We start from the raw sequence: 57,671 nt of genomic DNA, 5'->3' as shown, positions 1-57,671 counted from the left end.
CTGTCAACGATTGCCAAAGGCTGGGGTGTGGATGTGGTAGCCGATTATCTACAATCACAGGGCATTCACAACTACATGGTGGAAGTGGGCGGAGAAATCCGGCTCAAAGGTCGTAATCGTGATGGTGTGCCGTGGCGTATTGCGGTTGAGAAACCCACCGTTGATGAGCGCAGTGTACAGGAAATCATTGAGCCGGGTGACATGGCGATTGCCACCTCCGGTGATTACCGCAATTACTTTGAACGCGATGGTGTCCGTTACTCGCACATTATCGATCCACAGACTGGGCGTCCTATACATAACCGTGTAGTATCTGTTACCGTATTAGATAAGTCCTGTATGACGGCCGATGGTCTGGCGACCGGCCTGATGGTATTAGGCGATAAAAAAGGTATTGAGATTGCGGAGCAAAACCAGATTCCGGTCTTTATGATTGTAAAGACTGACGACGGTTTTAAAGAAGTCGCATCAAGTGCTTTCAAGCCTTATCTCAACCGTAATTAACTGAGTGAGCGTGGAATTATGAATACTTTTCTGATTACATTCGGAGTATTTCTGGCTGTTATCGCTGCGATGGCGGTCGGCTATATCTTCCAGAAAAAAGTAGTAAAAGGCAGCTGCGGTGGTCTGGGTGCGGTTGGCATCGAGAAAGTGTGTAACTGTCCCGAGCCGTGTGATGCGCGTAAGAAGCGTGAAGCCCGAGAAGCAGCCCGTGCGGAACGCATTGCCGCCTGGGAAAAAGATCGCATTGCGTAACCCGTTGCCATTGCTTAAAACGTAATAACAGAGAAAACCGGCTCAGGCCGGTTTTTTTATACCTGCTGCCTGACAGATGCTTTCGCCTGGCAACGCTATACTCAATGAGCGAGTTCGGATATTTATTGTGTCCTGACACATCAGATTGTTTTAAGCACTCATGGGATCAGAGCAATCCCCTTATTGGAGGAACTATGGAACTGCATCAACATGGTATGGCGGAGCTGTTTGAACAGCTCGGGTTAGGCAGCAGTCCGCAGGAAATGCGCGATTTTATTACTCAGCATAAGCACCAGCGCGACAGCGCGCCTTTACATGAGGCGGGATTCTGGAGCGCATCTCAGGCGCATTTTCTCAAACAGGCGATTGAGCAGGATGCAGATTGGGCCGAGCTGGTGGATCAGCTGGATGTCATGCTGCGTCCCTGAAATATTGCGTCAGCCATAGCGTTAGTCTTCAGGCAGAAAAGCCTCATTTGTTTATTCGCTGAACGGACAGATTAACGCAGATAGATGAATTGTTGCTCATGCTGATCGATTCGCAGCTTAACTGGTGTATACTGTTTTTTTAAACAGTAATTCATCATCACTGACTGAACAAAGATGGCCGAGCGGATTCGTAAAATTATCCATATTGATATGGACTGTTTCTATGCTGCTGTGGAGATGAGGGATAATCCTCACTACCGCGGCCAGCCGATGGCTGTCGGCGGTTCAGAGAAGCAGCGTGGCGTGTTGAGCACCTGTAACTATGAAGCCCGTAAGTTCGGTTTGCATTCCGCGATGCCGACTGCACAGGCAATAAAACTGTGCCCGGGCCTGCTGGTGGTTCCCGGGCGCATGTCGGTATATAAAGACGTTTCGCGTCAGATTCATGCCATTTTTCAACGCTATACCGATTTGATTGAGCCATTGTCGCTGGATGAAGCCTATCTGGATGTCACCGCATCACCGGCTTACCACGGTAGCGCGACTCTGATTGCTGAAGCCATCCGGCGTGATATCTGGAATGAGCTGCATCTGACCGCGTCGGCCGGGGTCGCTCCGGTTAAGTTTCTTGCCAAAGTCGCCTCCGATATCAACAAACCTAACGGTTGTTATGTGGTGACGCCGGACCAGGTTCAGGACGTGGTCGATAAGCTGCCTTTGGGTAAGATACCCGGAGTCGGTAAAGTCAGTCTGGAAAAGCTCAACCAGGCCGGCTTTTTTGTGTGCGAGGATATTAAAAACAGTGATTACCGTGAGCTGCTGCGCCGTTTTGGTCGCTTGGGAGCGTCGTTATGGAAGAAAAGCCACGGCATTGATGAGCGAGAAGTCGTGGTCGAACGCGAGCGCAAGTCGGTCGGGGTCGAGCGAACCTTCAGCCACAATATTTCGACTTACGAGGAGTGCTGGCAGGTGATTGAGCAGCGTCTTTACCCTGAACTGGATGCCCGTCTGACCCGCGCCTCGGCCGAGCGCGGTATCATCAAGCAGGGGATTAAAGTGAAGTTCGCCGATTTTCAGCAGACCACCATCGAGCACATTCACCCACAACTTGAACTGGACGATTTTAAGCTGTTGCTGAGCGAGGTGCTCAAACGGCAAAAAGGACGCGAAATTCGCTTGCTTGGATTAAGCGTAATGTTAAAGCCGGAAGATCAGATCCGGCAACTGAGCTTTTTTTGAATCCGCCACGATGGAATCTGTCACAGGCAGATGTATGCGCCACGCTTGCGCTTTATTTGGCGACAGCATATGCTGCGCAGCCTTGACGATGGTGACATCAGTCAGCGTAATAACTGACACGCGGTTAACCAAGTGCTGAATGGTTTTGGTTATGGTGAGCAAAAACAGACAAACTGAGGCTATGATGAAAAAGTTAGTATTAGTGATTTCTTTGTTATCCAGTGGCTCTTTGTGGGCGGCTCAGTGCCAGACGGTGGATGTGAAAAATGAACTGCGTCTTAGCCGTGGTTCTGATGTTGAAATCCATACCGCCAATGGCGCGACAGCCTTACTGGATCACGACAACAACCTGTATTTGTCAGGCCAGAAACAGGCGCTGAATTCCGAGCAGCAGGATGCGCTGGAGTCCTACCGTGAAAGTATCGCCGATGCGTTACCGAAAGCGCGCCAGGTCGCCCAGGATGGCGTTGCCATGGCCAATGATATTCTGGACGATGTGGCTGACAGTATCGATGCGCCACAGGCGTTTGACAAGGTCAAACAGTCACTGCAGCAGTTTGTGACGGATATTGAAGCCCGCTACCAAAAAGAGGGCGACTGGGTTCTGCCGGCGGATACGTTTGAATCCATGAGCCAGCAATGGCAGCAGGATTTCGATAAAGCCCGTGCTCTGTTTACCCAGGAATTTCTCAGCGGTGCCTTTGATGCGATTGCCGCCAAAATGAATCAGGATGGTGGCATCAACCTGACCGAACTGGGTAATACCATGGCACAGTTGCGCTCGCGACTGGAACAGAGATTCAGTGAGCATTCACAAACCATCGAGGAAGAGCGCCAAGAGTTATGTGATTCGCTGGACGAAATGGTGCAACAAGAGCAGCAACTGCATAAAAAGATACCTGAACTCAAGAATTATCAGGTTTTTACGATCTAAAATAAAAGGGCGCGACAGCGCCCTTTTTCGTATTCCCGGTTAGTTAGGTGCCATGTTACTTTCCAATATCAGTATTCGTTGGTTAACTGCGATTACCGCCACCTGTGTGGTGGTTTGTTTTGTGGTGTTTTATCTCACGTTTAAATATTTCTGGTCATTTGAACGTGAGACGCAACATGCTCTGCTTTTGCAGCATGAAGAGAGCAAGCGGGTCGAAACCGTGATCGCGCTGGAGAACTTTAAAGCGTCACGCGGTAAAATGCCGGACGAAAGCTTGTTCGTGTCACGCGAAATGAAGGATTTTGCCCGCGCAATTAATCGGATTTTTGCTGAGCTTGAAGAGAACCGCAATAAATTACGCTGGCAATCTGATCACGATCCTCTGACCCGGCTTTCTAACCGCCGTAAGCTGGAGCGGGAACTGAAACACTTTATTGCTGAACTCAAATATGACTGGTTAGCGGTCTATCTGATCGATGTTGATTACTTTAAGCTGTATAACGATTACTACGGCCACCTTGAGGGCGATGAGGTGCTCAAATCGGTTGCGCAGGCTTTGGAGCAGATCGACTTTGGTGGCGATAAAGTAGTGGCCCGTTTTGGCGGTGAGGAGTTTTGTGTCGTTCTGGCCGGAGACCGTGAGCCTGATACCGGCCATTATGCCGCGCAATTATGTGCACAGATCCGTCAGTTGGCGATCCCACACCAGCGTTCCCCTTTAGGAGGAACGGTAACTGTCAGTATTGGTGGCGTCAAAGCGTTTCAAGCGGGACTCGATGATTATCTGCACTTGTTCCATCATGCGGATGCCGCTCTGTATCAGGCTAAACATACCGGGCGGAATCGCTATCAAGTGCTCGACTGGCAACCTGGCAAACAGAAAAACCATATTGGCTCTCCTTTGCCACACAAATTAAGCTAAAAATACGATTTATCCAGTAAACCATTCTTTTACTCATTGAGTATTTTGTTGCTTTATATTAGTGTACTAGCCAACTAGTTTAATGGTATGTGTGAGTCGTAATGGCACAGAACAATTCTCGAGAAACCTTTGGATCCCGTCTGGGCTTTATTCTGGCTGCGGCCGGTGCTGCGGTCGGATTGGGCAATATCTGGGGGTTTCCTACTCAGGCCGCCAGTAATGGTGGCGGAGCCTTTCTGCTGGTCTATCTGATCCTTATCTTTGTGGTTGCCTATCCGATGTTGGTGGTCGAAATGGCAATTGGGCGCTATGGCCAGGCCAATCCGGTTGATAGTATGCACTCACTTAACGACAATCCTGTGGCCAAACGTATTGGTGGTTTGGTCGGTTGGATTGGCCTGAGTGTACCAAGTGCCGTACTGGCTTTTTACAGCATTGTCGGCGGCTGGATCCTGTGCTACATGTTTGGCGCCATGAGTGATGTACTCGGTCTGACTGACGCTGCTGCATGGTTTAAAGGTTTTTCGGTTGAGCGTAATTTATTTGGTACCTTGCTGTTTTATGTCCTGACGATTCTGATTGTGCAGGGCGGGGTGAAGCAGGGAATTGAAAAGTGGTCGACCCGTTTAATGCCGGCGCTGTTTGTCCTGTTTGCCGTCCTGTTTGTCTACATCATGTTCCAGCAGGGGGCGGTGGAAGGCTTACAGCATTATTTGCTCCCAGACTTTACCAAGATTTGGGATCGTGACCTGATTCTGGCCGCGATGGGGCAAGGCTTCTTTTCTCTCACCATTGGCGGTTGCTCAATGCTGATTTACGGTTCGTACTTGAGCAAAAAAGAGAATCTGCCGAAAATGGCGATGAGCGTCACCTTAGTCGATACAGCGGTCGCGTTTATTGCCGGCCTGGTCGTAATGCCGGCGATGTTTGTTGCGATGCACAAAGGGGTTGAAATCTATGCCCAGGATGGTTCTCTGCTCAGCTCGGACACGTTGGTGTTTACCGTTCTGCCACTGATGTTTGACAGCCTGGGGCTGCTTGGACAGTTGTTTGCGATTGTTTTCTTCCTGCTGCTGACGATAGCCGCTTTAACTTCATCGATTTCGATGCTGGAGTGTCCGGTTGCTCTGGTTAGTGAACGCCTGAATACCAAACGTACCCCCACCAGCTGGGTGCTGGGCGGTCTGATTGCGCTGTTTAGTGTGGTGATTGTGTATAATTTTGGCGCGCTGTTTGGTCTGGTGGCAAAGACAGCCACACAGTACCTGCAGCCGACTGCGGCGCTGATGTTCTGTCTGTTCGGTGGTTGGGTTTGGAAACGTAACGAGAAATTCAATGAGCTGCGCCAGGGATTTCCGGAGTTCAGTCACAGCCTGTTTGGCAGAATCTGGCCTTGGTACGTGCGTTTTGTCTGTCCGCTGTTGGTGATTACGGTTATTTGGGCATCATTTGGTTAACGCTGGCTGTGAGATAATGCACAACAAAAAGCCCCTGCACAAGTGCAGGGGCTTTGTCTATCTGGTTCAGCGCTATAACGGATAACAAGCCGTTACAGCGGGGATGGAGGCATGATCTGGCCCGTGGTCAGCGGTTCGAGATCGGTATCAGCCACTTCTTCAATAAAGTCGCCGACAACCTGTTCGACCACATCATCACGCTGGGTAAAATAGGCCAGATGGAACACGGCATCGCCTTCATTAACCAGTGGCAGAGTTTGCTGACCAATCACAATACCGCCTTTATTAGCCTTGATTTCGACCTCTACGTTCCCCAGCGGGGAGTTGATATACGCCAGAACCTGACCTTTATCTACCCGATCGCCCAGCGACACCACAGTGCGCAGGATACCGTCTGCTTCGGCGCGCAGCCAACTGGTGGATTTGGCAATCACGGAGGTCGGCAGTTTCTTGCGGCTGGCTCGTAACATACCCACCGCCTGCATCACCCGTTTAACGCCCACAATGCCGGCATTAATGGCAATAGGCTCAAAGCGCAGTGCTTCACCGGCTTCATAGGTCAGGACGGTAATACCGGCTTTTTCTGCCTCACTGCGCAGTGAGCCGTTACGCAACGGCGAATCAATCACTACCGGCGTTGCAAACGCCTGTGCGATACGTAATGTTTCTTCGTTGCTTAAATCGGCACGAATCTGCGGCAGGTTGGTGCGGTGAATGGCACCAGTATGCAGATCGATGATGTAATCGCAGTTGAGAGCAACCTGAGAAAAGAACGTATGCGCCATACGTGAGGCAAGCGAGCCTTTTTCGCTGCCCGGAAAGCAACGGTTGAGATCCCTGCGGTCCGGCAGGTAACGGGATTTATGAATAAAGCCAAACACATTGACGATCGGCACCGCTATCAGGGTGCCTTTGAGTTTTTTCGGGTCGATGGTGCTGTTGAGCTGGCGGACAATCTCAACGCCGTTGAGTTCATCGCCATGAATGGCGGCATTCACCATCAGAACCGGACCCGGTGCGTAACCATGGATGATTTCGACCGGAATTGACAGCGGTGAATGGGTGTAAAGCTTCGCCGCTTCCAGCTCGATGACTTTTCGGCTGGCTGGGGGAATGGTCTCCCCCAGAAATTGGTAGGGTATCTGTTTTCTGTTAGCCTTTACCACGTGTTTTAGTCCTTTTACTGGCCGCATTTTTTTCAATGAATTCGACAATCATTCCTGCGATGTCTTTTCCGGTTGCAGCTTCGATGCCTTCCAGGCCCGGCGATGAGTTGACTTCCATCACCAATGGTCCGCGCTCAGAGCGCAGCAGATCGACACCCGCGACATTGAGCCCCATCGCTTTCGCCGCGTCAATTGCGGTTTTACGTTCGGTCGGGGTTATCTTAATCAGTGAAGCCGTACCGCCACGATGCAGGTTAGAGCGGAATTCGCCTTCTGCGCCCTGACGTTTCATCGCTGCGATGACTTTGTCACCGATGACGAAGCAGCGGATATCAGCACCGCCGGCTTCTTTAATGTATTCCTGTACCATGATGTTGGCTTTCAGGCCCATAAAGGCCTCGATAACGCTTTCCGCTGCTTTACGGGTTTCGGCCAGAACCACACCAATACCTTGCGTGCCTTCCAGCAGTTTGATCACCACTGGCGCGCCGCCCACCATGTCGAGCAGGTCTTTGACATCATCCGGTTTGCTGGCAAAGCCGGTAATTGGCATACCGATGCCTTTACGGGACAGCAGCTGCATCGAGCGCAGTTTGTCGCGTGAACGGCTGATAGCCACCGATTCGTTAACCGGATAAACCCCCATCATCTCGAACTGGCGCAGGACAGCAGTACCATAAAAGGTGACCGAGGCACCGATACGTGGAATGATGGCGTCAAAGCCGGAGAGCTGTTCACCCTTAAAGTGAATTTCCGGCTCTTGTGAATTGATATTCATATAACAACGCAAGGCATCGATCACTTTGACCTCGTGGCCGCGTTGCTTACAAGCCTCGATCAAGCGCTTAGTTGAATACAAAGACGAATTACGAGACAGAATACCAATTTTCATTATTTACACTCCTCGAAAGGGATCAAAAACGATGCTGTAGGATCGACAATGATTCTGTGGTGCATTGCGGTGCGCCCCAGCAGCATACGGAAAGCCATGTTTTCACGGTTGGTAAGGGTAATTTCTGCCGGCCAGGTTTGTCCGCCCAGACAGATCTCAGACTGAACCACATAGCGGGTTTCTTCATGGCCTCCTGAGTCACGTACCGTGCGCTCATCGACCACTTTAGCTTCACACACGACGACGTCGGCATCATTATGTTGGATTGGGTGCATCCAGAAACGAACCCAAAGTTCATCTTGGTTACGAAAGCTCTCGATCTTAAATGCATGTAAGCAAGACGTTCGGGCTCCGGTATCGATCTTTGCGTTAATTTTATCAATGCCTAAAGCTGGAAGGCTGAGAGTTTCTCGCCATCCGACAATCATTTTTTCTTTCATTGCAGTTCATTATTTGGAGAATTTCAGACACGGATCTGGCCATCAGACGTAAGAGTCGAACGTAAAGCCGCATCCCCGATACCACATCATAATGGCGTTATCGCTTGAATAGAGTTTGGTGATTAACTCAGGGAACTTCAAGGAGGCGAACTCTATCAGTGATTAATCAATATTAGCTAACGAATAAAATTTTCCGTATCGACAAAAAATATTAATAACTTATTTGTGAGCTGCCACGCAAGAAAGTCGCTGTGTGCCGGCCAATGAGCCTGTGGGCAGGGAGAAGGAAAAGCAGCCGGGACGCGATGTCCCGGCTGAGGGGGATCAGTCTTTGGCCGGAATGTTTTCCAGCAGGGCGACCATTTGTTGCCAGAACAGACCCACGGTATCTATCTTGACCTTTTCGTCCGGGGAGTGAGGAAATTTAATCGTCGGACCGAAAGAGACCATGTCCATGTCTGGATACGGCTTTTTAAACAGACCGCATTCCAGGCCGGCATGAATGACCATGATGTTGGGCTTATGGCCGTAGATGCCTTGATACATATCACGGAAAATCTGCATGATTTCTGAGTCCGCATCCGGCTTCCAGCCCGGGTAAGCGCCTGAGAACGTGATCTCAGCACCGGCCAGTTCAGCGACGGAAGCCAGCATGCCTTCCGTCTGGCTGCGGCCGGAATCGATGAGGGAGCGAATCAGGCACAATACCTTGATCGTATCCTGTTCTGAGGTAATCACACCGAGATTGAGAGAGGTTTCCACGACACCTTCAATTTCATCACTCATGCGCATCACGCCGTTCGGGCAGGCATTGAGTGCGGCGATCAGGCGCTGTTGATCGGCCAGTATCAGCACTTCTGCCTGACTGTCGGATGCTTGGTTATAGCCAACCAGATTGGTTTCGATTCGGCCCAGCTCGCTTTGCAGCAGTGCGATATACGCCTGGAACAAACTATCAAGTTTATCCTGGTTGGTGGCCGGCACCGCCAGTGTCACAAACGCTTCACGCGGAATGGCGTTACGCAGGCTGCCGCCACGAAATTCAATCAAACGCAGGTCCAGCTCAGCGGCGTGAGCGGCAAGAAAACGCGCCAGCAGCTTGTTGGCATTGCCGCGTCCGGTATGGATATCGACACCGGAGTGACCGCCTTTCAGACCTTTCAGGATCAGTTGACGAGTGACGTAACCGGCCGGTTGTGCCTCACGGCGGATGTTAAACGTCAGCGCTGCATCTACGCCACCGGCACAACCCATGTAAACTTCGCCTTCCTGCTCGGAGTCGGTGTTGAGCAGGATATCGCCTTCCAGCCAGCCGGCTTCAAGGCCGAAAGCCCCGCTCATACCGGCTTCTTCATCGATGGTCAGCAGGACTTGCAGTGGTCCGTGTTTGATCTCATCGGATGCCAGCACCGCCAGACAGGTTGCCATGCCAATGCCGTTATCGGCACCTAATGTGGTGCCTTTCGCTGTCACCCACTCACCATCAATGTACGGCTGGATAGGATCGCGGAGGAAGTCATGATCGGTGTCTTCATTCTTTTGCGGCACCATATCGATATGAGCCTGCAGCACGACCGCTTTCTTATGCTCCATGCCCTGAGTGGCCGGTTTCTTGATAAACACGTTACCGGTCGGATCACGACGGACTGCCAAACCCTGATCTTCAGCCCAGCGGATGATAGCTTGGGCTAACGCTTCTTCATGTTTAGACGGATGAGGGATTGAACAGATCATATCGAAAAACTGCCAGACAGGCGCAGGTGATAATTTACTGATTTCAGAATGGAACTCAGACACAGTTAACTCCTTTTGCATAACATTTCCCGAACTTTTACTGGTTATTTTTTAATTTCCGGAGAAATTAACTGATATCGGGCTGTGACATAGTGAATCTACACAAGAGCATATCACTATGCGCAGAGAGGGTGTAGTGCTATTCATTACCGTATACATTCCGGTTAGCACAGTCGTGTTTGCTGCGCTGTAATCTGAATCACACTATAAGCAACTCATTGCTTTCATGAAGTGATTTTTTTAGCATTCAGACTGACTGTTTTGTAATTTAATTACCAAAAAATTCAAATTAAAGTCACTTTGTGTGATTTATGTGATTTTTGTCACCTTGTGTATTGTAATAAAATTTCTTGGTGGTATATTTATAACCACTTCGCAAGCGAAGCAAAAATGCTCAAAGGATGAGTCCGATTTATCGCCTCCAGGGAACCGAGAAATCAAAACACAATGTTTGGTTTATAAAGGTGATAGTAATGAGTAAAGGTTTATCGTCTGTAAAGTTCTGGCAAAAACGTGCTGTATTTACCGGGAACTTTGCATATCCGGCAAGTTTTGGTTATTGAGATCAAACTTGCTTCCTGAACAGTTTTGTTCACCCCTAAATTGGAATTTATTTTTAATCAATTTGATTAATAGAATTCTCCGCCACCTGAGTTCAGGTGGCGTTTTTTTTGCCTGTTGATCCGGTTTGTTATCGCGCCTGGGATGACTGAGGATCCAGCCGGACCAGGCGAAAAGGTGTGATGCGGGAGGTGGGGATCAGGAGGCGATGCGCGCTTCACCGATAAAATAGCCCTGTTCATCAAAGCGTTTGATCTCACCGTTTTCCTGCACAATAGTGATATAGCGGATATCGGAAAACTGCCAGTTACGCCACTGGTAGACAAATTTGTGATTCTCAACCCACCAGTAGCCTTCATCCATATCATTCGGCCGTTCTGAAATACCCAGCAGCTTACCGTCCGCCTGCAGAGTAATACGATAAGGAATATTGAAGCAGTCTTTCGTCAGCAGGGTCTGATTGGTCAGTGCGGCCCGGATTTGCGCGCTATCAAGTGGTGCGCTGGCACAATCCTCAATACGTGGGATCGGCAGAATCTGTTTGGCAATCGCGGCCAGCTGTTTGATGCCTTCGCGGATGTTCTCACAACGGATCGACTGAAAGCTGAGACGAAAGCTGTTGTTTTTATGATCGCAACTAAAGTATTTGGCCCCGTTATTGATCAGGATGCCTTGTTCTTGTGCCAGTTGCTCAAAACGTTCGGCATCGAAACCCTGCTTGTACTCTACCCAGAATGCGGTCCCGGCCAGTGACGGGATCGCGCCGGATTGCGGGAAGTAGTAATTCATCGCTTTTTCCATCGTCAGCCATTTGTCGCGATAGCGTTTGAGCAGTTTTTGCGCCAGCACGTCGTAATACCCCAGACTGAGAAACAACGCCAGTGTCTGGCAGTTACTTTTCGGAGGCAGACTGTGGGTACGTACCTGCAGCGATTTTATCTGTGCGATCAGCGGCGCTGCTGCGACAATAAAGCCAATCCGCAGCCCGGGGGCAATGCTGGACGTAAAACTGGAAATATAGATGATGCGTTCGCTCTGATACTCGCAGCGCAGCGGCGGACAACTGTGTTCCATGAAGTTAATGTCATGCTCGAAGTCATCTTCAATCACCAGAAAATCATGCTGCTCAGCGTAACTCATCAAAGCCTTGCGTCGCTCGGTGGACATGCGCACCGTAGTTGGAAACTGGTTGCTCGGCGTGGTGTACACCACATCGGCAGAGCTGAGGCGTTCATCGACCACCATGCCGTTGCGATCGACTTCGATCGGCATAACCCGGGCACGCCGTGCCTGAAACTGATGCAGGGCTTCCGGGTAGCCCGGATTTTCCATGGCGACACAACTGCGTTTAGACACCAGCAGTTTGGACAGGAAATAGAGGCTGTTCTGGCTGCCGAGTGTGATGGCGATGTTTTCCTTGCCGACAAAGATGCCACGCTTGGTGAGTACCCGGGTGCGGATCTGCTCGATCAGTTCATGGTAATCATGATCGTCCGAGGTCCAGCTGCGATGGTTGCTTTTATTGAGTGATTGAATACTGCATTTGCGCCATTCCGAAACCGGAAACAGATCCTCATCCACCATGCCGCTGACAAACAGGTAAGGATACTGGTTGAGGTTTTTCACTGCGATGTCTGAGACGGTATGCTCGGCATTGAGATAGTTGACCCAGTTGAGGCTTTGGCTGGCGGGGTGCTGTTGCTGCTCGCCGGATGGCACTTGCAGTTCTAGTTGCGGGTTGACGTAGTAGCCCTTGCGCTCAATCGGGACCAGAACGCCTTCTTCCGCTAACTGTTCATACACGCGCAATATGGTGTTACGAGAGACTTTGAGCTGTTCTGCCAGACGGCGTGATGACATGATACTGGTATTTTTGGGGACAAAGCCGGCAAAGATGGCTTTGGCTATGTCACCTTTGATTTGATCCTGCAGGGTTCGCGAATCTTGTGGGTCGATATGGATAAATTGGTACAGCATAGCTTTCCTGCTTATCAAAGAGTCGAATCCGTTCAGAATCAACGACAGCGGGAGAGAAAAAGATGTGCATTGCTGCACATCTTTTTTAAAGCATCGTTGAAGCTCAGATTAACGACTGAAGTTCCTTGGTGATGATCTCCAGGCCTTTGGTGATCAGCTCCGGCTCGATAGTCAGTGGTGGCAGGAAACGAATCACGTTACCTTTCACACCACATGAGAGCAGGATCACGCCCTGATGATGACACTTTAATACCAGTTGTTTGGTCAGATCTGCAAGTGGTTGTTTTGTTTCAGGATCGTTTAGCTCAATTGCGATCATCGCGCCGACCTGACGAATATCTCCGATTTGTGGGATCGTTTTCTGCATCTCGAGCAAACTTTCTTTAAATTGTAGGCCGACATGCTGGGCTTTTTCACACAAATTCTCATCTTTAATGATGCCAATCACTTCCAGTGCTGCGCGACAAGCCAGTGGTGAACCCGCGTAAGTACCGCCGATACCGCCCGGAGTGGCAGAATCCATGATGTCGGCTTTACCGACCACACCTGACAGCGGGAAGCCGCCAGCGATGCCTTTCGCCATGGTAATAAGGTCTGGTTTCGCATCATAGTATTCACACGCAAACACTTTACCGGTACGGGCAAAGCCAGTCTGGATCTCATCACAGATCATCACGATGCCATGTTTATCACACAGTTCGCGAATCGCGCTGACCCAAGAGTTCGGTGCCTGGTAGAAACCACCTTCACCCTGAATCGGTTCAAAGATGATGGCTGCCACGCGTGACGGCTCGATGTCACACGCGAACAGATCGTTAAGCGCGCTCAGGCTCTGCTCTTCACTGATACCGTGGTAAGCATTTGGGTAGGGTACGTGGAAGATGTCACCTGGGAACGGACCAAAGCCGATTTTGTAAGGTGCAACTTTACCGGTCAGACCCATACACATGTTGGTGCGGCCGTGGAAGCCACCTTTAAACGCGATAACACCGCTGCGGCCGGTGTGGGCGCGGGCAAATTTAACCGCGTTTTCTACCGCTTCGGCACCGGTAGTCACAAATGCGGCTTTCTTGTCGAAGTCACCCGGAGCGATCTCGACCACTTTTTCTGCCAGTTCAACGAAGCTGGTGTAAGGGGTCACCATAGAACAGGTGTGGCTGAAGTTATCCAGTTGGTCTTTCACTGCTGCGACGATGCGTGGGTGTGAATGACCGGTGTTGTTGACCGCGATACCCGCTGCAAAGTCAATGTACTGGTTACCTTCAATGTCAGTGATCAAGGCATTTTCCGCTTTCGCTGCATAAATTGGGGCCAGGTTCGCCATGCCTTTTGCAACGACTTTTTCCTTGCGATTTTGCCATTCCGAGTTTGTCATAATGAGGTGTCCTTTTCGTGATTCAGGAGAGGCTTAGAAGCCGCCCAAGCAAAGATATTTAACGTTCAGGTATTCATCGATGCCTTGTTTGGCGCCTTCGCGGCCAAAACCCGACTGTTTCACACCACCAAAGGGTGCGACTTCATTGGAGATGAGACCTTCATTGATACCGACCATGCCATATTCCAGTTTCTCGGCGATACGGAAAGCGCGGTGAATGTTATTGGTGTAGAAGTAGCTCGCCAGGCCGTAGATGGTGTCATTGGCTTTTTCAACTAATTCTTCATCATGGCTAAAGCGAACAACCGGAGCCACTGGCCCAAACAGTTCAGTCTGAATGATGTCCATATCCTGGGTCACTTCGGTCAGCACGGTGGGTTCGACAAACAGGCCGCCGGCCGATTTACCGCCCAGTGCCACTTTGGCACCCTGCGCAATCGCTGTGTCGATGTAGCCGAGGACGCTGTTTTTGGCTTTGATATCAATCAGCGGACCGATATTAACGCCGGCTTGCAGGCCATTACCCATTTTCAGTTCAGCCACGGCGGCGACAAACTTCTCAACGAAAGCATCGTAGACGCCATCCTGGACGTAGAAGCGGTTAGCACAGACACAGGTTTGGCCGGCATTACGGAATTTTGAGGCCATTGCGCCTTTGACCGCTTCGTCGATGTCGGCATCATCAAACACGATGAAAGGCGCGTTGCCGCCCAGCTCCATTGAGGTGCGCTTGATGGTGTCAGCACATTGGGTGATCAGATGGCGGCCAACCTGAGTTGAGCCGGTGAACGACAGCTTTTTGATGTCATCATGACTGCAGAAAATATCACCCACGGCGACGGAGGAGTGATTGTTGATCACAATCAGCAAATCTTGTGGCAGACCCGCCTGATACGCCAGTTCAGCGCTGGCGTATGCTGACAGCGGCGTCTGGTTGGCCGGTTTAACGATAAAACTGCAGCCAGCAGCCAGAGCCGGTGCGGCTTTGCGGGTAATCATCGCAATCGGGAAGTTCCACGGCGTGATTGCTGCCGCGACACCGACCGGTTGCTTGATGGTCATCAGACGTTTATTACCGGTCGGTGCTGGAATGGTGTCGCCGTAAGTGCGTTTGGCCTCTTCGGCAAACCACTGGATAAAAGAGGCACCGTACATCACTTCACCTTTGGCTTCTGCCAGCGGTTTACCCTGTTCCAGAGTCATGATACGCGCCAGATCGTCGGCGTTTTCGATCATCAGATCGTACCAACGTTTCAGAACAGCAGAGCGCTCAGCGGCACTTTTTTCCTGCCATTCGGTTTGCGCCTGTTTGGAGCGGTCGATCATGGTGTGAATCGTTTGTGTATCCATGGACGGAATGTACGCCAGGATCTCATCGGTAGCCGGGTTCAAAACCGCGATGGCATCATCGCTGGCCGGACAGGTCGCTTTCAATAGCGTCGTGTTAACAATTTGCTCCATGTTTGTGTCTCTTTTGTAGGCTGTTGATTGCATGTTAGACACAAACCTCTGTCGACCCTAAGTACCAGTTTGTCACAAACGTTGGTACCAGTTGGCACCAACCCGCTGGTACCATAACAACTGCCCGACTGGCACTATCGCATTCCTGCCGTGTTCTTCATATTGAGTCCGGGAAACAAATCAATAACAAAAGTGTAACCATGCAGGAAGAGGAATTTCTATGTTAAGCGTTAAAGGAACTAAACTGGCGAAAGCCTTTCTGACCGCGGCGCTCGGTGTCAGCACTCTGGTCTGTTCAACCGCGACCATGGCGGCTGATTACAACTGGCGTTTTGCCAACTTATATGGTCGTGGCACTGCCTTTGGTGAAGTATATGAAGACCTGGCCAAGAACATCGAAACCATGTCTGACGGCCGCATTGCTGTGCAGGTGCTTTACTCCGGTGAGGGGGTGGGGACCAGTGGCATTCTGACCGCGGTGAAATCGGGCCTGATTACGATGGGCGCACCGTTCCAGCCGATGCATGCGGGAGAATTTCCTGCTGGTGTGGTCGAAGTCGGTCTGCCGGGCGGTACGTCGGATGTTGCCGAACTGACCACCTTATTTCATGACAAAGGCTGGGGCAAGGTTCTAAAAGAAGCGTATGGTTCACAAGGCCTGGAATGGCTTGACCCTTACATTCAGCCACCGGTTTACATCATCACGAAAGAGCCCATTAATTCTATCGCCGATTTTAAAGGTCTGAAGATTCGTGCGCCAGGCGCGTACGGTAAATTCCTGCGTAATTTAGGCGCTTCCCCAGTTTCTCTGGCCTGGAGTGAAATCTATACCTCACTGGCTACCGGTGTTATCGATGGTTCTATCGGTTCTAACATGATTGACCACCGTGACGGTAACCACGTCGAAGTGGCAAAGTACATGTATCCGCTGCCTCTGGCCGGTGCGCAGGTGCTGCCGATCATCGTCAACAAGAAAGAGTGGAACAAACTGCCACAAGATCTGCAGGCGATTGTGAAAGCGGCGACCGCGGTTCACGCTCAGGAGCAGATGTCTAAATCAAAACTATGGGAATCTCAGGCCGTTGCAGACATGGAAGCCAAAGGCCTGCTATGGAGCCCGCAACCTTCAGAAGCTGACAAACAAGCCTGGAAAGAGGCGGGTCTGTCACTGGCGAAAGAGTACGCAAGTGAAGATAAGTACTCCAAACAGCTGGTTGATATTCTGGCGCAACAATAAGGCATAACGCAGGTGGACCCTCTGGGTTCACCTGTTTTTACAGGGAGTTTATTTATGCTTGAAGCCATTTTACTGAGGTATTGCCAATTCACGAAATACATCGTCAGTCTGATTGGACGCTCAGTGTCGTACTTGCTTCCCGTTCTGGCTGCGATTGTCTTCTATGAAGTGTTTGCCCGTTATGTGTTAAACCAACCGACCATCTGGGGATACGACACGTCACTGTTTTTATTCGGTTACATTGCAGCTCTTGGCGGCGCGTATGCACAGCAGCGCGAAGCACACATCAACGTGGATATTGTCCACGCCAAAGTGTCAGAAAAGACCCGCCGGATTTTTGATGTCCTGACCGGCATCCTGGCGATTGGTTTCTTGGCGGTGATGGCCAAAACCTGCGGCAGCATGTTTTTTGAAGCTCTGGAGTTTAACTATAAAACTCAGAGCGAGTGGGCGCCTGCTATGCACCACTTCTGGTTGATGATTACCGTTTCTGCCGTCATCTTTATCGCCGAATATTCCACTGAGCTGATCGCAAACCTGTTCTTTTTGATCAAAGGCCGCGAACTCAATGGCGATGTTCACAAACACGTCCATCTGAGCGAACAGCCGTTTAAGGTCGACAACGACCAGTTGAATTGCGTTTTTGACAAGGAGAACACAAATGGGCATTGAGATGTTAACCCTGGTGTTACTGGGTTGTATTCTGACCGCGTTTGTCCTCGGTGCTCAGGTGGGCCTGGCACTGGGCGGAATTGCCATGGGGGTCGGTTACCTGACCTGGGGCGAGTCGATGTTCAACATCATTCCGACTACAGTGGAAAGCACCTTCTTTAATTTCATCCTGCTCGCTATCCCGCTCTATATCTACATGGGGCAAATCCTGACCCGTTCCGGGATCGGCGATGCGATGTTTAATGCCAGCCAGCTGCTGATTGGCCGCCTGCGTGGTTCTCTGGCGATTAGCGTCATTGGAGTGTGTTCGATGATTGGTGCCATGGTGGGCATTATCGGTGCCGGTATCATGACCTCAAGCTCGATCGCGCTCAAACCTATGTTGGAACGTGGTTACGATAAGAAGCTGGCGCTGGGGGTGATCATGGCCGGAGGCTCGCTGGGGATCCTGATTCCGCCGAGTATTCCGATGATCATGTTTGCTTCGGCGACGCAGAACTCGGTCGGCAAGATGTTTCTTGGCGCTATGATTCCGGCGCTGATTACTATTGTTCTGTTGATCGCTTACGTGGTGATCAGCTGTAAGATGCGCCCAGAGCGTGCGCCGCTCGACAGTGACAACGACATCGAGATCCCGAAAGGGTATGAGATGTTTAAGACCATTCGCGATGGGGCCTCTTCTTTTGCGCTGATCGTCATTGTGCTGGGCAGTATTATTGCCGGGATCGCGACGCCAACCGAATCCGGTGCGCTGGGGGTAGTCGGGGCGATTCTGCTGTCGATTCTGTTTAAACGCTTTAAGCCTGAGTTGTTGATGCGCTCAGGTATGCAGACCGCTATGCTGGTTAGTGTGGCCATGTGGATCATTCTCGGCGCGTCGGTATTCAGTAATTTCCATTTGCTGATGGGGATTCAGGGTATGGTATCGGGCTTTACCCGCGACCTCGACCTGCCGCCGATTGTGATTATCATGATGTTCCAGGTGATCATGCTGTTGCTGGGTTTCATCATTGATGAGTTCATCATCGTACTGATGTGCGCGCCGATTTTCACGCCGGTTGCCGTATCGCTCGGTTATGACCCGATTTGGTTCGGGGTATTAATGATTCTCAACATCGTAATTGCGGTGCAGACACCACCTTATGGTTTTGCCTTGTTCTACCTGAAAGGTATCGCGCCGAAAGGGGTGACCATGATGGATCTGTACAAGTCGGTGACACCGTTCATTCTGGTGCAGTTTACCGTGCTGGTCATCTGTATGCTGTTCCCGGAACTGGTCACCTGGTTGCCTAACAAGGTGATGAATTAGCGGGGTTGAAATGTGATCAACTGAAGTATATTCTGCAACTCTCCTGACGCTGATTCAGTAAAGGGAGAGTTGGATCTCATTTTTCCAAGTCATTAAAAAAATTGGTATTTTTGCTCTAAAAACCCGCGTTTTTGTGTCATTCTGGCCTTATTCTGTTCCTGCCTGCTTCTCGTTCCCATAAATTCTGTCTGGAATTTGTGATTTGATAACTTTATAATCTGCGCCCAATCGATTACGCAACCGTTTACTCTTTTACCTTTATTAGGAATCGAACATGCTGGAAAGGCTATTCAAACTCAGTGAATATGGCACTAACGTGCGCACTGAAGTCATTGCCGGGATCACCACCTTCCTGACCATGGCTTACATTATTTTTGTTAACCCTGCGATTCTTTCCGACGCCGGAATGGATCACGGCGCCGTGTTTGTCGCGACCTGTCTGGCAGCGGCGGTCGGCTGTTTCATCATGGGCTTCGTGGCTAACTACCCCATCGCACAGGCGCCGGGTATGGGTCTGAACGCATTCTTCACTTACTCAGTTGTACTGGGTATGGGTTACACCTGGCAGGTTGCGCTGGCAGCAGTATTCTGCTCGGGCGTGCTGTTTATCATTCTGAGTCTGTTCAAGATTCGTGAGTGGATCATCAACTCGATTCCATTGTCGCTGCGCACCGGTATCTCGGCGGGTATCGGCCTGTTTCTGGCGTTCATCGCGCTGAAGAATGCGGGTATCGTGGTTGATAACCCGGCAACTCTGGTTTCACTGGGTGGCATCACTTCTCTGCCTGCAGTGCTGGGTTCTCTGGGCTTCTTCCTGACCATCGCGCTGGTCCACCGCAACGTGAAAGGTGCTGTTATGATCGCAATCCTGGCGATTACTGCACTGGGTCTGCTGTTTGGTGATGTACAGTGGGGCGGCATTGTGTCTGCGCCACCAAGTATTGCGCCGACATTCCTGCAACTGGATTTCTCTTCTGTATTTGAAGTCGGCATGATTTCGGTTGTGTTTGCTTTCTTGTTCGTCGATCTGTTTGACACTGCCGGTACGCTGGTGGGTGTGGCAAGCAAAGCGAACCTGATTGGCGAAGACGGCAAAATTCCACGTCTTAACCGCGCACTGCTGGCGGACTCTACCGCAACTTCAGTGGGCGCTCTGCTGGGTACCTCAAACACTACCTCTTACGTTGAGAGTGTATCAGGTGTCGCAGCAGGCGGTCGTACCGGTCTGACTGCGGTTGTGGTTGGCATTCTGTTTGTGCTTGCACTATTCTTCTCGCCATTAGCGGGTATGATTCCGGCTTACGCAACGTCAGGTGCGCTGTTTTATGTGGCGATTCTGATGTTGTCTGGTCTGGTCAGCATTGACTGGCGTGACCTGACCGAAGCGGCGCCAACCGTCGTGACCTGTCTGCTGATGCCACTGACTTTCTCGATTGCAGAAGGTATCTCAATGGGCTTTATCGCTTACGCAGTGATCAAGCTTCTGAGTGGCAAAGGTCGCAGCGTATCACTCAGTGTCTGGGTGATGGCAATTATCTTCGCGGCTAAATACATTGTGGCTGCGTAAGCGCAGTCCACTACATTTTTTAAAGTTAGGTTTATCACAATGAGCAAAAAATTCGTTATCACTTGGGACAATATGCAGAAGTACTGCCGTGAACTGGCACAACTTCAAATGCCTGCAGAACAATGGAAAGGTATCCTGGGTGTGAGCCGAGGTGGCCTGGTACCAGCAGCAATTCTGGCCCGCGAACTGGGTATTCGTTATGTAGATACCGTATGTATCTCCAGCTACGACCACGATCACCAGCGTGACATGAATGTTCTGAAAGCTCCTGAGCACGATGGCGAAGGTTTTATTGTTGTTGATGATCTGGTCGACAGCGGTGATACCGCACGTAAAATCCGTGAAATGTATCCAAAAGCGAAATTTGTTACTGTATGTGCTAAACCAGCGGGTAAAGACCTGGTTGACGAGTACATCGTCGATATTGAGCAGGATACCTGGATTGAACAGCCATGGGATATGGCGCTGTCTTTTGTTGAGCCGGTTAACCGCAAACAAAAATAAGCCGACGATCGCAACTTTATTTGATGATGGCCCTGTATAGGGCCATTTTTTTTATTACTATTAGGCCATTGCCCTCAACAGAGACGCGTTATGTCCGAAGAAGTCAGTAAAAACCTTTCTGAGACGTTATTCCAAAAGTACAAGCAAGCTCAAGAGACATCATCTCTCACTCAATACATGCCGAGCAGCCATAAGTTCCTGGCCGATAAAATGGCAGAGGAGGGGCATGCCTGGTATCGCAACCTGCGTCGCTTACAGTGGGCGTGGCAGGGCATTGATCCGATTGAGCAGGAAGAGGTGCTGGCCCGGATCGCTTCGTCTACACATTCGCGCACTGAAGAGCAGTGGCTGGATACGGTAATGGGCTATCACAGTGGTAACTGGGCATTTGAGTGGACTAAGCTCGGTATGCGTCACCAGTTACGTGCCCAGCAGCAGCAGGGCGAACAAGCCGCGGATGAAATGTTTTCCGCCTCGCTCTGTTTCAGTATTGCCGGCTACCCGCACCTGAAAAATGACAATCTGGCAACTCAGGCCCAGGTGCTGGCTAATACGGCTTATGCGCAAGCGGCGACTCACACCAAGTACGTGATTAAACGTCTCGAGTTTCCGTTTAAAAATAAAAAAATCATTGGTCATCTGCATTTATCGAAAACGGATAAACCACAGCCGGTGGTGATTGTCAGCGCCGGACTCGACAGTCTGCAAACCGATATGTGGCGCCTGTTCCGCGATTTTCTCGCTAAGCGCAATATCGCGATGCTGACTTTAGATATGCCGTCTGTCGGTCAGAGCTCACACTGGACCCTGACCGAAGATTCTTGCTGTTTACATCAGGAAGTCCTGAGTCAGCTGCATACCCTGCCGTGGGTGGATCACTTCCGGGTCGGGCTGATTGGTTTTCGGTTTGGCGGCAATGCCATGGTGCGTTTATCGTTTCTTGAGCCTGAGCGCATCAAAGCGTGTGTTACACTCGGCGCGCCAATTCATGACGTGCTGGTTTCACCGCCGAAAATGAAAAAGATGCCGAAAATGTATATCGATGTGCTGGCATCACGTCTGGGCAAAAATGCGGTCGATATTGACAGTCTGGCGGGGCAGATGATGGCCTGGTCTCTCAAAGTTCAGGGCTTTTTGTCCAGCCGGCGCACCAAGGTGCCCATTCTGGCCATGGGGCTGGAGGGCGATCCTGTGTCACCGTATAGTGATAATCAACTGGTTGCGCTCTTTAGCCAAGGTGGCAAGGCTAAGCAAATAAAAAGTAAGACAATCAGTCAGGGTTATGAGCAATCCCTCGATTTGGCGATAAATTGGCTAGAAGATGAACTCTGTAGGTGACTTTTTGCACAAATTGGTTAAGAGTGGTGAATGTGTATTATTAACTTCATGATTAATAATAATAATTGTCATTCTTAACATGGAAGCAAGGAGTCAATATGTCTGAGATGGCGCGAAATCCTACTCATTATCGTTTGTTGGCAGCCCTGAAGGCAATCGGTCCGTATTTGCGCGAAGGACAGTGCAAAGAAGGCTTTTATCTGTTTGATTGTCTCGCGGTGTGTGTCAACGACAAGAAGTCACCTGAAAAACGTGAATTCTGGGGCTGGTGGATGGAGTTAAATGCCAGCGGCGACGGTTTTGAGGCCAATTATCATATCGGGCGTTACAATCTGGCCGGTGAGTGGGACAGCGATGCTCCGCCTGCCAAAGCGCTGCCGGAAGTCAGCCGTATTCAGGAAGAGTTTCATCAAAAACTGGAAGATACTCTGCAGCAGCGTTTCGCTCTCACTTTAACCCTGGACGCAAAATCAGCCGAATTTGTCTGATTCACCCTTAGTCTTAGAAAACTGAATCAAAAAGGTGCTTTTAGCACCTTTTTCTGCTTGTGCATTGGTCAGTTGATTGCTAAAACATCCTCTCTCAAATGTTTCCACCAAGAAGAAATCATGAAATCGAATCAACAAAGCGGAAAAGCTTCACAAACAGTGATTGTGAAACTAGGAACCAGTGTTCTTACCGGTGGTACATTGGCGCTAGACCGTGCGCATATGGTCGAACTGGCGCGTCAGTGTGCTGAACTGAAAAAACAGGGTCACTCAGTGGTGATCGTGTCGTCTGGTGCCATTGCAGCAGGCCGTGAACATCTTGGTTACCCCGCATTGCCCAACGCGATCGCCAGCAAACAGCTTCTGGCCGCTGTCGGACAAAGTCAGTTGATTGAAGCGTGGGAACGTCTGTTCTCTATTTATGGGATTAAAATTGGTCAGATGTTGCTGACCCGGGCCGATCTGGAAGACCGTGAACGTTTCCTGAATGCGCGCGATACCATTAATGCCCTGGTTGACCACGGTATTATTCCGATCGTCAATGAAAATGACGCAGTGGCGACCAATGAAATCAAAGTCGGTGATAATGACAACTTGTCGGCGCTGGTCGGTATTTTATGTGGTGCCGATAAATTGTTGCTGCTGACTGACCAGAAAGGCTTGTTTACCGCTGACCCGCGTAAAGATCCCAACGCGGAGTTGATTAAAGAAGTGAAAACCATCGATGACACACTGCGCAAAATTGCCGGTGGCAGTGGGACCACCTTGGGGACTGGTGGTATGGCCACTAAGTTGCAGGCGGCGGATATCGCACGCCGGGCCGGAATAGAGGTTATCATAGCCGCAGGTCGTGCACCGAACGTGATTTTTGACTCACTGAGCAATAACCCGCAGGGCACTCGTTTTCTGCCGCTGGAAGAGTCGCTGGAAAACCGCAAACGCTGGATTCTGGCCGGTCCGGCTGCATCCGGTGATATTTTCATTGATGACGGCGCCGTGCGCGCCGTGACCACCAAAGGCAGCAGCCTGCTGGCTAAAGGCGTGGTGCGCGTTCAGGGCGAATTCTCCCGTGGTGAAGTGGTACGGGTGACCAATGGTCATGGCCATCTGATTGCGCGTGGTATTGCCGCGTACTCAAGCCACGACATGGCAAAAATTGCCGGTAAGCACAGTAAACTTATTATCGAAACACTTGGCTATGATTATGGCTCAGAAGTGATTCACCGCGACGACATGGTCGTGATTCAGGAATAGAAGTAGGGAGAAGAGAAAGTGGATTTAACCTTGATGGGAAAAGCCGCCAAACAAGCCGCTTTTCAGTTAGCCACCGCCTCGACGGCACAGAAAAACCGGGCGCTGGCGAGTATTGCTGACGAACTGGAAGCAAAGGCTGATGCAATTTTGGCTGCCAATGCCAAAGATATTGAACTTGGCCGCGCGGCCGGTCTGACCGATGCGCTGCTGGATCGTCTGTTGCTGAACGAAGCACGCTTGAGCGCGATTGCCGGTGATGTGCGTAATGTGATCAGCCTGAGCGATCCGGTGGGCAGTGAAATTGACAGCAAGGTACTGGAAAATGGCATGTCGCTTTCTCGCCGCCGTGTCCCTCTGGGTGTGGTTGGCGTCATTTATGAAGCACGTCCGAACGTGACCATCGATATTGCCGCACTGTGTCTGAAAACCGGTAATGCTTCTATTCTGCGTGGTGGTAAAGAGACCTTTTTCTCCAATATGGAACTGGTCAAAGTGATTCAGTCGGCGCTGCAGAAAGCGGATCTGCCAGCGGCATCAGTGCAGTACATTGAGAAACCGGATCGTGAACTGGTGACCCAACTGCTTAAACTGGATGACTATGTTGATATGATCATTCCGCGTGGTGGTGCTGGCTTGCATAAAATGTGTAAAGAAAACAGCACCATTCCCGTCATTATCGGCGGTTTTGGTATCAGCCACATTTTTGTCGATGCCAGTGCCGATCTGGATAAGTCCGTTGACGTGATTGAAAACGCCAAAGTGCAGCGTCCGTCGGCCTGTAACGCACTCGATACCTTGCTGGTGCATGAAGCGGTGGCGCAGCCGCTACTGGAAAAGCTGATTGCCAGACTCGGCAACAAGGTCACTTTTGTCGCGGAAGAAAAAGCGCAGCCACTGATGACCTCAGCGGCCGAAGTCCGCGCAGCCCAGGCCGGTGATTTCGATATGGAATGGCTGAGCTACACCCTGGGCGTTAAAGTGGTTAAAGATGTGCAGGAAGCGATTGAGCATATGCGTGAGCACAATGCCAGCCACTCTGATGCCATCATGACCAACGACCTGTTCAATGCTGAACTGTTCATTAATTCTGCCGGTTCGGCCGCCGTGTATGTCAATGCCTCGACCCGCTTCACCGACGGTGCTCAGTTTGGTTTGGGGGCTGAAGTCGCGGTGTCTACTCAGAAGCTGCATGCCCGTGGACCTATGGGCCTTGAAGAGCTGACCAGCTACAAATGGGTCGGGAAAGCGAACTACTTGTCACGCAGTTAACAAAATCGCGTGAAGTTGAACTGAAAAGGGGCGTATATGCCCCTTTTTCTTTTCTTCATTCAAGCAATTCCGGTACACTGACAGGATTGCTATGGAGGTGATATGCATTGTCCTTTTTGTTCTGAGAACGATACAAAAGTGATCGACTCACGTCTGGTTGCTGATGGCCACCAGGTGCGCCGCCGTCGCCAATGTCTGGCTTGTAATGAACGTTTCACCACATTTGAAACGGCCGAACTGGTGATGCCGCGTGTAATCAAGTCAAACGGCAATCGTGAACCGTTTGATGAAGACAAAATGGTAGGTGGTTTACAACGTGCACTGGAAAAACGTCCGGTCAGCGCCGATTCGATTGATCTGGCTATCACTACCATCAAATCCAAATTACGTGCTACCGGCGAACGAGAAGTACCGAGTAAGCTTATTGGCAATCTGGTCATGGAGCAGCTCAAAGAGCTCGATAAAGTGGCCTACATCCGTTTTGCCTCGGTATATCGCAGTTTTGAAGATGTACGTGAATTTGGTGAAGAGATTGCCAAACTAGAAGATTGATCATTTCCGACTATGCCTACATTTACCCCTTTTGATTTTCAGATGATGTCCCGCGCGATCAAGTTAGCCCAGCGCGGGCAATTTACTACTGCACCTAATCCGAATGTCGGCTGTGTCATCACTCAGGGTGAGACGATTGTCGGTGAAGGTTACCATTTTCGTGCCGGTCAGCCACACGCTGAGGTCCATGCCCTGCGCATGGCGGGTGAGCGATCGCAAGGTGCGACCGCCTATGTCACCCTCGAGCCCTGTTCTCATTACGGCCGCACACCGCCGTGTGCTGAAGGCCTGATTAATGCCGGTGTGGCGAAAGTGATCTGCGCGATGCAGGACCCGAATCCTCAGGTTTCCGGACGCGGTATACAGATGCTGCGTGATGCCGGCATTGAGGTGCAAGTGGGTTTACTCGAGCAGGATGCGTACGCGCTGAATCCGGCTTTCATTAAACGTATGCAAACTGGCATGCCGTTCGTACAGATCAAAATGGCGGCCAGCCTGGACGGCCAGACCGCGCTCGCCAACGGACGCAGCCAGTGGATTACCTCCGCCCAGGCACGTCATGATGTGCAGGTTTATCGTGCTAAAGCCGGTGCCGTGCTGTCAACCAGCCAGACTGTGCTGGCCGATAATGCTTCGCTGACGGTACGCTGGGCTGAGTTACCGCAAGGAGTACAGGACACCTATGCTGAGCAGGATCTGCGTCAGCCGGTTCGTGTGGTGCTGGATCGTCAGCAACAACTGCATCAGGAACTGAAACTGTACGCTGCAGACGGCGCGGTACTGCGCGTGGCTGAACAGGATGCTGAAGTCTGTGTGGCGGTGAATAAGGAGGGTCAGCTCGACCTGGCTCAGGCTCTGAGCGCACTGGCTAAGCAGCACAACATCAACCATATTTGGGTAGAAGCAGGGGCAACTGTGGCCAAATCACTATTGCAGCAGCAACTGGTTGATGAACTGATTTTATATTTGGCACCGAAGGTGATGGGCAGCGACGGACGCGGCCTGTTTGGTGCTTTGGGACTGACCGATATGCAGCAGGTACTGGATGTTAAGATTCAGGATTGCCGTATGGTCGGCCCGGATATTCGCATCGTGGCAACGCCACAATTAAAAGATGATTAGATTATGTTTACTGGAATTGTCGAAGCGGTCGGTACGCTGACTGCGATTACGCCAAAAGGCGAGGACATCAGCATCTCTGTCGATGCCGGCGCTCTGGATATGAGTGATGTCAAACTCGGGGACAGTATTGCTACCAATGGTGTCTGTCTGACCGTGGTGGCCTTTGATGACCACAGCTACAGCGCTGATTTGTCGCTCGAGACCCTGAAAAAGTCGGGTTTTGCTCACTACAAAGTGGGTGACAAAGTAAACTTAGAAAAAGCCATGTTACCGACGACCCGTTTTGGTGGGCATATCGTGTCGGGTCATGTCGATGGCGTGGGTGACATCGTTGAACGTAATGCGGTCGGTCGGGCGATCGAATTCTGGGTCGCGATTCCAGCTGAGCTGAGCAAGTACATCGCCGAGAAAGGTTCGGTAACGGTTGATGGCATTAGCTTAACCGTCAATGACTTGCGTAAAAATGCGTTTAAACTGACCATAGTGCCGCACACTTCACAAGAGACGACGATCGACCAGTTCCAGGTCGGACGTAAAGTGAACCTGGAAGTGGATGTGCTGGCCCGTTATCTCGAGCGACTGCTGCAGGGCGGTCGTGAAGCTGAGCAGCCAGAGTCACGCATTACAATGCAATTCTTACAACAAAATGGTTTCGCGTAACACGTAACGTGCGCGCACCGGATAATAGGACGAGAATCATGCCAATTAGTACGCCGCAAGAAATTATCGAAGATATTCGCCTCGGTAAGATGGTCATCCTGATGGATGATGAAGACCGGGAAAATGAAGGTGATTTGATCATGGCTGCCGAGCATATTACGCCGGAAGCGATCAACTTTATGGCGACCCACGGCCGCGGTCTGATTTGTCTGACCATGACCAAAGAGCGTTGTCACAATCTTGGCCTGCCACCTATGGTGCAGGATAACAACGCTCAGTATACCACCAACTTTACCGTGTCTATTGAAGCGGCCCGTGGCGTGACCACTGGTATCTCCGCCGCTGATCGTGCCCGTACTGTGCAGGCGGCGGTAGCGAAAGGCGCAGTGGCGTCTGATCTGGTCCAGCCTGGTCATATTTTCCCGCTGGCCGCACAGGACGGCGGCGTGCTGATCCGTGCCGGCCATACTGAAGCCGGTTGTGACCTGGCGCGTCTGGCGGGCCTGGAGCCGGCGTCTGTGATTGTTGAGATCCTCAATGATGACGGCACTATGGCGCGTCGCCCGGATCTGGAACTGTTTGCTGACAAGCACGACATTAAACTGGGCACCATCGCTGACCTGATCGAATACCGCAATAACACCGAAACCACGATTGAGCGTGTTTCTGAGTGTAAGCTGCCGACCGAGTTTGGTGAGTTCGACCTGGTGACCTACCGCGATATCATCGACAACCAACTGCATTATGCGCTGAAGAAAGGCGATCTGGTGACGGAAGTACCGCTGGTTCGGGTTCATCTGCAAGATACGTTTACCGATCTGCTGCGCAGTGATCGCAATGCCGAGCGCAGCTGGACACTGGACAAAGCGATGAAACGCATCGGTCAGGATGGCGGCGTGCTGGTTATTCTGGGTAATGAAGAGTCGACTGAACTGCTGCTGCATCGTCTGAAAATGTTTGAACAGCAGGACAAAGGTGAAGCGCCAACACTGGCGAAGAAACAGGGCACCTCGCGTCGTGTCGGTGTTGGCTCGCAGATCCTGGCCGACTTGGGTGTGAGTGATATGCGTCTGCTGTCGTCGCCGAACAAAAAATACCACGCTTTAGGTGGCTTTGGCCTCAACGTGGTTGAGTACATCTGCGAGTAAGCAAACGTCGCTCAGGCCCGCTGACGGGGCTGAGCAATAAACCCGATACCTGTCGCCAAGGTGGCGGCAAGTGTTTAAGCCTCAATAATAAATTCAAATTCAATCAAGTTCTCAGGGAGAGGGCTGGGTCGGTGCGGGCTGAGGGTGTCAATTTCCATTAGATATCGCTCACAAAATTGTGCTAGAATCCGGCGATTCTCACTTGATGAACATAGTTAAAGGAAAGCTTATGAAAGTGATCGAAGGTGGTTTCCCAGCACCAAATGCAAAAGTTGCGATTGTGATTTCTCGTTTCAACAGTTTTATTAACGAAAGTCTGCTGTCTGGTGCCATCGACACTTTGAAGCGTCACGGCCAAGTGAGCGACGACAACATCACTGTAGTTCGTTGCCCGGGTGCGGTAGAGCTACCACTGGTTGCCCAACGTGTGGCGAAAACCGGTAAATTTGATGCGATCGTATCGCTGGGTTCAGTAATTCGTGGTGGTACACCACACTTTGACTATGTTTGTAGTGAAATGAATAAAGGTCTGGCACAAGTGTCGATGGAATTCAGTATTCCTGTCGCATTCGGTGTTCTGACCGTTGATACAATCGATCAAGCTATTGAACGCGCAGGAACCAAGGCTGGTAATAAAGGTGCAGAAGCTGCACTAAGCGCACTTGAGATGATTAACGTTCTTTCTGAAATTGATTCCTAATGGGGGCCAGTGTGAAACCAGCCGCACGTCGTAATGCACGCCAGTTTGCGCTACAAGCTATTTATTCGTGGCAGATTACTAAAGATAATGTTGCGACTATCGAAGAGCAATTTTTATCCAGTGGTAAGTATGATGAAGAAGAGCATCATGCAGCAGAACCTGCACTTTCAGCGCCAGAAACTGATGTGGCATACTTCCGTGACCTGCTCGCAGGGGTTGTCCTGAACCACACTGAATTAGACAGCAAACTGCGTCCGTTTGTGTCTCGTCCTATGCAGGATCTGGATATGATGGAACTGGCGTTGCTGCGTCTGGCGATGTACGAAATGACTCGCCGCGATGATGTTCCTTACAAAGTGGTCATCAATGAAGCGATTGAACTGGCTAAAGTTTTCGCTGCAGAAGACAGCCATAAATTTGTCAATGGTGTGCTGGATAAAGCCGCACCCCATGTACGCAAAAAATCGTAATTCGCTTTACACTGAAAAGGTCAGCAATCGCTGACCTTTTTTATATCGTTAATTTCGTGTTTTCTATATAGTAAATTTCGTCTATCTAGATAGTTCGTTTAGTCTTTCTATATAGTTCGTTTGGTCTTTCTATATAGTTCGCTTAGTCTTCTTATATCGTCAATTCAGTCTTGTCGACAAGACTTGGTACTCCTGATGTTTGGTGAATTTAACCTAATCGATAAGTATTTTTCTGCCCGTCAGGCACAGCGCAAAGATGTCCATCTGACTCTCGGTGACGACTGTGCCATCGTCAAAGCGCCTGACAACGTGCGCATTGCCATCAGCACCGATACCCTGGTCGCGGGCACCCATTTTTTGCCTGAAGCTAACCCAGCCTGGGTGGCCCATAAGGCTCTGGCTTCCAACCTGAGCGATTTAGCTGCGATGGGGGCGACACCGGCCTGGGTTTCCATGGCTTTGACTTTGCCGCACATCGACGAAGCCTGGCTCGAACCGTTTTGTCATGCTTTCTTTGAGCTGGCCAACTATTACAATATTCAGCTGATTGGCGGTGACACGACCAAAGGCCCGCTGAGCATTACCCTGACCGTACAGGGTTTTGTGCCGCAAGATAAAGTCTTGCTGCGGAATCAGGCTAAAGTGGGTGACTGGGTGTATGTGACCGGTGAACTGGGTGACAGCAAAGCGGGGCTGGATGTGATTCTTGCCCCCGAAAAACGCCAGGAGCCCTTCGCTGCAGAGCTGGAACAACGTCATTACCTTTCAACGCCGCGCATTCTGGCCGGGCAGGCGCTACTCAACCTTGCTTCCGCCGCAATCGATATCTCGGACGGTCTAATTTCAGACCTGGGGCATATTCTGCATCAGTCACAAGTCGGTGTGAGTCTGGATGTCAACTGTCTGCCGATGTCGAAAGAGCTGCGTCAGTTTGCGCCTTCGATTCAGGTTGCGCAGCAATATGCCCTGACCAGCGGAGAAGAGTACGAATTATGCTTTACCGTTCCGGAGCAGAACAAGGGCACTCTCGATAGTGCGCTGGCACACTGCGGCACCAAAGTGACCTGTATTGGTCAGATTCGCCCGCAAGGCGTGTTCGAACTACTTAACAACGGCCAGAAGCTGGATTGGGCGCTGAGCGGCTATGATCATTTCAAGGAAGTAAAATGACCAACCCAAAATCTCGTTTACGTATGAACAATCCGTGGCATCTGTTGGCGACCGGTTTCGGTAGCGGTCTGTCGCCTGTGGTGCCGGGGACGATGGGCACTCTGGCATCGGTGCCGTTTTATCTGCTGCTGGCACAACTGCCGCTGACACTGTATATACTGGTGATTGTTGCCGCCGCTGTGATAGGGATTAAAATCTGTCAGGTCACGTCTGATGACATGCAGGTGCATGATCACGGCTCCATTGTGTGGGATGAATTTGCCGGATTCTGGATCACCATGCTGGTGGTGCCGCTCATGCAGTTACCGGTACTGGACTGGCGCTGGCTGGTCACTGGCTTTGTGCTGTTTCGCTTCTTTGATATGGTCAAACCCTGGCCGATTGGCTGGCTCGATAAGCGGGTTCACGGCGGATTCGGCATCATGCTCGATGATCTGGTGGCCGGCGTGATGGCGGCGATTGCGCTGGTGCTGGTTGGGCATTGGGCCGGGTGGCTGGTTTAAACCAAAAAAGGTTCCCAAGGGAACCTTTTTTGTCTCTGAGGACGGCGCTTCGCGCTCAACTGACTACAGTTTTTCCAGGTCGGCTTCAATTTCAGCAATTTTGCTGGCCACCACCTTTTCCAGGTGGCGCAAATCGTTGAGGATTTTCTGTTTGGTATCCGTTGCGCTGAGACTGACATGGCGGGTCACTTTGTTGAGCTCTTCAATCACCAGAGTCAGGTTCCGGTTGATTTCCGTGACCTCTTTGTACTGATGGCTGCCACTGTCGACCAGGACATTTTTCACCTGGCGTGGATATTTAAACTTAACGCTTTTGGCAAACAGCTCGCCTTTCTGCTTCTTGAAATAGATCTTTAAGACATCTTTGTGCGCTTCCTGGCGCAGCGAATAACGTTCGATTTGCGCCGGTTCGGCAATACCGAGACCCGTGAGGTGTGGAAACATAAGCGACCTCTTTATTATCAGTACGATAGTGAACAGTGAGACAGTTATTAATAATGTAGCAGCCTGCCACTGGCAGAGACAGCTTACTTTGTCACCACACCTCTAACTTGTGGACAAGATCGCGCTTGCCCTGAGTTTGCCCTAATTCGGCGCAAGTTCGCAGACGTTACTCACCAGATGTTCGCGTAACGTCTGCTCTTCTTCTTCACTCAGTTTACCGCCGTGGGCACCGGTCAGGATAAACAAGTCTTCTGCCCGTTCGCCGATAGTGGTAATTTTTGCCGCGTGCAAATCAAGATTCAGTTCGGAGAAGGTTGCACCGACAGTGGCCAGTAATCCCGGAGTATCCAGCGCAACAAACTCCATCAGAGTCCGTTTTTTACTCTTGGTGGGTAAAAAGTCGACCTGAGTTTTGACTTTAAAATGTTGTAACTGGCGCGGAATACGACGTGGGCGAATTTTCGGCCGCTGGCCTTCCTGCAATACCTGTAACAGTTGCTCGGTTAAAGGCTTGCGGTTGGCTTCTTCAATCGCATTGCCGTTCTGATCCAGGACCATAAAGGTATCGAGTACATAGCCGTCTTTGCTGGTCATAATCTGAGCGTCATGGACACTGAGATTACGCCGGTCCAGTTCAGCGACCACAGTGGCAAACAGTGCTGGCTGATCTTTGGTGTAGACAAAGATTTCGCTGCCGCCGCGCGGCGCTTTTTTGCTGATCATTACCATAGGTTTGGTGTGGTCTTCGAGCCGCAGCAGATGAGTGCCGTGCCAGGCAATCTGTTTATGAGTATGACGCAGGAAGTAGTCGGCTTTAAAACGTTGCCACAACAGCTCGATTTCGCGCGCGCTGAAGCCCTCTTTGCGCAGCAGGGCAGAGGCCATCTGCTGGTTATGGCGGATACGATCACGCACATCGACCGGGTTTTCCAGCCCGCGGCGCAGGGCGCGCTGGGTTGAGTAGTAGAGTTCGGCCAGCAGAGTGCGTTTCCAGCTGTTCCATAATTCCGGGTTGGTGGCACAGATATCCGCCACCGTCAGGCACAGCAGGTATTCCAGATACTCTTCATCGCGAACTTTCTTGGCAAACTCAATGATCACATCCGGATCATAAATATCCCGGCGCTGGGCGGTGACTGACATCAGCAGGTGATTTTGTACCAGCCAGGAAACCAGTTTGGCTTCCGGTTTGGACAAACCGTGCTCAATACAGAAGTCGTAAGCCTCCACTGCGCCGATTTCTGAGTGATCGCCGCCGCGGCCTTTACCGATGTCATGGAAAATAGCGGCCAGGATGAGTAACTCTTTTTTCTGAATTTTAGGGTAAACTTCGCAGCAAATCGGGTGTTTATCGTGATTCTTCATATCAGAGAACACATGAATGTGCTTGAGCAGGCGGATACTGTGTTCATCAACGGTATAGACGTGGAACAGATCGAATTGCATCTGGCCGACAATTTGACTCCATTGCGGCAGATAAGCCGCCAGCACCCCCAGTTTGTGCATCAGACTGAAGGCTTTATGCAGTGCATTCGGATGGCGGGTCAGTTCCATGAATTTTTCCCGCGCCGCCGGAATGGTGTGCAGGAACTTATTCAGACGCCGGCGCGCCGTGCGCAGTTGACGCATGGTCGGTGGTGACACACCTTCTATGCTGGAGTCATTGGCGATATGCAGGAACATATCGAGAATGGTTTCCGGGCGGGCCTGAAACAGCGCCGGTTTACGCGCTTCAATCAGATTACCGCGGCGCTGGAAGTCGTCGTCGATGATTTCCGGCTCGCACTCTTCACCATTATTGAGGATCGCCTGATCAAACAGCTTAAGTAGCATTTTGTTGAGTTCCGCTACCCGGCGCAGGGTACGGTAGAACTCTTTCATCATCATTTCGATCGGGCGGTTATGCTCACCGGTGAAACCCAGGCGTTCAGCGACCTGAGCCTGATGGGCGAACGTCAGCCGGTTATCGTAGCGTTTCAGCTCCAGATGGAGGGCAAAACGTACCCGCCACAAAAAGTCCTGACACTCGACCAGTTCACGAAACTCCGCATCGGTCAGAAAGCCAAACGTGCTCATTTCATACAGCGTCTTGGCGCCGAAGTGGCGGCGTGCTACCCAGCCCAGGGTGTGGATGTCGCGCAGGCCGCCCGGAGTCGATTTAATGTCCGGTTCGAGATTGTAGGTGGTGTCATGGTAGCGTGCGTGACGCTCACGCTGCTCCTGAATCTTGGCGCGGTAAAAGGTTTCACTGGGCCAGAAGCTTTCTGAATGGATAACCAGTTTCAGGCGGTGGAAGGTCTCTTCACTGCCGCTTAGCAAACGTGCTTCCTGCAAATTGGTGGCGACGGTGAGATCTTCGCGACCGATGTCGCCGCATTCAGAGACGGTACGTACCGCATGGCCGACTTCAAGGCGTAAATCCCATAAGAAGGTGATGAACTCGCTGATTTTGGCTGCGATGTCGTCGGGGAGCTTGTGGCTGGAAACCACCAGAATATCGATATCTGACAGCGGATGAAGCTCGCCGCGGCCATAACCGCCCACGGCCACCAGGCTCATCTCTGCTATTTGCTCAAAACCGAAGTGGCGCCATAAACGGTTGAGCAGCAGATCCATGTATTCGGCGCGGCCGATAACCAGATCGGCGACCGGATGATGGCTGAGGAATTCGTCTTTCTGATACTGGGCAAACTGTTCGAGCTGCTGTTTCAGTTCACTGATGGTCAGTTGCTCTTCGCTCAGGCTCACAGGAGATAAATAAGGCATAAGTGCGTCCATGCAAATGTTTCAATACATACTGAGATTGAATTTATCAGATAACCGTCAGCGGCCTCAAGATATTACGTCAGTGCTGGCAAGGCGTGAGGCTGAAAGCCGGGGATAAAAAAATCCCTGCCGAAGCAGGGATTGGAAGCCGGTTATGCGTTGTGGAACACGCGTGGGATGCTCTCTTCCTCACGCAGGGTCAGGATTTCGCAACCGTCTGCGGTGACCAGGATGGTGTGCTCCCACTGAGCCGAGTTTTTGCCATCGGCAGTGTAAACGGTCCAGTTATCCTCATCATCCAGGCGGCAACCGAATTTACCAGCGTTAATCATCGGCTCGATAGTGAAAATCATACCTTCACGCAGTACCGTGCGGTCGCTGTTGCGGTAGTGCACCACTTGTGGCTCTTCATGGAAGCCGGCACCGATGCCGTGGCCACAGTAATCACGCACGATCGAGAATTTCAGGCGCGGGTTGTTCTTGTTGTTGGTCTTGATGTGTTTTTCAATCGCGGTACCGATTTCACCCAGTTGTGTGCCCGGTTTAACTTTTTTCAGTGCCAGGTACAGACATTCCTGAGCAACCAGACACAGGCGCTTATCCGCCGGAGCAACGTCACCGACCTGGAACATCTTCGAGGTATCACCGTGATAGCCATCTTTAATCACTGTGATGTCGATGTTCATGATATCGCCATCTTTCAGCACAGCCGGACGGGTGATCTGGCCGTAAGCACTGTCTTGCTCTGCCGGGATGCCGTGGCAGACGATGTGGTTGATTGACGTACAGATAGATTTAGGGAAACCGTGATAATTGAGAGGAGCCGGAATTGCGCCCTGAACTTCAGTGATGTACTTGTGACAGATCTGATCCAGTTCTTCGGTCGTTACGCCCGCCTTAACATGAGGTTCAATCATTTCCAGAACCTCAGCCGCCAGACGGCCGGCTACGCGCATTTTTTCAATTTCTTCAGCAGTTTTAATAATTACAGACATCGGCTTTCTCTACTAACGCTTATGCACACACATTGTGCTAATCGGGCTATTGTAACAGTGGAAGAGGGAAGCGCAACAATACCGTCAAGTAAGAATGAGAATCAGAGGTGATTGAGTGGTCACTAATGAGTCTGCTGCGCGTGCCAAAAAGAGAGCGATAACGGCCATGGCGAGCGAGACCTGGCAGCGAGAACGACCGATTTTTTACTAGCCACCTGAGCGCAAAATGTGGTATAAAGCGCGCCGGAAACTCGGTCTGATTTCTTCATTTGGCGAAACAGATACGATTCCACTAACATTTAACTTTAAATCACACACATTCCGACACATGATCCGGGGTGCCTCCAGCGTTAGTTTGAGAGGTCGGAAACATGGGGAATGTGGAGGCCTAACCCCATAGAGGATTATATAATGGCAACTGTATCAATGCGCGATATGCTGAAAGCTGGTGTTCACTTCGGTCACCAGACTCGTTACTGGAACCCAAAAATGAAGCCATTCATCTTTGGCGCTCGTAACAAGGTTCATATCATCAACCTGGAAAAAACTGTACCTATGTTCAACGAAGCTCTATCTGAGCTGGTTAAAGTTGGCGAGAAAAAAGGTAAAGTTCTTTTCGTAGGTACTAAGCGCGCTGCATCTGAAGCGGTTAAAGAAGCTGCTATTGCTAGCAACCAGTACTACGTTAACAACCGCTGGTTGGGCGGTATGCTGACTAACTGGAAAACTGTTCGCCAGTCAATCAAGCGTCTGAAAGAGCTGGAAGTACAATCTACTGACGGTACTTTCGACAAGCTGACCAAGAAAGAAGCTCTAATGCGTACTCGTGAAATGGAGAAGCTAGAGAAGTCTCTTGGTGGTATCAAAGACATGGGCGGTCTACCAGACGCTCTGTTCGTCATCGACGCTGATCACGAGCACATCGCAGTTAAAGAAGCAAACAACCTGGGTATCCCAGTATTTGCAGTAGTTGATACTAACTCTAGCCCAGACGGCATCGACTACATCATCCCAGGTAACGACGACGCAATCCGCGCTGTTCAACTGTACCTGAACGCTGCTGCTGCATCTCTGACTGAAGGCCGCAACAAAGACGTTGCAGCTGTTGCTGACAAAGACGACTTCGTAGAAGCTGAATAATAGCTGCTCATAGTAATACTTAGTTCTATGTGCCACAAAGCTGAAGCATAAGCTAAGTTATTATAGTTAGCATTGGGGGCCGAAAACGTAGGCCCCCAATTTTTACCACATCCAGAATCAACTGAGGAATAGAGAATGGCTGTTACTGCTGCTCTAGTTAAAGAACTGCGCGAACGTACTGGCGCAGGCATGATGGAATGTAAGAAAGCGCTTGTTGAAACTAACGGTGACATCGAGCTAGCGATCGAGAACATGCGTAAGTCAGGCGCTGCTAAAGCTGCTAAAAAAGCAGGCAACGTTGCTGCTGAAGGCGCGATCATCATCAAAGAAGGTGAAGGCGTTGCTGTTCTTCTTGAAGTTAACTGCCAAACTGACTTCGTAGCAAAAGATGCAAACTTCGCAGCATTCGCTGAGAAAGTAGCTGCAGAAGCGGTAGCTTCTCAAGCATCTGTTGAAGAGCTACAAGCTAAATTCGAAGACGAGCGTGTTGCACTGGTTGCTAAAATCGGTGAAAACATCAACATCCGTCGCGTACAATACGTACAGGGTGCTGCTCTGGCTTCTTACCGTCACGGTGAGAAAATCGGTGTTGTTGTTGCCGGTGAAGGCGACGCAGAAACACTGAAGCACGTTGCAATGCACGTTGCTGCTTCACGTCCAGAATACGTGAACCCAGAAGATGTACCAGCTGACGTTGTTGCTAAAGAACGTGAAGTTCAGGTTGGCATCGCAATGAACGAAGGCAAGCCTAAAGAAATCGCTGAGAAGATGGTTGAAGGCCGTATGCGTAAGTTCACTGGCGAAGTTTCTCTGACTGGCCAGCCTTTCGTAATGGAACCTAAGAAATCTGTAGGTGAAGTTCTGAAAGAAAAAGGCGCTGCTGTTACTTCTTTCGTTCGTCTGGAAGTAGGCGAAGGTATCGAGAAGAAAGAAGAGCTGAGCTTTGCTGAAGAAGTAGCACTGGCTCAAAAAGGTTAAGCTTTTTCGAGACTGCTCAGATAAAGACCGTAGCCCAGGCTGCGGTCTTTTCACGACTAGGCATATAATTCGTTTAGCCGTGATGATTGGAATTCTTATCTAAGTTTCCAATCATGACTGTTAAACAACTCTTTGAACTCTCTTTGGAAGGTAAAGTCCATGACAACGAACCCTAAACCAGCATATCAACGTATTCTGTTAAAACTTAGCGGTGAAGCGCTTCAAGGCGAAGAAGGTTTTGGTATCGATCCGACCGTTCTTGATCGCATGGCGCAGGAGGTCAAGGAACTGGTAGAACTTGGTGTTCAGGTTGGCGTTGTTATCGGTGGTGGTAACCTGTTCCGTGGTGCGGGTCTGGCTGCAGCGGGTATGAACCGCGTTGTAGGTGACCACATGGGCATGTTGGCAACAGTAATGAATGGTCTGGCAATGCGTGACGCACTGCACCGTGCTTATGTAAACGCACGCGTGATGTCAGCCATTCCTCTGAACGGTGTGTGTGATGACTACAACTGGGCCGATGCGATCAGCCAACTGCGTCAGGGCCGCGTTGTGATCTTCTCTGCAGGTACCGGTAACCCGTTTTTTACTACCGATTCGGCTGCGTGTCTGCGCGGTATTGAAATTGAAGCGGACATAGTTCTCAAAGCAACAAAAGTCGACGGCGTTTACAGTGCAGACCCGGTAGCCAACCCAGACGCACAGCTGTATGATAAGCTCGCATACAACGATGTACTTGACAAAGAATTGAAAGTCATGGATTTGGCGGCATTTACCCTGGCTCGTGACCATAAGATGCCAATCCGTGTCTTCAACATGAACAAACCTGGCGCTCTGCGCCGCGTAGTGATGGGTGAGACGGAAGGCACTTTGATTACCTCCGCTGAATAATCACTGGCAAGTTGAAATAAGAATTAAGGTGAAATTGTGATTAATGAGATCAAACAAGACGCTCAAGAGCGTATGGACAAAAGTGTAGAAGCACTAAAGAACAACCTGAGTAAGGTTCGTACTGGCCGTGCGCACCCAAGCCTGCTATCTGGCATCTCAGTTGAGTACTACGGTGCGCCAACGCCTCTTAACCAAATTGCTAACGTCGTAGCAGAAGATGCTCGTACTCTGGCCATCACCGTATTCGACAAAGAGCTGACGCCAAAAGTCGAAAAAGCGATCCTGATGTCTGACCTGGGCCTGAACCCAATGTCAGCGGGTACGGTAATCCGTGTACCACTGCCACCACTGACGGAAGAGCGTCGTCGTGACCTGGTTAAAATCGTACGTGGTGAAGCTGAAGGCGGTCGTGTTGCTGTTCGTAACATCCGTCGTGACGCGAACGCGGATCTGAAAGGCCTGCTGAAAGAGAAAGAAATCTCTGAAGATGAAGATCGTAAAGCGCAGGACGAAATTCAGAAACTGACTGATGCTGCTGTTAAACGCATTGATGAAGTGCTGGCAGCAAAAGAAAAAGAATTGATGGAAGTATAATTTCCGATTAATTTCAGTGATAAAAGCGCTGTGCTCGCAGCACAGCGTTTTTTTATGCTACTCTTCATCATCTTTTTTGTCGTCAATACGTTCCTATGCAAAATTCGCAACTCTCTTCAGATGTTTTACCTCAGCACATTGCAATCATTATGGATGGCAACGGGCGCTGGGCGAAAGCGCAAGGTAAACCTCGAGTCTTCGGCCATAAAAGTGGCGTCTCAGCTGTTCGAAAAACCATCTCTACTGCAGCGAAACTAGGCATCAAAGCGGTTACCCTCTTTGCATTCAGCAGCGAGAACTGGCGTCGTCCTGAAGAAGAGGTCGGTGTGCTAATGGAGCTGTTCATCACAGTTCTGTCGACCGAAGTCAAAAAACTGCACAAGAATAACCTGCGTCTCCGTATCATCGGCGACACCCGTCGTTTTAGTGAGCGACTGCAGAAAAAAATTGCCCAGGCGGAAGCCCTGACCGCCAATAACACCGGTTTGGTCGTTAACATTGCCGCGAACTATGGCGGTAAGTGGGACATTACTCAGGCCACACGTGAAATCGCCCGTAAGGTCGCCTGCGGTGAAGTGGATCCATCTCAGATTGATGAAGCCATGATTACCCAGCATCTGACCATGGCCGATATTCCGGAAGTGGACCTGTTGATCCGCACCAGTGGCGAATGCCGCATCAGCAACTTTATGTTGTGGCAACTGGCGTATGCAGAAATGTATTTCACGCCGCAATACTGGCCTGAATTTGGTGAAGAGAGTTTAATTGAAGCAGTGACCTGGTTTGTGAACCGCGAGCGCCGATTCGGCTGCACCGGTGAGCAGGTTAAGGCACTGATGGAATCATAGAATAGGATTTCTGAGTTTGAAGCAAAGAATTATAACCGCGCTCATTCTTGCCCCTCTGGTGATTGCCGGCATTGTCTATTTGCCGCTGGCTTGGTTTGTGGCCGCTCTGGCCGTTGTTACCTTATTGGGCTTTTGGGAGTGGACTCAGTTTGTAGAGCACTCTTCACGTTACGCTGCGCTGTTACCGGCGGTTATCGTTGGTGGAGCAAGCTTTTTTATTATTTCTCCGGCAGCCGCTGAGCTGCGTGAGCCATCATCACTGCATTACGCTGTGATGTTGATTGGCTCGTTCTGGTGGTTGTACGCCAGTTTTCTCGCCGTCACGTATCCTCAATCCCGCAACAGGTGGGAGGGATGTAACGTCTCGCGCCATGCATTTGGCCTTCTTACATTGCTGCCGTTTTTCTGGAGTGTGGTGTTCCTGCGCGCCGAGCAGATCGACAGTGATTTTTTCCACGGTGCCAAGCTGGTGCTGTTTGTATGTTTGATCGTGTGGTCGGCCGATAGCGGCGCCTATTTTTCCGGTAAAAGTTTCGGTAAGCATAAAATGGCTCCGGCGGTGAGTCCGAATAAAACTATCGAAGGTCTGGTGGGCGGCGTGATCGCAGCCATGCTGGTTGGTTGGGTCTTTGCCGATCTGTTCGCTATCGAATTCAGTTCTTTACCTGTTATGCTGCTGACGATTCTGCTCACTGTGGTTATCTCGGTGCTGGGTGATTTGGTCGAGAGCATGTTTAAACGTGTCTCTGGCATTAAAGACAGCAGCAATATCATTCCCGGACACGGTGGTATTCTGGATCGCATCGATAGCCTGACGGCGGCTTTCCCTGTATTCGCTCTTCTATACTTCTTGTTCTAATGTTTGAGCAGGTATTTCGCCTGCTCATCTTTAATCACAACGGTTTTTGCTATGCGTAAATTAACGATTCTTGGGGCAACGGGTTCAATCGGAGCCAGTACGCTCAAGGTAGTCGCAGAGAATCCTGAACAATTTACTGTGGTCGCACTGGCGGCAGGTGGCAATGTTGACAAAATGCGTGAGCTTTGCCAGCGTTGGCAGCCTAAATATGCGGTGATGGCCACGGCGCAAGCCGCGCAGATACTGCAGGCGCAGTTGCGTGAACTTAAGCTTAATATCGAGGTGCTGTACGGCACTGACGCTATGTGTCAGGTTGCTGCCTGCGATGAAGTTGACACCGTGATGGCGGCAATTGTCGGTGCGGCGGGTCTGCTGCCGACGATGGCTGCGGTTAAAGCCGGTAAACGCGTTTTGCTCGCCAATAAAGAAGCCCTGGTGATGTCTGGTCAGCTGTTTATCGACGCGGTAGAAGAGTTTGGCGCCGAGTTGATGCCGGTTGACAGCGAGCACAATGCAATTTTTCAGTGCCTGCCAGTGGAGATTCAGACCCGGCTCGGACGTTGTGATCTTGCCCAGAGCGGCGTTTCTCACATTCTGCTGACCGGTTCCGGTGGTCCTTTCCGTTATAGTGATATCAATACGTTATCTGGTGTGACCCCGCAGCAGGCGATTGCACATCCGAATTGGTCGATGGGGCCGAAAATTTCGGTTGATTCAGCCACCATGATGAACAAAGGGCTGGAATTTATCGAAGCCAAATGGCTGTTTAACGCGGCGCCGCAGCAGCTCAAAGTGCTGATTCATCCCCAATCGGTGATTCACTCCATGGTGCAGTACCGCGATGGCTCCGTGATTGCCCAGCTTGGTGAGCAGGACATGGCGACGCCGATTGCCCATACTATGGCGTATCCTGAACGGGTCGGAGCTGGCGTAGCTGCGCTTGATTTTACCCGTTTAAGTGAACTGACCTTTATGGATGTCGATTATCAGCGCTATCCGTGTCTGAAACTGGCGATCGATGCCTGTTACGAAGGTCAGCATGCGACCACGTCGCTGAATGCGGCTAATGAAGTGGCGGTCGAGGCGTTCTTAAACGGCAAAATCCGCTTTACGGATATCGCAACTATTAATCAGCAGGTGTTGTCTAAAATTTGCGGCATGAATAATCCGTTACATTCCTATACCTTGGAAAGCCTGCTTGAGCTGGATACAATGGCCCGAAGTCTGGCATCTCAGGAATTAAAAGAGCGATTGTTATGAGTGGCATATTGTGGAATCTGGTGTCTTTTATTGTTGCCTTGGGCATTTTGGTGGCCGTGCATGAATACGGCCATTTTTGGGTAGCAAGAAAATGTGGTGTCCGGGTCGAAAAATTCTCGATCGGCTTTGGTAAGTCGATCTGGAAACGGATCGGTAAAGACGGCACCGAGTACAGTATTGCCATGATTCCGCTTGGCGGTTACGTCAAGATGCTTGACGGGCGTGTCGATGATGTGGTGCCAGAACAGCAGCAGTTTGCGTTCGATAAAAAGCCGCTCTGGCAGCGCAGTGCGATTGTCAGTGCCGGTCCGGTATTTAACTTTATCTTTGCTGTGTTTGCCTACTGGCTGGTGTTTATGATCGGCATTCCGGCGGTTAAGCCGGTGGTTGGCACTGTGACCCCGTATTCAATTGCTGCCGATGCAGGTCTGCAGTCCGGTATGGAAATTAAATCAGTCTCCGGGGTGGAAACGCCGGACTGGGAATCGGTCAATATGGGACTGATTTCCCACATTGGTGACCAGCGCATGACGATGACGGTTTCTTCACCAGACGGTGTCGGGGTCGACGAAATCAAAACTTTTGACCTGAGCGGTTGGAACTTTGATCCTGAAACAGAGTCTGCTATGGGAGCGCTTGGATTTAATCCATTTACCCCTGCTATTTCGCCGGAGTTGACCAGTGTGTCTGCAGGTGGAGCCGGAGAGCGCGCCGGATTACAGGTAGGGGATGTGCTGACCCGCATTGACGGTCAGCCGATTACAGACTGGCAACAGGTGGTTGAGGCGATTCAGGCACACCCTGAGCAACCCTTGACGCTTGACCTTGAGCGTGATCAGCAGAGCCTGTCGGTTGAGCTGAATCCACAGGCGCGAGAGCTGTCTCAAGGAAAAGTGATTGGTTTTGCGGGTATTGCCCCAAAAATCGCAGATTGGCCGGAAAGTTATCGATTTGAACTGCAATTTGGTGTATTTGAATCGATCGGAAAAGCGGTTGATAAAACCGGACAGATTATTGATCTGACGATCAGCATGTTGAAGAAACTGCTGGTAGGGGATGTCGGCCTGAATAACCTGAGTGGCCCGATTTCGATCGCGAAAGGGGCAGGGACGACCGCGGATTACGGTCTGGTCTACTTCCTTGGTTTTCTGGCGTTGATCAGCGTTAACTTAGGGATCATTAACCTGGTTCCTTTGCCGATGCTTGATGGCGGCCACCTGCTGTTTTTTGCCATTGAGGCTGTCATTCGTCGTCCGGTACCGGAAAGAGTACAGGAAATGGGGTACCGCATCGGTGGTATGATCATTTTCTCTCTGATGGCCGTGGCAATATTTAACGATTTTACTCGCCTGTGATTGATACGCATTAGGCAAAGGTTGTAGTAAGGACTAACTAAAACAAATATGGCAATGAAAAAAATCCTGTTCGCGACACTGCTCGCAACAAGCGTGTCAGCGCACAGTGCCGAAAACTTTGTTGTGCAGGACATTCAAATTGAGGGTTTGCAACGCGTAGCGCTGGGTGCCGCATTATTGAAAATGCCGGTACGGGTTGGCGATACCGTGGATTCTCAGGACGTGGCCGAGATCATTAAAGCCCTTTACGCCTCCGGTAACTTTGAAAATGTCAAAGTGCTGCGTGACGGCGATACTTTGATGGTGCAGGTCAAAGAGCGCCCGACAATTGCTAGTGTCTCTTTTTCTGGCAACAAGGCGATTAAAGAAGAGCAGTTGCAACAGAACCTGGACGCTTCCGGCATCCGCGTCGGTGAGGCACTGGATCGGACCAAGCTGAGCAACATCGAAAAAGGTCTGGAAGATTTCTATTACAGTGTAGGTAAATACAACGCCACGGTTAAAGCGGTTGTGACACCGCTGCCGCGTAACCGTGCCGACCTTAAATTTGTCTTCACCGAAGGTGTCTCGGCTAAAATTCAGCAGATTAACTTTATCGGTAATGATGTCTTCTCAGATGAAGAGCTGCGCTCACGTTTTAATCTCAATGTGGATGTCGCGTGGTGGAATTTCCTGTCTGATGACAAGTATCAGAAGCAGGTTCTGGCCGGTGATATTGAAGCCCTGCGCTCTTTCTATCTCGATCGTGGTTACCTGAAGTTCCAGGTTGACTCAACCAACGTCTCTATCTCACCCGATAAAAAGGGTGTTTATATCACCATGAACCTCAACGAGGGCAAGCCTTATACGGTGAAGGATGTCAAATTCCGTGGTGAGCTGATCGGCAAAGAAGATGACTTCAAAGCCATGATTCCGTTTGAGCTGGGTGAAACCTATCAGGGCTCAGCGGTAACGGAGCTGGAAGAGTCAATCAAACGTGAACTGGGTGAAGCAGGTTATGCTTATCCTCAGGTGCGTACTATCCCTGAATTTGACGATGAAACGCAGCAGGTATCGCTGGTGATTAACGTTGAAACGGGCAAACGTATGTATGTACGTGACATTCGTTTTGTCGGTAACAATGCGACCAAAGATGAAGTGCTGCGTCGTGAGATGCGTCAGATGGAAGGCTCTTGGCTGAACTCGAAAGCGATTGATACCGGCAAAGCCCGTCTCAACCGTCTTGGTTTCTTCGAAACCGTCGATGTACAGACGGTACGTGTACCGGGTACTGATGACCAGGTTGACCTGGTGTATAACGTCAAAGAAGCTAACTCAGGCAGCGTCAACTTTGGGGTCGGTTACGGGACCGAATCGGGCGTGAGCTTTACCGTGGGCCTGACTCAGGATAACTTCCTTGGTACCGGTAACCGGGTTGGTATTAACGCGACCACCAACGATTATCAGCGTAACATCACGCTGGAATATCGTGATCCGTACTGGAACATCGACGGGGTCAGCCTGGGTGGCAAAGTGTTCTTCAACAAGTTTGAAGCATCAGAAGCCGGTATTGTTGACTATACCAACGAAAGTTACGGCACCAGTCTGACCTGGGGTTTCCCGTTTGACGAACTGAACCGTTTTGAGTTTGGTGTCGGTTACACCCACAACAAGATCGGTAATCTGACGCCTTACCTGCAGGTCGAGCAGTTCCTGCGTGCTCAGGAAAGTAATATGGACTCAGACGGCAGTCTGATTACCGATGACTTTGATATCAACGTGGCCTGGACCCGCAATAACCTCAACAAAGGTTACTTCCCGACTGCGGGTAACTATCAGCGTGCGTCGGCTAAAATGACCGTACCTGGCTCGGATGCCAAGTACTTTAAACTGCAATATGATGTGCGTCAGTACATTCCGCTGACCAAAAAGCATGAGTTTACGCTGTTACTGCGTGGCCGCTTGGGTTACGGTAACGGCTATGGTCAGACCGACGGCAAAGATAACCTCTATCCGTTCTATGAAAACTTTTACGCGGGTGGCTTTACCTCTCTGCGTGGATTTGGCTCGAACTCTGCTGGTCCAAAAGCGGTATATCGTGATTACTCCGGCTCGAACAACGGTGCGGATACTGCGACCGATGATTCAGTGGGTGGTAACGCGGTTGCCCTCGGCAGCGTGGAGCTGATCGTTCCGACGCCTTTTGCATCGGACGAAGCACGTAACCAGATTCGTACCAGTATTTTCTACGATATGGCCAGCGTGTGGGATACCGAATTTGACTACCGTGATGCTGGTGCCGCTTACGGGGCCAACTATTACTACGATTACTCGGATCCAACCAACTACCGCTCATCTTACGGTGTGGCGTTGCAATGGATGTCGCCGATGGGACCACTGGTGTTCTCACTGGCGAAACCTATTGAGAAATACGAAGGTGACGATGAAGAATTCTTCACTTTCACAATCGGACGAACCTTCTAATAGAGGAAGTTATTTTGAAAAACATCATCAAAGCGGCAGGTGTTAGCCTTATTGTACTCAGCTCTTCATTTATTGCGCAGGCGGCTGAAGCTGCGCAAAAAGTGGGTTTCATTAACACTGCACAAGTCTTCCAGGCTCTGCCACAGCGTGATGTGGTTCTGCAAAAAATGCAGGAAGAGTTCAAGGATAAAGCGGCCGAACTGCAAAGCATTCAGGCTGAAGCTAAGACCAAAATCGAGAAACTGAAACGCGATTCAGAACTGATGAGCGAAGCAGATGTAGAGAAACTGCGTATTGAGATTGGTCAGCTGGACAGCAAGTACAAGATCAAAGCACAGGCACTGGATCAAGCATCTAAGCGTCGTGAAGCAGAAGAGAAACAAAAACTGTTCAAAGTGATTCAGGATGCAGTACAAAAAGTAGCAGAAAAAGACGGCTACGATATGATCATTGACGTAAGCGCAATGCAATACGGCAAACCTGAGTACAATATTTCCGAACAAGTTATCAAAGCAATCAAATAATTAGAACATTATGACTACACTAACTTTAGCCGAATTGGCAACGATTACTGGGGGTGAGGTTCACGGTGACAGCAGTGCTGTAGTATCTGCCGTTGCGCCGATGAATCGCGCACAGCAGGGAGATGTAACCTTCCTGTCAAATCCGAAATACAGTAAACACCTGGCAGAGTGTCAAGCCACCGTCATCATGGTCAAAGCGGAGCAGCAGGCGCTATGCCCATCAAATGCTCTGGTGGTTGCAGACCCTTACGTGGCGTTTGCTAAGGTGGCACAGGCTCTGGATACCACTCCGGCTCCGGCTAAAGGTGGCATTGCACCGAGTGCAGTGGTGGCCGAGGACGCTAAGTTAGGAAATAATGTTTCAATTGGCGCCAATGCGGTGATTGAGTCTGGCGCTGAGCTGGGTGACAACGTCGTGATTGGCGCAGGTTGCTTTATTGGCCAAAATGCTAAGCTGGGTAACAATACTAAGCTGTGGGCTAACGTCAGCATTTATCATGATGTTGTTATCGGTACGGACTGCCTGGTGCAGTCCGGCACTGTGATTGGCTCGGATGGTTTCGGCTATGCCAATGAGCGTGGCGAGTGGATTAAAATTCCTCAGTTGGGTTCAGTGCGTATCGGTCACCGGGTTGAGATCGGGGCGTGTACCACCATTGACCGTGGTGCGCTCGATGACACCGTGATCGAAGACAACGTTATTCTCGATAACCAGCTGCAAATCGCCCACAACGTGCACATCGGATATGGTACAGCCATGGCCGGTGGTACCATTGTGGCCGGTAGTACGACGATCGGTAAATACTGTATCATTGGCGGCGCGTCGGTAATTAACGGCCATATCACAATTGCAGATGGCGTGACTATTACCGGAATGGGCATGGTGATGCGCAGTATTGATGAGAAGGGCATGTACTCTTCAGGCATCCCGCTGCAACCCAATAAAGAGTGGCGTAAGACAGCAACACGCGTTCATCGTATTGATGAGATGAATAAGCGCTTAAAAGCGGTAGAGAAGCTGCTTGAGCAAAAAGCGGAATCATAATTCCGGTTTTTTGTTAAAAAGGCTCGCAATATGCGAGTCTTTTTCGTCTATAATGCCCTAATTAATTTTTGTATTGATAAATAGGAATATGACTTTGACTACTGAAAAGAAAATGATGAATATCACTGAAATTCAGGAGCTTCTTCCTCACCGTTACCCTTTTCTGCTGATTGATCGCGTAACGGATTATGAAGAAGGTAAATACCTGATTGGCCTTAAGAATGTTTCAGTGAATGAACCTCAGTTCACCGGTCATTTTCCCCAGCTTCCAGTCTTTCCTGGTGTACTGATCCTTGAAGCCATGGCACAGGCAACCGGCCTGCTGGCATTCAAAACCTTCGGTGCGCCAAAAGAAAACGAGCTGTACTACTTTGCCAGCATCGACAACGCAAAATTCCGTAAACCAGTGGGTCCTGGCGACCAGCTGATGATCGAAGTGGAATTCGTTAAAGAGCGTCGCGGTATCGCCCTGTTCAATGGCGTTGCGAAAGTTGACGGTGAAGTGGTGTGTTCAGCTGAACTGAAATGTGCACGCAGAGAATTTTAATATGATCCACGAAACGGCACAAATCCACCCGGCAGCGGTGGTCGAAGACGGCGCAGTGATTGGCGCTCATGTCACGGTTGGGCCATTTACTTACATTACTGCCGGCGTCACCATTGGTGAGGGCACGGAAGTGATGTCGCATGTTGTGATCAAAGGCAACACAGTAATCGGCAAAGACAACCGCATTTTCCCGCATGCTGTCATTGGTGAAGAGAACCAGGACAAGAAGTACGGCGGTGAAGATACGCGCGTTATCATCGGTGACCGTAACGTCATTCGTGAAGCAGTCCAGATTCACCGTGGTACCACGCAGGATAAACACGAAACCGTGGTCGGCAACGACAACCTGTTGTGTGTCAATGCGCACATTGCGCACGATGTGATTGTGGGTAACCACACACACATTGGTAACAACGCCATTCTGGGCGGTCACGTGACTGTGCATGATTACGCAGGTGTCATGGCTCTGTCGGCGATTCATCCGTTCTGCTCTGTTGGCGCTTATGCCTACATCGGCGGCTGTTCTGCCGTGGTTCAGGATGTGCCGGCTTACGTGCTGGCGCAGGGTAACCATGCGTCTCCGTTTGGTCTTAACCTGGTTGGTCTTAAGCGTAACGGCTTTGAAAAAGCAGAAATTCGTGCTTTGCAAAAAGCGTACAAAGAGATCTACCGCGCCGGTAAGACTCAGGCTGAAGCCCTGGTTGTATTGAAAGAGATGGCGGCTGAGTGGTCATCTGTACAGCGCTTTGTTGACCTGCTGGAGAGCTCTGAGCGTGGCATTATCCGCTAAGCTCGGCTAATCCAATGATGGAAAAAGATCGTCCGCCTGTCGGACGGTCTTTTTGTGTTTTATAGCCCAGCGTGTTTTGTGCATCGTGTTTTTTGGACAGCCGCTTTTTTCGTAAAGTTGCGGTCCAAAATGCACAAGTTAGTTTTATAGAGGATATTCGGCGTGAAAAAACCACTACGTATCGGCATTGTGGCAGGTGAGCTATCCGGTGATACCCTGGGTGAGGGCTTCATCAAAGCCGTTAAAGCCCGCTATCCGGATGCCGAGTTTGTCGGCATTGGTGGTCCGAAGATGATGGCCCAAGGCTGTCAGTCTCTGTTTGATATGGAAGAGCTGGCCGTGATGGGGCTGGTGGAAGTGCTTGGACGTCTGCCACGTCTGCTTAAAGTCAAAGCGGAGCTGGTTAAGTATTTTACCACCAATCCGCCGGATGTGTTTGTCGGGATTGATGCGCCGGATTTCAATCTGCGCCTTGAGCTCGATCTTAAGCAGGCCGGGATCAAAACTGTGCACTACGTCAGTCCGTCGGTCTGGGCCTGGCGCCAGAAGCGTATCTTTAAAATTGCGGCTGCGACGAATCTGGTACTGGCGTTTCTGCCGTTTGAAAAAGCTTTCTACGATAAATTCAATGTGCCGTGTGAGTTTATTGGTCATACCCTGGCGGATGCGATTCCTTTCCAGAGTGATCAGCAGGCGGCGCAGCAACTGTTGGGCCTTGATCCGACGCAGCGTTGGCTGGCTGTCCTGCCGGGCAGCCGGGGCAGTGAGATGAAAATGCTGGCCGAGCCGTTTATCCGCACCTGTCAGCGTTTGCAGCAGAGTTATCCGGACCTCGGTTTTGTTGTTGCCCTGGTCAATCAGAAACGGCGTGAACAATTTGAAGCCGCCTGGCAGGCGATAGCACCTGAACTTAATTTTGTTCTGGTCGATGATACCGCGCGTAATGTGATTACGGCATCCGATGTGGTCTTGTTGGCGTCGGGGACGGTCGCGCTGGAGTGCATGCTGCTCAAACGCCCTATGGTGGTGGGTTACCGGGTCAATGCCATTACGGCATTTCTGGCTAAACGACTGCTCAAAACCAAGTACGTTTCGCTGCCGAATATTCTTGCCGAGCAGGAGCTGGTCAAAGAGCTGCTGCAGGATGACTGCAGCGTCGATAACCTCTACCGCGAAGTCAGTCAGTTACTCGACAGCGACAACCGGGTGATGCTGGACAAATTTGACCAGATGCACCACTGGATCCGTAAAGACGCGGACAAACAGGCGGCGCAGGCCGTGCTGGCTCTTATTCAACAGTAATAAAAGCATTCAACACTAATTACACAATCCAACACTTCAGGCTCAGAGCAGATTATGGCGAAAAAACCGCAACAAGAACTTCCTCCGTATCAGATCCCGGCGGGTTTCCATTGTATTGCCGGCGTGGATGAAGTCGGGCGCGGCCCGCTGGTCGGCGATGTGGTGACCGCGGCGGTCATTCTCGATCCTAATAATCCGATTGCCGGACTCAACGACTCGAAGAAATTGTCGGAGAAAAAGCGTCTGGCGTTGCTGCCGGAAATCCAACAAAAAGCGCTGGCCTGGTCGGTCGGGCGTTGCAGCCCGCAGGAAATCGACGAGCTGAATATTTTCCAGGCCACTATGCTGGCAATGCAGCGGGCCGTCGAAGGATTGGCATTACAGCCCGACCTGGTGCTGGTCGACGGCAATAAAATCCCGGTGCTGCCTATGGCGGCTGAAGCCGTGGTCAAAGGTGACTTACGCGTGGCGCAGATCAGTGCCGCGTCGATCATTGCTAAAGTGGTGCGCGATCAGGAGATGGAAGAGCTGGATAAAGCCTATCCCGAATTTGGTTTTGCCCAGCACAAAGGTTATCCGACCAAGGCCCACTTTGCCGCAATTGAGCAACATGGCGTGATTGCCGAGCACCGGCGCAGTTTCGGCCCGGTCAAACGGGCTCTTGGCCTCGGCTAGCCAACGGCTGAGGCAGGAATAAGCCCTGTATCTCAGCACAGATTTACGTAAAATAAGCGCCAGTTAAATTTATCAGTACCCCAGGACAGAATTAAATGTCAGACCCAAAGTTTATCCACTTACGTGTTCACAGTGATTTCTCCATGGTTGACGGCCTGTCAAAAGTGCCGCCGCTGGTGAAAAAAGTGGCAGCAATGGGCATGCCGGCAATGGCCCTGACCGACTTCACCAACTTATGTGGTCTGGTGAAATTCTATGGCACTGCGCATGGCTGTGGTATCAAGCCGATTGTCGGCGCTGACTTTGCCGTGCGTTCTGACGAGTTTGGCGATGAGCTGACCCGCATTACTGTCCTGGCCAAAAATAATCAAGGCTACAAAAACCTGACCCTGCTGATCTCCGATGCGTATTTACGTGGTCATGTACAGCACCAGCCGGTGATTGATAAAGAGTGGCTGGTGAAATATTCCGAAGGCCTGATCCTGCTGTCCGGTGCGAAAAGCGGTGATATCGGCCGTGCGCTACTGAAAGGCAATCAGGCCCTGGTGGAGAAATGCGTCGAGTTTTACCAGACCCATTTTGCTGACCATTTTTATCTTGAACTGGTACGTACCGGACGTGCCGATGAAGAGAGTTATCTGCATTTTGCCCTTGAACTGGCTGAACAGACCGACCTGCCGGTGGTGGCGACCAACGACGTGGTATTTCTTGAACCGGAACAGTTCGATGCCCATGAAATCCGGGTCGCGATTCACGATGGTTACACCTTAGAAGACCCGCGCCGGCCAAAGAACTACAGCGCGCAGCAGTATCTGCGCAGTGAAGAAGAGATGTGCAATCTGTTTGCCGATATTCCGGAAGCGCTGGAAAACAGTGTCGAGATTGCCAAGCGTTGTAACGTGACCGTGCGTCTGGGCGAATATTTCCTGCCGGCATTCCCGACCGAGGGGATGCTGGAAACCGAATTCCTGGTCAAAAAGTCTCAGCAAGGTCTCGAAGAGCGTCTGGAATTCCTGTTTCCGGATCCTGCCGTGAGAGCCGAGCGTCGCCCGGCTTATGATGAGCGTCTGGAGATCGAGCTGCAGGTGATCAACCAGATGGGATTCCCGGGTTACTTCCTGATCGTAATGGAGTTCATCCAGTGGTCGAAAGATAATGATATTCCGGTAGGCCCGGGGCGGGGCTCAGGTGCCGGTTCTCTGGTGGCTTACGCACTGAAAATCACCGATTTGGATCCGCTTGAATACGATTTGCTGTTCGAACGCTTCCTTAACCCGGAGCGGGTATCCATGCCCGATTTCGACGTCGATTTCTGTATGGATAAGCGCGATCTGGTGATCGATCACGTGGCGGAAATGTACGGTCGTGATGCGGTATCACAGATCATCACCTTTGGTACCATGGCGGCGAAAGCGGTAATTCGCGATGTGGGCCGGGTGCTGGGCCACCCGTTTGGTTTTGTCGATCGCATCTCGAAAATGATCCCGCCAGATCCGGGTATGACGCTGGAAAAAGCGTTTAAAGCCGAACCAGCTTTGCCGGAGCTGTACGAAGCCGACGAAGAAGTTAAAGAACTGATCGATATGTGTCGCATTCTGGAAGGGTGTACACGTAACGCCGGTAAACACGCGGGCGGGGTGGTGATTTCCCCGACCTCGATTACCGATTTCGCGCCTTTGTATTGTGATGCCGAAGGCCACCATCCGGTGACTCAGTTTGACAAGAACGACGTCGAATATGCCGGTCTGGTTAAGTTTGACTTCCTTGGCCTGCGTACCCTGACCATCATCGACTGGGCGCTGGGGCTGATTAACCCGCGGCGTGAAAAAGCCGGTGAGGCGCCGGTGCGTATCGAGTCAATTCCGCTGGCGGATCCGGCCTCGTTCCGGGTATTGCAAAACTCAGAAACCACCGCGGTATTCCAGCTCGAATCGCGCGGGATGAAAGAGCTGATTAAACGTCTGCAGCCGGACTGTTTTGAAGACATCATCGCACTGGTTGCTCTGTTTCGCCCCGGCCCGCTGCAATCGGGCATGGTAGATAACTTTATCGACCGTAAGCATGGTCGTGAAGCCATTTCCTATCCGGATGAAAAATGGCAGCACGAGTCGCTGAAAGAGATCCTGGAGCCGACCTACGGCATCATTCTCTATCAGGAACAGGTGATGCAGATCGCCCAGGTTCTGGCTGGCTACACCCTGGGTGGTGCGGACATGCTGCGCCGGGCGATGGGTAAGAAAAAGCCGGAAGAGATGGCCAAACAGCGGGCTATTTTCCAGTCAGGCGCTGAAAATAACGGTGTTGACGGCGAACTGGCAATGAAAATCTTCGATCTGGTGGAAAAATTTGCCGGATACGGGTTTAACAAATCGCACTCAGCCGCCTATGCTTTAGTATCGTACCAGACGCTATGGCTCAAAACTCACTACCCGGCCGAGTTCATGGCAGCGGTCATGACCGCGGATATGGACAACACCGAGAAAGTGGTTGGTCTGGTCGATGAGTGCATGCGCATGGGGCTGACCGTGCTGCCACCGGACATCAACTCCGGTCTGTACCGGTTTAACGTCGATGATGCCGGCGCGATTGTGTATGGTATCGGGGCGATTAAAGGTGTTGGTGAAGGCCCGATTGAAGCGATTCTTGAAGCGCGTAGTCAGGGCGGTTATTTTAAGGATCTGTTTGATTTCTGCGCGCGGATTGACCTGAAAAAAGTCAACAAACGGGTGATTGAGAAGCTGATTCTGGCCGGTGCGATGGACCGCCTCGGGCCGCATCGCGCAGCGCTGATGGCCTCATTAAGCGATGCGGTGAAATCAGCCAGTCAGCATCACCAGGCCGAAGCGTTTGGTCAGACCGATATGTTTGGTGTCCTGACCGATGCGCCGGAAGAGGTGGAGCAGAAATACACTCAGGTCGATGAATGGCCGGAAAAAGTGTGGCTGGAAGGGGAACGCGAGACATTGGGTCTTTACCTGACGGGGCATCCGATTAATGCTTACCTGAAGGAACTCAATAAGTACACCAGTTGTCGATTGAATGAGGCCACGCCAACCCGACGCGATCAGTCGGTGACTGTGGCCGGTCTGGTCATCGCAGCACGGGTCATGACCACCAAACGCGGTAACCGGATTGGTATCATGACGATTGATGATCGTAGTGGCCGGATGGAAGTGATGTTATTTTCCGATGCGCTGGATCGCTATGCAGATTTGTTAGAAACAGATAAAATTTTGGTCATTTCCGGACAGGTCAGCTTTGATGACTTCAACGGTGGCCTTAAAATGTCGGCGCGCGAAGTCATGGACTTGGGCAGCGCGCGTGAAAAATATGCCCGAGGCTTGTCGGTTTCGATTGAGCAATCGCAGATCAATGAGCAGTTTTTTGAGCGCTTTAGTCACATCTTAGAGCCTCACCGAGCAGGGACTGTCCCTGTCAATGTATACTACCAGCGCCCAGATGCGCGAGCACGCCTGACGTTAGGCACCGAGTGGCGTGTCACTCCAAGCGATACATTGTTAGACGAATTAAAACAGTTGCTTGGCAAAGACCAGGTAGAACTCGAATTTAACTAAAATTCAGCTGCGCCAGTGCGAGCTGAGTAAAAAAGGATCGGTAGATGAGCCTAAATTTTCTAGAATTTGAAAAACCTATTGTAGAACTTGAAGCTAAGATTCAGGCGCTACGTGATGTTTCCCGTCACGGCGGCGATACTTCAGTCGATCTGGAAAAAGAGATTGAACAGCTAGAAAAGAAAAGCCTGGAGCTTAAAAAGAAAATCTTCAGTGACTTAGGTGCATGGCAAGTGGCGCAGATGGCGCGTCATCCGCAGCGTCCTTACACTCTGGATTACATCGAAAACGTATTCACAGAGTTCGACGAACTGGCTGGTGACCGTGCCTTTGCTGATGATAAAGCGATTGTCGGTGGTATGGCTCGTCTGGACGGCCGTCCGGTGATGGTGATTGGTCACCAGAAAGGTCGTGAGACGCGTGAAAAAGTGAAACGTAACTTCGGTATGCCAAAACCGGAAGGTTACCGTAAAGCGCTGCGTCTGATGGAGATGGCTGAGCGTTTCAACATGCCAATCATCACCTTCATCGATACAGCAGGTGCATACCCTGGCGTGGGCGCAGAAGAGCGTGGCCAGTCTGAAGCGATTGCGAAAAACCTCAAAGTGATGGCAGGCCTGACGGTACCGGTTATCTGTAACGTTGTCGGTGAAGGTGGTTCAGGTGGCGCACTGGCAATCGGTGTCGGTGACTACGTTAACATGCTGCAATATTCAACGTACTCGGTGATTTCACCAGAAGGTTGTGCCTCGATTCTGTGGCGTGATTCAGACAAAGCCCCTCAGGCTGCAGAAGCGATGGGCCTGGTTGCTCCTCGTCTGAAAGAGCTTGAGCTGATTGATGAAATCATTGAAGAGCCACTGGGTGGCGCGCATCGTGACCACGTCAAGACCGCTGCTAACATGAAAGCGACGCTGCTGCGTCAGCTGGAAGATCTGGAAAAGCTGGATCAAGAGTCTCTGCTTGAGCGCCGCTACCAGCGTCTGATGAGCTACGGTTACTGCTGATGAGCTACGATTACGCCTGATGAGCATCCTGCTCGGGGCAATAATGACAAAAGGTCGGACTCAGTCCGGCCTTTTTGCTTTTAAGTCAATCAAATAACCTGGTGGCTTATGCTGCCTGAGCGTGGCTTTGTGTATATACTGGATCAGATACACACGCTTTGCTTTCCCTGTTCGATTAAAGAGTCATGATGGATTTATACGCTCATTTCAGTCATTCCCTGAGTCAGCATCCGGCCCGGCACTATGTGCTCGCGTTGAGTGGTGGCGTTGACTCGCGGGTCATGCTGGAACTGCTGGCACGTTACCGCTCGCAGCACGGCATCCTCATCTCAGCGGTGCATGTGCATCATGGCCTCAGTGCTAATGCCGATCAGTGGGCTGAGCAGTGCCAGGCTTGGTGTGATGTGTTAGCGGTTCCCTTACGCGTTGAGCGGGTCAACCTCGATACAACCCAGGGTGACAGTATTGAACAGCTGGCGCGCGAGGCGCGCTATACGGTGCTGGCCGGGTATATTGACCAGCACAGTTGTCTGCTGCTGGGCCAGCACAGTGATGATCAACTGGAAACCTTCTTACTGGCACTTAAGCGCGGTAGCGGTCCGAAAGGCCTGGCTTCAATGCCGCGCAGCGCTGTTTTTGGCCAAGGCCGGTTGCTGAGACCTCTGCTCACTGTCGCCAGGAGCGATATAGAAGCGTTTGCTGCGCAGCAGCAGTTAGCCTGGGTCGAAGATGAGAGTAATCTCGATACCCGCTATGAGCGTAATTTTCTCCGTCATGAGGTGACGCCGCTGCTCACTCAGCGCTGGCCCTCGATTCGCCAGGCGGTGCAGCGCAGTGCTGAGCTGTGTGCCGAGCAGGAAAGCGTACTGGCCGAATTACTCGCCGATGCTCTGCTGCAAGCGGTGCAGGCCGACGGAAGCCTGGCGATTGAAAGCCTGACCAGACACAGTGCTGCGGTGCGGCGGCAATTGCTGCGCGCCTGGCTGGACCGACATGGGTTGAATATGCCAAGCCGCATCCAGACAGATATCATCTGGGATGAAGTGGCGCAGGCCGAGCAGGATGCGAATCCTAAGCTAAAATTAGGGCGGCATCATATCCGGCGTTTTAATCGCCGTTTATATTGTGTTGGCCTGCAGGCCGATGTCTCTGCCTGGAGTCGGCAGATTAAGCCCGACCAGGTACTTGATTTACCAGATGATATAGGGCAACTTGTGCTACGTGTTGCACCCGGGGGTAACTTGCGTATTCCCGCCGAACCGGAGCATTTACGGGTTATTTTTGAGCCACAGGGATTATCAGCCTGTCCGGTAGGAAGAGCCGGGTCACGCAAACTGAAAAAGCTGTTTCAGGAGTATCAGATTCCGAGTTGGCAGCGACGGAGGATTCCAATACTTATGTATCAGCAACAGGTTGTTGCTGTGGCCGGTCTGTTTGTGGAGCGTGATTTCAGTGGTACCGATGCTGAACTGCTCTGGCAACAGTAATCCCTTTATGTCACAACATCGTATCGAGCAATACCAATAACAATATGGAAAGAAGGGCAAGCAATGAAGAAAATTACTATGGGAATGATGTTAGGTTTGAGCCTGCTGGCGGGCAATGCATTGGCTGCCGGTGATGCAGCGGCAGGAAAAGCCAAAGCGTCAGTGTGCGCAGCGTGTCACGGCGCAGATGGTATTGCGGTAATTCCGGGCTATCCGAACCTGAAAGGACAGAGCGAGCAATACATCATCAATGCACTGAATGCATACAAAAACAAAGAGCGTACTGGCGGCAATGCTATGATTATGCAGCCTCAGGCATCGATGCTGAGCGATGCGGATATTGCCAACCTGGCGGCTTATTACGCCAGCCTGTAATGGTATCTATCCCTCAGTTTGAGACACAGCCCGAGCTTCGCTCGGGCTTTTTATTGATTGTTTACAACGGCTAGCAGATAATATTGCTATCAAAGAGAAGTTTAAGGGATGAACATGAAAAAAATCGAAGCCATTATCAAGCCATTTAAACTCGATGATGTTCGTGAAGCTCTGGCTGAAGTCGGTATTACCGGTATGACGGTCTCTGAAGTGAAAGGGTTTGGCCGTCAGAAAGGCCATACCGAGCTGTACCGCGGCGCTGAGTACATGGTCGATTTCCTGCCGAAAGTGAAACTGGAAATTGTCGTGACAGAAGATGTAGCAGACCGTTGTGTTGAAACCATCATCGAAACCGCTCAAACCGGCAAAATTGGTGATGGTAAGATCTT

The 57,671-nt window shown here is 50.9% G+C and carries 54 protein-coding genes (2 of these 54 running past the window's edge); 44 read left to right on the top strand and 10 right to left on the bottom strand.

Features of this window, described 5'->3' with window-relative positions; genetic code table 11:
• From J0X00_RS08835 to J0X00_RS08805, 7 genes are all read left to right on the top strand, one after another.
• Positions 1–504 carry the 3' end of an FAD:protein FMN transferase gene (locus tag J0X00_RS08835; protein WP_136482181.1) on the top strand. 504 nt of this gene lie to the left of the window's left edge, so the window shows 504 of its 1,008 coding nt (coding positions 505–1,008); its start codon lies off the left edge, out of view; it ends in the stop codon at positions 502–504.
• A gap of 18 nt (positions 505–522) precedes the next feature.
• Positions 523–756, top strand: a complete 234-nt coding sequence (gene nqrM / locus J0X00_RS08830) for a (Na+)-NQR maturation NqrM (RefSeq protein WP_020331624.1) — start codon at positions 523–525, stop codon at positions 754–756.
• Between the two features lie 194 nt (positions 757–950).
• The gene (locus tag J0X00_RS08825; protein ID WP_282477924.1) at positions 951–1,184 is read left to right on the top strand and encodes a DUF2789 domain-containing protein; all 234 of its coding nucleotides are present in this window, start codon (positions 951–953) and stop codon (positions 1,182–1,184) included.
• 174 nt (positions 1,185–1,358) lie between these two features.
• Positions 1,359–2,423: a DNA polymerase IV gene (gene dinB / locus J0X00_RS08820; RefSeq protein WP_282477923.1), complete on the top strand. Its 1,065-nt coding sequence runs from the start codon at positions 1,359–1,361 to the stop codon at positions 2,421–2,423.
• A 184-nt stretch (positions 2,424–2,607) separates the two neighbouring features.
• On the top strand, positions 2,608–3,357 hold the full coding sequence (locus J0X00_RS08815) for a DUF2884 family protein (RefSeq protein WP_136483151.1): 750 nt from the start codon (positions 2,608–2,610) through the stop codon (positions 3,355–3,357).
• A 52-nt stretch (positions 3,358–3,409) separates the two neighbouring features.
• Complete coding sequence (locus tag J0X00_RS08810) at positions 3,410–4,279, top strand: GGDEF domain-containing protein (protein WP_282477922.1); 870 nt, start codon at positions 3,410–3,412, stop codon at positions 4,277–4,279.
• 101 nt (positions 4,280–4,380) lie between these two features.
• The gene (locus tag J0X00_RS08805) at positions 4,381–5,736 is read left to right on the top strand and encodes a sodium-dependent transporter (protein ID WP_282477921.1); all 1,356 of its coding nucleotides are present in this window, start codon (positions 4,381–4,383) and stop codon (positions 5,734–5,736) included.
• Between the two features lie 92 nt (positions 5,737–5,828).
• On the opposite strand, the gene J0X00_RS08800 is transcribed toward J0X00_RS08805, so the two are convergent.
• The 7 genes from J0X00_RS08800 to J0X00_RS08770 all read right to left on the bottom strand — a co-directional run bounded on the left by J0X00_RS08800 (position 5,829) and on the right by J0X00_RS08770 (position 15,402).
• Positions 5,829–6,929: a succinylglutamate desuccinylase/aspartoacylase family protein gene (locus tag J0X00_RS08800; protein ID WP_136482191.1), complete on the bottom strand. Its 1,101-nt coding sequence runs from the start codon at positions 6,927–6,929 to the stop codon at positions 5,829–5,831.
• The gene (gene rimK / locus J0X00_RS08795; RefSeq protein WP_136482193.1) at positions 6,889–7,794 is read right to left on the bottom strand and encodes a 30S ribosomal protein S6--L-glutamate ligase; all 906 of its coding nucleotides are present in this window, start codon (positions 7,792–7,794) and stop codon (positions 6,889–6,891) included. Before rimK ends, J0X00_RS08800 begins: the two co-directional genes overlap by 41 nt.
• Complete coding sequence (locus J0X00_RS08790) at positions 7,794–8,234, bottom strand: ATP-dependent zinc protease (protein ID WP_136482195.1); 441 nt, start codon at positions 8,232–8,234, stop codon at positions 7,794–7,796. The genes rimK and J0X00_RS08790 overlap by 1 nt, the downstream gene beginning before the upstream one ends.
• 324 nt (positions 8,235–8,558) lie before the next feature.
• Positions 8,559–10,031, bottom strand: coding sequence for an aminoacyl-histidine dipeptidase (locus J0X00_RS08785; protein ID WP_136483153.1), 1,473 nt, complete (start codon positions 10,029–10,031; stop codon positions 8,559–8,561).
• A 756-nt stretch (positions 10,032–10,787) separates the two neighbouring features.
• A complete protein-coding gene (locus J0X00_RS08780; protein WP_282477920.1) occupies positions 10,788–12,566 on the bottom strand; it encodes a PLP-dependent aminotransferase family protein in 1,779 nt (592 codons plus the stop codon).
• A 103-nt stretch (positions 12,567–12,669) separates the two neighbouring features.
• Positions 12,670–13,941 carry a 4-aminobutyrate--2-oxoglutarate transaminase gene (gene gabT, locus J0X00_RS08775; RefSeq protein WP_136482199.1) on the bottom strand — a complete coding sequence of 424 codons (1,272 nt, stop codon included), beginning with the start codon at positions 13,939–13,941 and terminating at the stop codon, positions 12,670–12,672.
• A 33-nt stretch (positions 13,942–13,974) separates the two neighbouring features.
• A complete protein-coding gene (locus tag J0X00_RS08770) occupies positions 13,975–15,402 on the bottom strand; it encodes an NAD-dependent succinate-semialdehyde dehydrogenase (RefSeq protein ID WP_282477919.1) in 1,428 nt (475 codons plus the stop codon).
• 220 nt (positions 15,403–15,622) lie between these two features.
• On the opposite strand from J0X00_RS08770, the gene J0X00_RS08765 reads away from it, so the two are divergent.
• The 17 genes from J0X00_RS08765 to pgpA all read left to right on the top strand — a co-directional run bounded on the left by J0X00_RS08765 (position 15,623) and on the right by pgpA (position 31,365).
• A complete protein-coding gene (locus J0X00_RS08765; RefSeq protein WP_282477918.1) occupies positions 15,623–16,639 on the top strand; it encodes a TRAP transporter substrate-binding protein in 1,017 nt (338 codons plus the stop codon).
• A gap of 12 nt (positions 16,640–16,651) precedes the next feature.
• The gene (locus J0X00_RS08760) at positions 16,652–17,311 is read left to right on the top strand and encodes a TRAP transporter small permease (RefSeq protein ID WP_240798097.1); all 660 of its coding nucleotides are present in this window, start codon (positions 16,652–16,654) and stop codon (positions 17,309–17,311) included.
• Complete coding sequence (locus J0X00_RS08755; RefSeq protein WP_136482204.1) at positions 17,301–18,620, top strand: TRAP transporter large permease subunit; 1,320 nt, start codon at positions 17,301–17,303, stop codon at positions 18,618–18,620. The genes J0X00_RS08760 and J0X00_RS08755 overlap by 11 nt, the downstream gene beginning before the upstream one ends.
• A 274-nt stretch (positions 18,621–18,894) precedes the next feature.
• On the top strand, positions 18,895–20,187 hold the full coding sequence (locus J0X00_RS08750; protein ID WP_136482206.1) for an NCS2 family permease: 1,293 nt from the start codon (positions 18,895–18,897) through the stop codon (positions 20,185–20,187).
• Positions 20,188–20,226: 39 nt separating this feature from the next.
• Positions 20,227–20,691, top strand: a complete 465-nt coding sequence (gpt, locus tag J0X00_RS08745) for a xanthine phosphoribosyltransferase (protein WP_136482208.1) — start codon at positions 20,227–20,229, stop codon at positions 20,689–20,691.
• Between the two features lie 90 nt (positions 20,692–20,781).
• Positions 20,782–22,029, top strand: coding sequence for an esterase FrsA (gene frsA / locus J0X00_RS08740; protein ID WP_136482210.1), 1,248 nt, complete (start codon positions 20,782–20,784; stop codon positions 22,027–22,029).
• A 98-nt stretch (positions 22,030–22,127) separates the two neighbouring features.
• On the top strand, positions 22,128–22,517 hold the full coding sequence (gene crl / locus J0X00_RS08735) for a sigma factor-binding protein Crl (protein ID WP_136482212.1): 390 nt from the start codon (positions 22,128–22,130) through the stop codon (positions 22,515–22,517).
• A 120-nt stretch (positions 22,518–22,637) separates the two neighbouring features.
• The gene (gene proB, locus J0X00_RS08730; RefSeq protein WP_136482214.1) at positions 22,638–23,771 is read left to right on the top strand and encodes a glutamate 5-kinase; all 1,134 of its coding nucleotides are present in this window, start codon (positions 22,638–22,640) and stop codon (positions 23,769–23,771) included.
• 18 nt (positions 23,772–23,789) lie between these two features.
• Positions 23,790–25,040: a glutamate-5-semialdehyde dehydrogenase gene (locus tag J0X00_RS08725; RefSeq protein WP_282477917.1), complete on the top strand. Its 1,251-nt coding sequence runs from the start codon at positions 23,790–23,792 to the stop codon at positions 25,038–25,040.
• A 102-nt stretch (positions 25,041–25,142) separates the two neighbouring features.
• A complete protein-coding gene (gene nrdR / locus J0X00_RS08720) occupies positions 25,143–25,592 on the top strand; it encodes a transcriptional regulator NrdR (protein WP_136482219.1) in 450 nt (149 codons plus the stop codon).
• Positions 25,593–25,604: 12 nt separating this feature from the next.
• Positions 25,605–26,714 carry a bifunctional diaminohydroxyphosphoribosylaminopyrimidine deaminase/5-amino-6-(5-phosphoribosylamino)uracil reductase RibD gene (ribD, locus tag J0X00_RS08715; RefSeq protein WP_282477916.1) on the top strand — a complete coding sequence of 370 codons (1,110 nt, stop codon included), beginning with the start codon at positions 25,605–25,607 and terminating at the stop codon, positions 26,712–26,714.
• A gap of 3 nt (positions 26,715–26,717) precedes the next feature.
• Positions 26,718–27,374 (top strand): riboflavin synthase, encoded by a 657-nt coding sequence (locus J0X00_RS08710; protein ID WP_136482223.1) that lies wholly within the window; start codon positions 26,718–26,720, stop codon positions 27,372–27,374.
• Between the two features lie 38 nt (positions 27,375–27,412).
• Positions 27,413–28,522: a bifunctional 3,4-dihydroxy-2-butanone-4-phosphate synthase/GTP cyclohydrolase II gene (ribBA, locus tag J0X00_RS08705; protein WP_136482226.1), complete on the top strand. Its 1,110-nt coding sequence runs from the start codon at positions 27,413–27,415 to the stop codon at positions 28,520–28,522.
• A 229-nt stretch (positions 28,523–28,751) separates the two neighbouring features.
• Positions 28,752–29,222, top strand: coding sequence for a 6,7-dimethyl-8-ribityllumazine synthase (ribE, locus tag J0X00_RS08700; protein WP_078925467.1), 471 nt, complete (start codon positions 28,752–28,754; stop codon positions 29,220–29,222).
• On the top strand, positions 29,222–29,692 hold the full coding sequence (gene nusB, locus J0X00_RS08695) for a transcription antitermination factor NusB (RefSeq protein ID WP_136482228.1): 471 nt from the start codon (positions 29,222–29,224) through the stop codon (positions 29,690–29,692). Before ribE ends, nusB begins: the two co-directional genes overlap by 1 nt.
• Positions 29,693–29,887: 195 nt before the next feature.
• Positions 29,888–30,862, top strand: a complete 975-nt coding sequence (gene thiL, locus J0X00_RS08690) for a thiamine-phosphate kinase (protein ID WP_136482230.1) — start codon at positions 29,888–29,890, stop codon at positions 30,860–30,862.
• Complete coding sequence (gene pgpA, locus J0X00_RS08685) at positions 30,859–31,365, top strand: phosphatidylglycerophosphatase A (RefSeq protein WP_136482232.1); 507 nt, start codon at positions 30,859–30,861, stop codon at positions 31,363–31,365. Before thiL ends, pgpA begins: the two co-directional genes overlap by 4 nt.
• A gap of 63 nt (positions 31,366–31,428) precedes the next feature.
• Here the strand turns inward: pgpA and J0X00_RS08680 are convergent, their stop codons facing one another.
• The 3 genes from J0X00_RS08680 to map form a co-directional block, all read right to left on the bottom strand.
• Positions 31,429–31,809, bottom strand: a complete 381-nt coding sequence (locus J0X00_RS08680) for a DUF3461 family protein (protein WP_218562762.1) — start codon at positions 31,807–31,809, stop codon at positions 31,429–31,431.
• A 141-nt stretch (positions 31,810–31,950) separates the two neighbouring features.
• Positions 31,951–34,575, bottom strand: coding sequence for a bifunctional uridylyltransferase/uridylyl-removing protein GlnD (gene glnD, locus J0X00_RS08675; RefSeq protein ID WP_136482237.1), 2,625 nt, complete (start codon positions 34,573–34,575; stop codon positions 31,951–31,953).
• 152 nt (positions 34,576–34,727) lie between these two features.
• The gene (gene map / locus J0X00_RS08670) at positions 34,728–35,570 is read right to left on the bottom strand and encodes a type I methionyl aminopeptidase (protein ID WP_136482239.1); all 843 of its coding nucleotides are present in this window, start codon (positions 35,568–35,570) and stop codon (positions 34,728–34,730) included.
• Between the two features lie 411 nt (positions 35,571–35,981).
• Between map and rpsB the strand changes: the two genes are divergently transcribed.
• The 20 genes from rpsB to glnB form a co-directional block, all read left to right on the top strand.
• The gene (gene rpsB, locus J0X00_RS08665; protein ID WP_136482241.1) at positions 35,982–36,710 is read left to right on the top strand and encodes a 30S ribosomal protein S2; all 729 of its coding nucleotides are present in this window, start codon (positions 35,982–35,984) and stop codon (positions 36,708–36,710) included.
• A 135-nt stretch (positions 36,711–36,845) separates the two neighbouring features.
• Positions 36,846–37,688 carry a translation elongation factor Ts gene (gene tsf, locus J0X00_RS08660; RefSeq protein ID WP_218562763.1) on the top strand — a complete coding sequence of 281 codons (843 nt, stop codon included), beginning with the start codon at positions 36,846–36,848 and terminating at the stop codon, positions 37,686–37,688.
• Positions 37,689–37,847: 159 nt separating this feature from the next.
• Entirely contained in the window at positions 37,848–38,579 is a 732-nt protein-coding gene (gene pyrH / locus J0X00_RS08655; protein ID WP_136482246.1) for a UMP kinase, read from the top strand.
• A gap of 36 nt (positions 38,580–38,615) precedes the next feature.
• Positions 38,616–39,173 carry a ribosome recycling factor gene (gene frr, locus J0X00_RS08650; protein ID WP_136482248.1) on the top strand — a complete coding sequence of 186 codons (558 nt, stop codon included), beginning with the start codon at positions 38,616–38,618 and terminating at the stop codon, positions 39,171–39,173.
• A 95-nt stretch (positions 39,174–39,268) separates the two neighbouring features.
• Positions 39,269–40,021 carry a polyprenyl diphosphate synthase gene (uppS, locus tag J0X00_RS08645; RefSeq protein ID WP_136482250.1) on the top strand — a complete coding sequence of 251 codons (753 nt, stop codon included), beginning with the start codon at positions 39,269–39,271 and terminating at the stop codon, positions 40,019–40,021.
• Between the two features lie 16 nt (positions 40,022–40,037).
• A complete protein-coding gene (locus tag J0X00_RS08640) occupies positions 40,038–40,880 on the top strand; it encodes a phosphatidate cytidylyltransferase (RefSeq protein ID WP_136482252.1) in 843 nt (280 codons plus the stop codon).
• Positions 40,881–40,931: 51 nt separating this feature from the next.
• On the top strand, positions 40,932–42,140 hold the full coding sequence (ispC, locus tag J0X00_RS08635) for a 1-deoxy-D-xylulose-5-phosphate reductoisomerase (RefSeq protein WP_136482254.1): 1,209 nt from the start codon (positions 40,932–40,934) through the stop codon (positions 42,138–42,140).
• Complete coding sequence (rseP, locus tag J0X00_RS08630) at positions 42,137–43,495, top strand: sigma E protease regulator RseP (RefSeq protein ID WP_282477915.1); 1,359 nt, start codon at positions 42,137–42,139, stop codon at positions 43,493–43,495. Before ispC ends, rseP begins: the two co-directional genes overlap by 4 nt.
• A 48-nt stretch (positions 43,496–43,543) precedes the next feature.
• Complete coding sequence (bamA, locus tag J0X00_RS08625) at positions 43,544–45,958, top strand: outer membrane protein assembly factor BamA (protein WP_136482258.1); 2,415 nt, start codon at positions 43,544–43,546, stop codon at positions 45,956–45,958.
• Positions 45,959–45,972: 14 nt separating this feature from the next.
• Positions 45,973–46,482, top strand: coding sequence for an OmpH family outer membrane protein (locus tag J0X00_RS08620; protein ID WP_136482260.1), 510 nt, complete (start codon positions 45,973–45,975; stop codon positions 46,480–46,482).
• A gap of 10 nt (positions 46,483–46,492) precedes the next feature.
• Positions 46,493–47,527, top strand: coding sequence for a UDP-3-O-(3-hydroxymyristoyl)glucosamine N-acyltransferase (gene lpxD / locus J0X00_RS08615; protein ID WP_282477914.1), 1,035 nt, complete (start codon positions 46,493–46,495; stop codon positions 47,525–47,527).
• Positions 47,528–47,642: 115 nt separating this feature from the next.
• On the top strand, positions 47,643–48,074 hold the full coding sequence (fabZ, locus tag J0X00_RS08610; RefSeq protein WP_206208366.1) for a 3-hydroxyacyl-ACP dehydratase FabZ: 432 nt from the start codon (positions 47,643–47,645) through the stop codon (positions 48,072–48,074).
• 1 nt (position 48,075) lies between these two features.
• A complete protein-coding gene (gene lpxA, locus J0X00_RS08605; RefSeq protein ID WP_136482266.1) occupies positions 48,076–48,864 on the top strand; it encodes an acyl-ACP--UDP-N-acetylglucosamine O-acyltransferase in 789 nt (262 codons plus the stop codon).
• A 162-nt stretch (positions 48,865–49,026) separates the two neighbouring features.
• Positions 49,027–50,166 (top strand): lipid-A-disaccharide synthase, encoded by a 1,140-nt coding sequence (gene lpxB, locus J0X00_RS08600; RefSeq protein WP_136482268.1) that lies wholly within the window; start codon positions 49,027–49,029, stop codon positions 50,164–50,166.
• 54 nt (positions 50,167–50,220) lie between these two features.
• Positions 50,221–50,841 (top strand): ribonuclease HII, encoded by a 621-nt coding sequence (rnhB, locus tag J0X00_RS08595; RefSeq protein WP_136482270.1) that lies wholly within the window; start codon positions 50,221–50,223, stop codon positions 50,839–50,841.
• Between the two features lie 95 nt (positions 50,842–50,936).
• Positions 50,937–54,416: a DNA polymerase III subunit alpha gene (dnaE, locus tag J0X00_RS08590; RefSeq protein WP_136482272.1), complete on the top strand. Its 3,480-nt coding sequence runs from the start codon at positions 50,937–50,939 to the stop codon at positions 54,414–54,416.
• Positions 54,417–54,460: 44 nt separating this feature from the next.
• Positions 54,461–55,420, top strand: coding sequence for an acetyl-CoA carboxylase carboxyl transferase subunit alpha (gene accA, locus J0X00_RS08585; RefSeq protein ID WP_218562766.1), 960 nt, complete (start codon positions 54,461–54,463; stop codon positions 55,418–55,420).
• Between the two features lie 185 nt (positions 55,421–55,605).
• A complete protein-coding gene (gene tilS, locus J0X00_RS08580; protein WP_282477913.1) occupies positions 55,606–56,907 on the top strand; it encodes a tRNA lysidine(34) synthetase TilS in 1,302 nt (433 codons plus the stop codon).
• A gap of 63 nt (positions 56,908–56,970) precedes the next feature.
• On the top strand, positions 56,971–57,282 hold the full coding sequence (locus tag J0X00_RS08575) for a cytochrome c (protein WP_136482279.1): 312 nt from the start codon (positions 56,971–56,973) through the stop codon (positions 57,280–57,282).
• A 114-nt stretch (positions 57,283–57,396) separates the two neighbouring features.
• Positions 57,397–57,671: the 5' portion of a nitrogen regulatory protein P-II gene (gene glnB / locus J0X00_RS08570; protein ID WP_168796919.1), read on the top strand. 64 nt of this gene lie beyond the right edge of the window; 275 of the gene's 339 nt are visible here — the first part of the coding sequence; the start codon lies at positions 57,397–57,399; its stop codon lies beyond the right edge, outside the window.

The organism is Vibrio sp. ABG19 (assembly GCF_029962385.1).
In the GTDB taxonomy this organism is placed as follows: domain Bacteria; phylum Pseudomonadota; class Gammaproteobacteria; order Enterobacterales; family Vibrionaceae; genus Vibrio; species Vibrio ostreae.
This window is presented reverse-complemented; position numbering and strand designations above follow the sequence as displayed.

Bases quoted from the DNA above. Each gene is read 5' to 3' on its own strand.
- J0X00_RS08680 (WP_218562762.1), bottom strand. From the start codon at position 31,809: ATGTTTCCACACCTCACGGGTCTCGGTATTGCCGAACCGGCGCAAATC.
- rnhB (WP_136482270.1), top strand. From the start codon at position 50,221: ATGGCGAAAAAACCGCAACAAGAACTTCCTCCGTATCAGATCCCGGCG.
- tsf (WP_218562763.1), top strand. From the start codon at position 36,846: ATGGCTGTTACTGCTGCTCTAGTTAAAGAACTGCGCGAACGTACTGGC.
- tilS (WP_282477913.1), top strand. From the start codon at position 55,606: ATGATGGATTTATACGCTCATTTCAGTCATTCCCTGAGTCAGCATCCG.
- J0X00_RS08800 (WP_136482191.1), bottom strand. From the start codon at position 6,929: ATGCGGCCAGTAAAAGGACTAAAACACGTGGTAAAGGCTAACAGAAAA.
- crl (WP_136482212.1), top strand. From the start codon at position 22,128: ATGTCTGAGATGGCGCGAAATCCTACTCATTATCGTTTGTTGGCAGCC.
- nqrM (WP_020331624.1), top strand. From the start codon at position 523: ATGAATACTTTTCTGATTACATTCGGAGTATTTCTGGCTGTTATCGCT.
- glnD (WP_136482237.1), bottom strand. From the start codon at position 34,575: ATGCCTTATTTATCTCCTGTGAGCCTGAGCGAAGAGCAACTGACCATC.
- map (WP_136482239.1), bottom strand. From the start codon at position 35,570: ATGTCTGTAATTATTAAAACTGCTGAAGAAATTGAAAAAATGCGCGTA.
- ribBA (WP_136482226.1), top strand. From the start codon at position 27,413: ATGCCAATTAGTACGCCGCAAGAAATTATCGAAGATATTCGCCTCGGT.
- fabZ (WP_206208366.1), top strand. From the start codon at position 47,643: ATGAATATCACTGAAATTCAGGAGCTTCTTCCTCACCGTTACCCTTTT.
- thiL (WP_136482230.1), top strand. From the start codon at position 29,888: ATGTTTGGTGAATTTAACCTAATCGATAAGTATTTTTCTGCCCGTCAG.
- J0X00_RS08815 (WP_136483151.1), top strand. From the start codon at position 2,608: ATGAAAAAGTTAGTATTAGTGATTTCTTTGTTATCCAGTGGCTCTTTG.
- frsA (WP_136482210.1), top strand. From the start codon at position 20,782: ATGTCCGAAGAAGTCAGTAAAAACCTTTCTGAGACGTTATTCCAAAAG.
- rimK (WP_136482193.1), bottom strand. From the start codon at position 7,794: ATGAAAATTGGTATTCTGTCTCGTAATTCGTCTTTGTATTCAACTAAG.
- dnaE (WP_136482272.1), top strand. From the start codon at position 50,937: ATGTCAGACCCAAAGTTTATCCACTTACGTGTTCACAGTGATTTCTCC.
- J0X00_RS08825 (WP_282477924.1), top strand. From the start codon at position 951: ATGGAACTGCATCAACATGGTATGGCGGAGCTGTTTGAACAGCTCGGG.
- J0X00_RS08575 (WP_136482279.1), top strand. From the start codon at position 56,971: ATGAAGAAAATTACTATGGGAATGATGTTAGGTTTGAGCCTGCTGGCG.
- J0X00_RS08790 (WP_136482195.1), bottom strand. From the start codon at position 8,234: ATGAAAGAAAAAATGATTGTCGGATGGCGAGAAACTCTCAGCCTTCCA.
- proB (WP_136482214.1), top strand. From the start codon at position 22,638: ATGAAATCGAATCAACAAAGCGGAAAAGCTTCACAAACAGTGATTGTG.
- J0X00_RS08755 (WP_136482204.1), top strand. From the start codon at position 17,301: ATGGGCATTGAGATGTTAACCCTGGTGTTACTGGGTTGTATTCTGACC.
- rpsB (WP_136482241.1), top strand. From the start codon at position 35,982: ATGGCAACTGTATCAATGCGCGATATGCTGAAAGCTGGTGTTCACTTC.
- lpxA (WP_136482266.1), top strand. From the start codon at position 48,076: ATGATCCACGAAACGGCACAAATCCACCCGGCAGCGGTGGTCGAAGAC.
- bamA (WP_136482258.1), top strand. From the start codon at position 43,544: ATGGCAATGAAAAAAATCCTGTTCGCGACACTGCTCGCAACAAGCGTG.
- J0X00_RS08805 (WP_282477921.1), top strand. From the start codon at position 4,381: ATGGCACAGAACAATTCTCGAGAAACCTTTGGATCCCGTCTGGGCTTT.
- J0X00_RS08710 (WP_136482223.1), top strand. From the start codon at position 26,718: ATGTTTACTGGAATTGTCGAAGCGGTCGGTACGCTGACTGCGATTACG.
- lpxD (WP_282477914.1), top strand. From the start codon at position 46,493: ATGACTACACTAACTTTAGCCGAATTGGCAACGATTACTGGGGGTGAG.
- pyrH (WP_136482246.1), top strand. From the start codon at position 37,848: ATGACAACGAACCCTAAACCAGCATATCAACGTATTCTGTTAAAACTT.
- dinB (WP_282477923.1), top strand. From the start codon at position 1,359: ATGGCCGAGCGGATTCGTAAAATTATCCATATTGATATGGACTGTTTC.
- rseP (WP_282477915.1), top strand. From the start codon at position 42,137: ATGAGTGGCATATTGTGGAATCTGGTGTCTTTTATTGTTGCCTTGGGC.
- pgpA (WP_136482232.1), top strand. From the start codon at position 30,859: ATGACCAACCCAAAATCTCGTTTACGTATGAACAATCCGTGGCATCTG.
- nrdR (WP_136482219.1), top strand. From the start codon at position 25,143: ATGCATTGTCCTTTTTGTTCTGAGAACGATACAAAAGTGATCGACTCA.
- ribD (WP_282477916.1), top strand. From the start codon at position 25,605: ATGCCTACATTTACCCCTTTTGATTTTCAGATGATGTCCCGCGCGATC.
- accA (WP_218562766.1), top strand. From the start codon at position 54,461: ATGAGCCTAAATTTTCTAGAATTTGAAAAACCTATTGTAGAACTTGAA.
- J0X00_RS08770 (WP_282477919.1), bottom strand. From the start codon at position 15,402: ATGGAGCAAATTGTTAACACGACGCTATTGAAAGCGACCTGTCCGGCC.
- ribE (WP_078925467.1), top strand. From the start codon at position 28,752: ATGAAAGTGATCGAAGGTGGTTTCCCAGCACCAAATGCAAAAGTTGCG.
- J0X00_RS08750 (WP_136482206.1), top strand. From the start codon at position 18,895: ATGCTGGAAAGGCTATTCAAACTCAGTGAATATGGCACTAACGTGCGC.
- gpt (WP_136482208.1), top strand. From the start codon at position 20,227: ATGAGCAAAAAATTCGTTATCACTTGGGACAATATGCAGAAGTACTGC.
- uppS (WP_136482250.1), top strand. From the start codon at position 39,269: ATGCAAAATTCGCAACTCTCTTCAGATGTTTTACCTCAGCACATTGCA.
- ispC (WP_136482254.1), top strand. From the start codon at position 40,932: ATGCGTAAATTAACGATTCTTGGGGCAACGGGTTCAATCGGAGCCAGT.
- J0X00_RS08810 (WP_282477922.1), top strand. From the start codon at position 3,410: ATGTTACTTTCCAATATCAGTATTCGTTGGTTAACTGCGATTACCGCC.
- gabT (WP_136482199.1), bottom strand. From the start codon at position 13,941: ATGACAAACTCGGAATGGCAAAATCGCAAGGAAAAAGTCGTTGCAAAA.
- J0X00_RS08765 (WP_282477918.1), top strand. From the start codon at position 15,623: ATGTTAAGCGTTAAAGGAACTAAACTGGCGAAAGCCTTTCTGACCGCG.
- J0X00_RS08780 (WP_282477920.1), bottom strand. From the start codon at position 12,566: ATGCTGTACCAATTTATCCATATCGACCCACAAGATTCGCGAACCCTG.
- nusB (WP_136482228.1), top strand. From the start codon at position 29,222: ATGGGGGCCAGTGTGAAACCAGCCGCACGTCGTAATGCACGCCAGTTT.